Origin of the sequence: Colidextribacter sp. OB.20, from assembly GCF_009911595.1 — a bacterium.
Lineage (GTDB): Bacteria > Bacillota > Clostridia > Oscillospirales > Oscillospiraceae > Lawsonibacter.
This window is the reverse complement of the sequence record NZ_QWKG01000006.1, coordinates 1-56709: the sequence shown is the minus strand read 5'-3', so window position 1 is coordinate 56709 and position 56709 is coordinate 1. Positions and strand designations below refer to the sequence as shown.

Sequence of the window (56709 nt, the reverse complement as noted above, 5' to 3'; positions counted from 1 at the left end):
CGGGCCTCGTCCACCGCCTGGGCCAGCTTCTCCTCCACCTTCCGCAGCTGGGCCTCCCGGAGCAGCTCCCGGTTCTGGGGGGCCACAAAGCAGCCCTTGCCCGGGACGTTCTCCAGAAAGCCGTCCCGCTCCAGCTCCTCGTAGGCCCGCTTGGTGGTGATCACCGAGATGCGCAGCTCCTTGGCCAGCAGCCGCATGGAGGGCAGGGCGTCCCCTGCCGACAGCGTCCCTGACATGATCTGCTCCTTGATCTGGTCGGTGATCTGCTCGTAGATGGGCTTCCCGCTGGCGTTGCTTAAAATGATATCCATTTGTCCCGCCTTCCAACAGCGGAGAGAGGCCCGGCTTCCGGCCGCGCGCTGGTCCAGTGCCAGCCACTCTTCGCTGTCATGTTGGATTTAGTGTATATATACTATATGCACAGTATAACGCTTTTTTGCCGCTTGTCAAGAGGGAACATGAAAAAATTTTTGGCAGGCCGGAATTTCCTTTTCCTTGACAGGGGAAGAGGGGGCCGGTATAATAAGGAAAAGCAGATAGGAGGGCAGCCTATGCTGGACGAGAGAGATATGCAGTTGCTCCGCGCCCTGTTTCGGGAAGAAGGGGAGCGGATTGAGGAACGCATCAATGCGCGGATGGATGTGCGCTTCCAGGCCCAGGACGAGCGGATCGACAAGATGTTCCAGGCCCAGGACGAGCGGATCGACAAGATGTTCCAGGCCCAGGACGAGCGGACTGACAAGATGTTCCAGGCCCAGGACGAGCGGATTGACGAGCTGTTCCAGGCCCAGGACGAACGGATTGACAAGATGTTCCAGGCCCAGGACGAGCGGATCGACAAGATGTTCCAGGAGCAGGAGGAGCGCATCAACAGCCGCATGGACAAGCTGTTCCAGGAGCAGCGGCGGAGCATCATGCACGACGTCAAGGTGCTGATGGACGCGGAGTTTAAGCCCCAGTTCAACCTGCTGTCAGAGGAGCTGCAGCTGATCCGGGAGAAGATGATCTCCGAGGAGCGCATGGAGGAGGCCGAAGCGGACATTCAGGTGCTCAAGACCTCCGTGCGGATCCTGAGTGAGGACGTGCGGGCGCTGAAAAAGGCGCAGTAAACCGAATATGACAAAAAGAGGACCGTCTCAAGGCTGAGACGGTCCTCTTTTTTTATTCCCGCGGCCCCTCCGCCCGGGGCCAGATTCCCTTTTGCTCCAGGGCAAAGACGGTAAGCTGGAACAGGACGATGACCACCCAGCCCAGGCCGGTGGCCAGGGCGACGGCGTCCAGCCCCATAGCGCCGATGAGCAGGTAGGTTCCAGCCACCCGGAGGACAATCTGGAGGGTGGTGCCATAGAAGGTGATATTCATACGCCCATTGCCCCGGAACCAGCCCACAAAGAGGTGTCCGACGAAGGACAGGAAGTAGAACAGACCGATGAGCCGCAGATAGGACACAGCGCAGGGGACGGCCTGGGTTCCCGGCTCCAGGAAGATCAGCGCCAGAGGGCGGGCGGCCAGCCGCATGAGGGCGGAGAAGGCCAGACCTGTCCCCACCAGCATCACCGCCGTCCGGGTGAAGCCGGACCGCACCCGCCGCTGCTCACCGGCCCCCCGGTTCTGGGCGATGAAGATGGCGGCGGCCTCGCAGCCGCTTATGCCGAAGGCCTGGATAAAGTTCTCCACCCGGGTGGCGGCGGCAAAGGCGGAGATGGGGGCGCTGGAGGCGGCGCTGATGCCGTTGACGGCGCTCTGGATGATGAGCTTGCCCAGGTAGAGGCTGGACTGTTGGAGGGCGGCCACGGCGGCGTAGCTGCCGGTGAGGCCCAAAAGCTGCCGGTCCATCCGCATATCCTCCCGGCGGATGAGGAGGAAGGGCCGCTTTTTCCAAATATACCACAGACACAGCAGACTGGACAGCAGCTGGGCGGAGGCGGTGGCCAGGGCGGTGCCCAGGATGCCCATGTCCAGCACCGCCACCAGCAGCCAGGCGGAGGCCAGGTTGTAGCCTAGGGAGATGAGCAGGAAACAGAGCGCCGCCCTGGTGTCTCCCACCGCCCGGAGGGAGGCGGCCAGGTAGTTGTAGGTGAAGGTGAACACCATCCCCGCCAGGATGACCCGCAGATAGACGGACACGCTGTCTGCCAGCTCGGCGGGGGTCTGAATCAGGGCCAGGAGCTGGGGCAGGAGGAGCTGGCCCAGCGCCACGGCGGCCAGGGTGCAGCCCCCGATCAGGGCGGCGGAGACATAGAGCTGTTGGCGCAGCCTGGGCAGATTGCCCTCCCCAAAGAACCGGGCCGTTAAGACAGCGGCCCCCATACAGGCCCCGGTGATGACGTAGATATACAGGTTCATCACGCTCTCTGCCACCCCCAGGGCGGCGAAGGCGTTTTCCCCGAGGTAGTGGGTGACCACCAGGGAGTTGATAATGTTATACAGCTGCTGGAGCACATTGGCACATAGCAGAGGCAGAGTCAGCCGCAGGAGCTGGGGCAGAATCGGGCCGGCGGTGAGGCGCAGTTCGCGGGACAAGGAAGGTCCCTCCCATCTGTTGGTTTAGCTTGTCCATCTATTATATGCCGGAAAGGGGGGCTTGTAAATAAAACTCTCCTCCCGTCGGCAGAAAAGGACAAAATCCCCCCAAGGGCCTGTCCTATACTGAAATGGAAAATAATGGGTGCTCGCCGCGCCCAAGGAAAGGAGCGGGTCCCCATGCCGGTGACCTGTAAAGAGAAGGAGCGCTGCCTCACAGCGCTGGTGGCCGGGGAGCTGGACCACCATGGGGCCAGGACGGTGATGGAGGAGCTGGACCGCCGCATCGACCAGGCCCAGCCCCGGCAGCTCACCCTGGACCTGAGCGGGCTGTCCTTCACCGACAGCTCGGGCATCGCCGTGCTCCTCCGGGCCCACCGCCGTATGGGGCAGGTACAGGGCTCCATGCGGGTGGTCAACACCCCGCCCCAGGCGGGGAAGGTTTTCCGGGCCGCGGGGCTGGAGCGGATTATCAGGTTTGAATGAGAAAGCCTCCCTTCACCAAGGGAGGTAGCATCCGCGAAGCGGATGACGGAGGGTTTTCTCTTATCGACATCGCACCTGTTTTCGGGAAAACCCCCACCCGGCTTCGCCGGGAGCCCCTTTGCGAAGGGGGCCATAGGGCACAGAAGGAGGATACATATGAAAATCGAAAATCAAGTCACCCTGGAATTTCCCAGCCGGTCGGCCAACGAGGGCTTCGCCCGGGCGGCGGCGGCCTGCTTTGCCGCCCAGCTGGACCCCACCCTGGAGGAGGTAAACGACATCAAGACCGCCGTCAGTGAGGCGGTGACCAACGCCATTGTCCACGCCTACCCGGATACCCTGGGCCGGGTGGCGCTGAAGCTGCGTATCCGGGAGGGGAACAGCCTGGAGATCGTGGTAAAGGACTGGGGGGTGGGCATCGCCGATGTGGAGCAGGCCCGAACCCCCCTGTTCACCACCGGCAGCGAGGAGCGCTCCGGCATGGGCTTTACCATCATGGAGAGCTTCATGGACACCCTGCGGGTCCGCTCTGCCCCCGGAAAGGGGACCACCGTCACCATGGCCCGAAGGATTGTCCGCCGGGCCGGACAGTGAGCGGGCCCACCGGCTCCGCCCTGCTGGAGGCCGCCCGGGAAGGGGACAGCGCCGCCTGTGAGCAGGTGCTGCTGGAGAACAATGGCCTGATCTGGAGCGTGGTGCGCCGGTACTATGGCCGGGGGGTGGAGCCTGACGACCTGTATCAGCTGGGCTGTCTGGGCTTTCTCAAGGCGGTGCGGGGGTTTGACCCCCAGTTCGGCACCCAGTTCTCCACCTACGCCGTGCCCAAAATCGCCGGAGAGATCCGCCGCTTCCTCCGGGACGACGGGCCGGTGAAGGTGAGCCGCGGGCTGAAGGAGCGGGGGACGGCCATCCGAACGGCCCGGGCCCGGCTGTCCGCCGCGCTGGGCCGGGAGCCCACCCTGTCCGAGCTGGCGGAGGAGACCGGCCTCACCCCCGAGGACATTGCCGCCGCCGAGACGGCCATCGACCCGGTGGTCTCCCTTCAGGCGGAGACGGGGGCGGACGGCCTCACCCTGGAGGGGCTGCTCACCGGGGGGAACGAGGAGGAGGGGATGGTGGAGCGCATCACCCTGCGCGCCGCCTTGGAGGACCTGCCGGAGCGGGAGCGGCAGGTGCTCCTCCTGCGGTACTACCGGGGAATGACGCAGATGAACACCGCCCGGGTGCTGGGGGTGTCTCAGGTCCAGGTTTCCCGGCTGGAGCGGCGTGCCCTGGACAGGCTGCGGCAGGAGCTGACGTAGGACAGGCTCCCCTGGCCAGGCACGGCTTCCCTCTGAGGGGAATGAGAGCTTTTTATCAGTCTGAACCGGCGGCCTCCGTAATATGGAGGCCGCCCCATCTTTTTTTCCTTGACAAACCGTCCATAGCCGCCTAAAATAAGACATGAACCGCAGTACAATCGAACACAGGGGCGCTGGGAGCGTAGTTTCCCGGCTGAGATGTAGAAGCAGACATGCTGCTTTCGGTCCCTAGAACCTGATCCGGGTAATGCCGGCGTAGGAAGTGGAAGAGAGATCTTGTCGTCGTCTCCTCTAAGACCGCACTACACCCGTCCGGATGTAATGCGGTATCTTCGATTTTGGAGGAAACGACTATGACAAAAATGCAAAAGCGCAATCTGCTGCGTATGCTCTGCGAGGGGGCCATTATGGCAGCCGCCGCCCAGGTGCTGGGCTATCTGAAAGTTTGGGAGATGCCCTGGGGCGGCTCCATCTGCCTGTCCATGCTGCCCATTTTCCTGTTTGCCTGCCGCTGGGGGCTGGTCCCCGGCCTGATGAGCGGCTTTGTGCTGGGCGTGCTCCAGTTCATGTTCGATGGCGGCTTTGCCCTGGGCTGGCAGTCCATCATTGGGGACTATCTGGTGGCCTTTACGGTGCTGGGCCTGGCCGGGCTCTTCCGCTGTGCGGATTGGAGCATCTACGCCGGCACGGTGGCGGGCTCCGCAGCCCGGCTCCTGGTCCACTATGTGGTGGGGGCCACCATCTGGGCGGAGTATATGCCCGAGACCTTCTTCGGCATGACCATGACCACGCCGTGGTTTTACTCCCTGCTGTACAACGGCTTTTACATGGTCATCGACATGGCGCTGTGCCTGCTGATTTTCTGGCTGGCACGCAAGCCCCTGCACAGATACTATATAGGAGCGGATATTCTCCGCTGACAGCCCCGACGGGGCGAAAGGAGGCTCCATGGGAAAATTTGACGGCATTTTACTGGCCAGCGACTTTGACGACACGCTGTACGGCTGGGACCTGCGGATTCCGGAGCGGAACCTGAGGGCGCTGGAGTATTTCATCCGGGAGGGGGGACACTTCACCGTCTCCACCGGCCGGGCCCACCGCACCTTCGCCCCCTTCGCCTCCCAGGTGCCCATGAACGCCCCGGCGGTGCTGTCCAACGGGGCGGCCATCTACGACTTCCAGGCGGACAAAATGCTGGAGCAGAGCCTGCTCCCCGACACGGCCCCCGCCGACCTGGCGGCGGTGATGGAGCGCTTCCCCTCCCTGTCTCTGGAGCTCTACCACGGGGAGGACATCTACGTCTGCAACCCCAACGAGATCACCTTCGCCCACCTGAGGAAGGTGAACTGCGACTATACCCGGTGCGCCATCCCGGACATGCCCACCCCCTGGGTGAAAGGCATCTTCCACCAGGAGCGGGAGGTGCTCCTCCCGGTCCAGGCCTGGATGCTGGAGCAGTTCGGCGACAGGTATGAGGCCATCTTCTCCAACCCCCGGTATCTGGAGCTGACCCGGAAGGGCAGCAGCAAGGGGGGCGGGGTGGCCCGGGTGGCGGAGCTGCTGAGTATCGCCCCGGACCGGGTCTACTGCGTGGGGGACAACCAGAACGACATCCCCATGCTGGCTCTGTCCGCCATCCCCTTCGCCCCGGCCAACTGCGCCCAGGAGGTCAGGGACTGGGAGGGCGGAGCCCGCATCCTATGCCACTGTGATGACGGCATCATCGGCGATATCGTGGAGATTCTGGACGGACTGTACTGAAAGAGAAGGGCCCCCAGCGTGAGCTGGGGGCCTGTTTGCGCGGTTTTTGGGGCTTATTTCACCGCCACCGCCTCGATCTCAAAGAGGGCGCCCTTGGGCAGGGCGGCCACCTGGACGCAGGAGCGGGCGGGGGCCTCGCCGGGGAAGCAGCCGGCGTAAATGGCGTTGATGGCGGCGAAGTCGTTGATGTCGGCCAGGAACACGGTGGTCTTTACCACGTCGGCACAGCTCATCCCGGCGGCGGCCAGGACCGCCTTCAGGTTCTCCAGGGCCTGGGCGGCCTGGGCCTCCACCCCCTGGGGCAGCTCGCCGGTGGCGGGGATCAGGCCCAGCTGTCCGGAGGTGTACAGGGTGCTGCCCGCCAGCTTGGCGTGGCAGTAGGGTCCCACGGCGGCGGGGGCGTTCTGGGCGGTGATGGTTTTGTTCATGGGAAAATCCTCCTCAATCGTTTATATGTCATATTATATTCTGTATTGAGGAAAAATCAAGGGCAAACAGCCGGGACCGGGGCAGGCTGATAGCCGGCCCCGGTCCTGCTGCTGTCACATGTCCATGGCGTCGGCCAGGTGGTCGATGGCCTCGTTGACCCTACGGGCGGCCTTGTGGGCAGTCCGCTTCATATGCCGGGTGGACGAGGGCGTCATAACGGCGCTCATAGCCGCGCCGGCGGCCATGCCGGCCACCGCGCCCATGAGGAACACGCCGGTGCCATGACAGCTGTAAGAATTTCCGCACATAATATTTCCCTCCCTTTTCCGGAGGACATAGCAAGTCCTCCGCTGATGCTAGCATGTCCCGAAAATTTGAAAAACTCGTTGCTAAATCCTGCATCTTCCGCTATAATTTAATATCAGGTTATAATGTGCGAGCAGGAGGAAGCATATGAGACTTTTCATCAAAAACGGCCGGGTGGTCCACCCGGTGACAGGGACGGTTCTGCTCCAGGACATCCTTGTGGAGGACGGACGGATCAGTCTGATGGAACATGGGCTGGACTGCGAGGCCGACCGGGTCATCGACGCCTCCGGCTTCGTAGTGGCCCCCGGACTGGTTGACATGCATGTCCACCTCCGGGACCCTGGGTTCACCTATAAGGAGGATATCCTCACCGGCTGCGCCGCCGCCGCCCGGGGAGGGGTCACCTCCGTGGCCTGCATGGCCAACACCAGCCCGGCGGTGGACTGCCCGGAGCAGGTGGCCTATGTATACAGCCGGGCCAAGGAGGCAAACGGCGTTCAGGTCTATCCCATAGCCGCCCTGTCCAAGGGCCTGCGGGGGGAGGAGCCCACCGATATGGAGGCCCTGAAGCGGGCGGGGGCCATCGCCCTGTCCGACGACGGAAATAATGTGGACAACGCCAACCTGATGCGGGACACCCTGATCCAGGCCCGGCAGCTGGAGATCCCCGTGCTGTGCCACTGTGAGGACACCTCCATGGTGGCCGGCCGGGCGGTGAATGAGGGCAGCGTCTCCCGCCAGCTGTGGCTGGAGGGCCGGCCCGCCATCGCAGAGGAGATCATGGTCATGCGGGACGCCATGCTGGCCGAGGAGACGGGGGCCCGAGTCCACATCTGCCACGTGTCCACCGCCAAGAGCGTGGATATCATCCGCAAAATGAAGAAAAAGGGGGTCCCCATCAGCTGCGAGACCTGCCCCCAGTACTTCACCCTCACCGAGGACGAGGTGCTCCGGCTGGGCTCCCTGGCCCGGGTGAATCCCCCTCTGCGCACGAGGGCGGACGTCCAGGGCATCATCACCGGCCTGAGGGACGGCACCATCGACGTGATCGCCACCGACCACGCCCCCCACTCGGTGGAGGAGAAAACCAGGCCTCTCAGCCGGGCGCCCAGCGGCATGATCGGCCTGGAGACCAGCCTGGCCATCACCCTCACCCAGCTCTACCACACGGGGAAAATGGAGCTGCCCGCCATCATTAAGCGTATGTCCACCAACCCCGCCGACCTGCTCCGCCTGGCCCGGGGCCACATGTCCCTGGGGGCCACCGCCGACCTGGTCATCTTCGACCCAGACGAGGAGTGGACGGTGGACCCGCTGAAGTTCGCCTCCAAGGCCCGGAACACCCCCTTCGGCGGCTGGATCGTGAGGGGAAAGGTGAAGTACACCATCGCCAAGGGCGAGGTTATCTATCAGGACAGCTGAAAAAGCCTCCCTTCGTAAAGGGAGGGGGACCGCCGCCGAAGGCGGTGGTGGAGGGTTTTCCTAACACGGAGAGCTCTAAGCTTTCGAGGAAAACCCCCACCCGGCTTCGCCGGGAGCCCCCTTTGCGAAGGGGGCCTTTGAGGCAAGGAAAGGAGTTTTACCATGTCTTTCGACGTTTTACAGGATAAAATCAGGGCCATGAAGAACCCCACGGTGGCGGGGCTGGACGCCCGCATTGAGTACGTGCCCGAGCACATCCGCAGGGCCGCCTTCGAGGAGCACGGCGTGGGCCTGAAGGGGGCCGCCGAGGCAATTTGGCAGTTCAACGTGGGCCTTATCGACGCCCTGTGCGACATCGTCCCCGCCGTGAAGCCCCAGGCGGCCTACTATGAGAACCTGGGCTGGCAGGGGATGGAGGTGCTGGAGCGCACCATCCGCTATGCCAGGGAGAAGGGGCTGTTCGTCATCGCCGACATCAAGCGGGGGGACATCGGCTCCACCGCCGCCGCCTACGCCGAGGGCTGGCTGTCCGGGGCGAGGATCGAGGGGGAGACCTTCAAATCCTTCGACGCTGACTGCGTCACCCTCAACGGCTACATGGGCTCCGACTCCATCAAGCCCTTCCTGGAGGCGGCCAGGGCTGAGGACAAGTGTGTCTTTGTGCTGGTAAAGACCTCCAACCCGGGCTCCGGGGAGCTCCAGGATATTGTGGCCGGGGACCGGCAGGTATATGAGGTGATGGGCGACCTGAATGAGCGCATCGCCGCCGGCACCGAGGGCAAATACGGCTTTACCATGGCGGGTGCGGTCACCGGGGCCACCTACCCCTCCGACATCCGGGCCCTGCGCAAGCGGCTGGAGCACACCTTCTTCCTGGTGCCCGGCTACGGCGCCCAGGGGGGGACGGCGGAGGACGTGCAGTATGCCTTCGACAGGTACGGCCACGGGGCCATTGTCAACTCCTCCCGGGGCATCATGTGCGCCTGGCAGAAAACCGGGGGAGACGGCCACGACTTTAAAGAGGCCGCCCGGAACGCCGCCCTGAACATGCGGGACGATATCAGGCAGTTCGTCACCATCGTGTGACAGGGGAGACTTTTATGGCGGAAAATTGTATTTTCTGCGGCAAGGCCGTGACATTTTTCAGCGGGTGCACCCTGAGCTGCGGCGGGGTGGACCAGCCGGTGTGCAGCGAGTGCTCAGAGAAGTATATCAGAGAAACCAAGCTCCAGCGGGCCCGCCTGGCCCTGGAAACCGGCCGGGCCAGAGAGCCCGAGAAGCTGATGACCTATATCGGCCAGGAGGAGCGGCGGCAGCAGGAGCGGGAGGCGTGGCGGAAAAAAGCGTCCCGGTGCCCCGCCTGCGGCGGGGAGATGGAACTGAAGCTGGAGAATTTTTCCATCGGCGCCGACGGCGGAGGCGGCCTTATGACCCTGCTGGCCGACACCTATGAGGTGGACCTGTACGCCTGTCCCGTCTGCGGCAAGGTGGAGCTGTACACCGCCGGCTTCTTTCAGAAGAAGCGCCAGGAGGAGGACGGCGAGCCGGAGGAGCCGGAGCAGACCGAACCGAAGGGCGACAGCGTTTTCGGCTTCGGAAAGCGGAAGGACAAGCGCCCGCCTTGGGAGAAGTAAAAAGGAGGCTTCCCTACCTCCTCTGTCGGCTGTGCCGGCATCTCCCCTGACAGGGGGAGTCGGCCGCCTGCGGGGGCGGGACGAGAGATCAGAAAGCGGTGAAGTGATGAAGGTAGAGCGAAAATGCAAGATTGTGGAGATGGACCGGCTGGACGCGGTCACCTTCTGGATGGTACTGGAAGTCGGAAAGATGGTGGAACAGGACGGCCTGAGGGGCGGACAGTTCCTGCACATCAAATGCGGCGAAGGCCAGCTGCTCCGCCGCCCCATTTCGGTGGCCTACGCCGGGTGGGACGAGCCGGAGGACCTGGCTACCCTGATCTTCGAGGTCCGGGGAGAGGGCACGGAATGGCTGTCCCGGAGGAGGGTGGGGGACGAGCTGGATGTAATCGGTCCCCTGGGCAACGGCTTCAACATATCTCAGCCAGGACGCTATCTCCTGGTGGGGGGCGGCATCGGCATCCCGCCGCTGATGCAGTACGGGGAGTGTCTGGAGTGGCCCCGGACGGCGGTGCTGGGCTTCCGCACAAGGGACAAGGCCTTCCCTGTCATCACCAGCCGGTTCCAGGACCACTGTGAGCGGACCTGTATCTGCACCGACGACGGCACTCTGGGCCGCCACGGCTTTGTGGACGCCCAGGTCCGGGAGATACTGGAACAGGACAGCGGATATACCAACATTCTGGCCTGCGGGCCCAAGCCCATGCTCCGGAGCGTGGCGAAGGTGGCGAATGAGTTCGGCGTGCCCTGCCAGGTGTCCATGGAGGAGCGGATGGGCTGCGGCGTGGGGGCCTGCCTGGTGTGCGCCACCCCAATGAAGGACGGTACCGTCAGGCATGTGTGCAAGGACGGCCCGGTGTTCAACGCGGAGGAGGTGGACTGGGATGCCTGACGTGAATCTGTCGGTCAAGCTGGCCGGTGTGACGCTGAGAAACCCGGTGGTGGTGGCCTCGGGGACCTTCGGCTTCGGCCGGGAGTACAGCCGGTTCTATGACCTGTCCGAGCTGGGCGGTATCTGCGCCAAGGGCCTCACCCTCCACCCCCGGAACGGCAACCCCGCCCCCCGCATCGCTGAGACCCCTATGGGCATTCTCAACTCGGTGGGGCTGGAGAACCCCGGGGTGGACGCCTTTATCGCCGAAGAGCTGCCCTTCCTGCGGCAGTTTGACACGAAAGTCATCGCCAACATCTCCGGAAACACCCCGGAGGAGTACGGGGTCATGTGCGAGAAGCTCTCCGCCGCCGGGGTGGACATGATCGAGGTGAATATCTCCTGCCCCAACGTGAAGGCGGGGGGGCTGGCCTACGGCACCCGGCCTGAGCTGGCCGCCGAGGTGACGGAGGAGGCAAAAAAGCACGCAAACGGCGTGCCGGTGATGGTGAAGATGTCCCCCAATGTGACGGATATCACGGAGATTGCCAAAGCCGTGGAGGGGGCCGGGGCGGACGCCCTGTCCCTCATCAACACCATCCGGGGAATGCGCATCGACGTGAACACCCGCCGGCCTGTCCTGAAAATGAACACCGGCGGCCTGTCCGGCCCCGCCGTGCTGCCGGTGGCGGTGCGGATGGTGTGGGAGGTCTCTCAGGCGGCCGCTCTGCCCATTCTGGGCATGGGAGGGGTGTCCAAGGGGGAGGACGCCGCCCAGCTGATGCTGGCCGGGGCGTCCGCCGTGGCGGTGGGCACCGCCCTCTTCGCCGACCCCTTCGCCCCGCTGACAGTCCGGGACGGCCTGGCGGCCATCGCCGCAAAGCAGGGGCTGTCCGCCGTCTCCCAGCTCACCGGAGGGGTGCAGGCGTGGTAAGGGCCCTTGTAGGGGCCGCCCCCCTGGGCGGCCCGCTATTACGGCATGAGACAATGGGCCGCCGAAGGCGGCGGCCCCTACATACGATTTAAAGGATTTGATACCCATGACAACCATCTATCTTGTCCGCCACGCTGAGGCGGAGGGCAACCTGTACCGCCGGATTCACGGCTGGTATGACTCCCTGATTACGGAGAACGGCTTTGCCCAGATCAAGGCCCTGGAGGAGCGATTCCGGGATATTCCGGTGGACGCGGTGTGGTCCAGCGACCTGTACCGCACTAAAACCACCGCCCGGGCGATCTATGTGCCCAAGGGGCTGGAGCTTCACACCGACCCCGGCCTGCGGGAGATTAACCTGGGGGAATGGGAGGACGTGACCTGGGGCCAGGCCCGCCACGATTTTCTGGAGGAGCTGACCCGCTTCGACACCGACGACCCCACCTGGCAGGCCCCCAACGGGGAGAACTTCCACCAGCTGGGGGACCGGCTTGTGGAGACGGTGCTGCGCATCGCGGACATGTACCCCGGTCAGACGGTGGCCATGTTCAGCCATGGCATGGCAATCCGGCAGCTGCTCTCCCGGGTGAGGGAGCTGCCCGAGGCGGAGTGGCCCACCGTCCCCCACGGGGACAACACGGCGGTGAGTAAGCTGTTCTGCGACGGGGGAAAGCTGTCCATCGAGTATGAGCTGGATAACTCACACCTGCCTGAGTCCATCTCCACCCACGCCCGGCAGAGCTGGTGGCGGAAGGACGGAAAGAAAAAACCGGACATCAATCTCCGATACCGGCCCGTGGACTGGGAGCGGGAGAAGGACCTCTACCTGGAGGCCCGGCGGGACGCCTGGACCTGTACCCACGGTAAGGACGTCCCCTTCGACGGGGACGACTTTCTCCGGGACGCGGAGTCCTGCCTGGCCCGGACCCCCTGGGGGGTGACTCTGGCCCTGACGGGGGACAGTCTGGCCGGGGTGCTCCAGTTGGACACGGCGCGCGGTCAGGAGGACGGCGCGGGCTATATTCCCTTCTGCTACATAACCCCCCAGCGCCGGGGCCAGGGGCTGGGCGTCCAGCTCATCGGACAGGCCGTGTCGGTGTTCCGGCCTATGGGGCGGGACAGGCTCCGCCTGCGCTGCGCCCCCTATAACCAGCGGGCCCAGCAGTTTTATCGGAAGTACGGCTTTTACAAGGTGGGGGAGGAGGCCAACAGCCGGGTCCCCCTGGACATTCTGGAGAAGTACATCGGGTATGAGCGGTGAGGGCGCTACACCCCCAGCGCCTTTGTGATGTCCTCCCGCAGGCCCAGACCCAGGGAGTAATAGGCCTGGACCTCATAATTGGTGTAGCGGATCAGCTGGGTAAAGTATTTATCATAGAGGTCACGGCCAGCGGCCTCCCGGAGCTGCTCTGACAGAGCGTCGTAGGCTTGCTGAACCTCAAAAAATCCGGGCATGGTCTCGCGCAGTCTGGCCGCCTGTTCGAGGATTTCTTCGTTTTCCCAGAATAATTTCGCAAATAATTCTTGCATTTTTAACGCACCTCAATTACTATCGAATTGTAGGTATAATTATACTCGATTCGACGGTAAAAGTCAAGCTGTTTGGAGGAAAAAATATGGCGGAATTAAGTGAGCGTTTAAAGATGCTCCGAAAAGAGCGGAGGCTGAAGCAACGGGAAATGGCGGAGCAGTTTGGTTTAGCGCTCAATTCTTATCAGGCCTATGAATATGCCACCAGAACCCCTGACCTTCGAGGTCTCATTGCCCTTGCCGATTTCTTCGATGTCAGCCTGGACTATCTGGTGGGCCGCTCCGATGAGCGGGAGCGGCGTTAAGCGCGGAGAATGAAACAGGACCGCCCGTGACGGGCGGTCCTGTTTCCTCTTTAAATCTCCTGTCGGCCCTCCAGAGCCCGGACCAGGGTGGCGTCGTCGGCGTACTCCAGGTGGCTGCCCACGGGGATGCCGTAGGCCAGCCGGGTGACCTTCACCTGAAAGGGCTTTAACAGCCGGGAGAGATACATGGCTGTGGCCTCCCCCTCGGTGTCTGGGTTGGTGGCCATGATGACCTCCTCAATCCCGCCGGCGGCCACCCGCTCCACCAGGGAGCGGATGTGCAGGTCGTCGGGTCCCACGTGGTTCATGGGGGAGAGGACCCCGTGGAGGACGTGGTACTGTCCTGCGTACTCCCGGCTGCGCTCCATGGCTACCACATCCTTGGGGTCGGCCACCACACAGACGGTGGCCTGGTCCCGCTTGGCACTGGCGCAGATGGCGCAGGGCCCCTCCCCCTCAGTCAGGTTCTGGCAGACGGGGCAGCAGTGGATGTGGGCCTTGGCGTTTACAATGGCCTGGGCGAAGGCGGCGGCCTCCTCCTCGGGCAGGGACAGCACGTGGAAGGCCAGCCGCTGGGCGGATTTCATGCCCACCCCGGGCAGCTTGGCGAAGTGCTCCACCAGATTTTCAAGGGCAGGGGGGAAGTACTGCATGGCAGGGAACCTCCAATAGGGATTGTAGGAGCGTATAATGTGCGCTCCCAAAGCCTCCCTTCGAAAAGGGAGGTGGCATTTGCGAAGCAAATGACGGAGGGTTTTCTTTGACTGGTTTGGGAAAACCCCCACCCGGCTCCGCCGGGAGCCCCCTTACAAAGGGGGCCTTTATCCTCTCAGTGCCTGAATGGCTCCGGGGATATCGGCCGCGCCGTAGACGGAGGAGCCGGCCACCAGCACATTGGCCCCGGCCTCGACGACCAGAGGGGCGGTCTTGGGGGCGATGCCGCCGTCCACCTCCAGCTCACAGGCGGGGTTGTACTGCTGGATGATGGCCCGGACCTTACGGATGGTCTCCAGCTGGGGCTCCATAAAGGCCTGACCGCCGAAGCCGGGCTCCACCGTCATCACCAGCACCAGGTCCAGGTTCTCAATATAGGGCAAGATGGCCTCCGCCTTGGTGATGGGCCGGAGGGCCACGGCCTTTTTCACGCCGCACTCCCCCATAAGCCTCAGAGCCTCGGCGATGCGGGTGGGGTGGTCGGCCTCCAGGTGGACGGACAGCAGGTCGGCCCCCGCCTTGGCAAAGGCCTCGATATACCGCACCGGCTTTTCGATCATCAGGTGGACATCCAGGAACATATCGGTGCACTTCCGGATGGAGTTGACCACCGGCACGCCGATGGTGATGTTGGGCACAAAGGCGCCGTCCATCACATCCACATGGAGGTAGTCGGCGGAGGACACCGCTTGGATGTCCCGCTCCAGGTTGGCGAAGTCGGCGGACAGGATCGAGGGTGCGATTTTAATCATGACAAGCTCCTCCTTTACAATTTGGACAGGCGCTGGGGACAGGCGGGGCGCATAGGATAGCTCAGCGGAGAGAGGCCCCGGGCGCGGGCGGACTGCTCCAGGCCGGACCCACAGCCCAAACCCCGTCCTCACCCGCCCGGGAGGCCCGCCGCTTTCAGATAGCCGCCCGCCGGGGGTGAAATCCCCCGGCGGGCGGCAGAGGACAACATATTCTGTAGGGGCGGGTATTACCCGCCCGTTTTATCGCAGAGCGCTGCATAACCGTAGGGGCGGATGATATCCGCCCCTACAGGCTTAATTGTAGAAGTCCCCGGTGTCCGCCTCCACGGCGTGAAAGCCCTCCTCCCGAAGAGCGGAGAGAATCTGGGCCTTGTGGTCCAGACCGAAGGCCTCCAGGGTGACCCGCAGTTCCACGCCCGACTGGCGGTTGATGTTGACAAACTGGTTGTGCTCCAGCTTGATGACGTTGCCGTTGTTGGCGGCCAGAATCCGGGACACCGCCAGCAGGGAACCGGGGCGGTCTGGGAGCTGGACGGCGAAGGTAAAGATGCGCCCCCGCTGAATCAGGCCGTGCTGAACCAGGGAGGACATGGTAATCACGTCCATGTTGCCCCCGGACAGCACGGACACCACGTTTTTGCCCTCATAGCCCAGGTGGCGCAGGGCGGCCACGGGGAGCAGGCCGGCGTTCTCCACCACCATCTTGTGCCGCTCCATGATATCCAGGAAGGCGTCCACCAGTTCACTGTCGTCAATGGTGATGATCCGGTCCACATTCTTCTGTACATAGGGGAAAACCAGGTCGCCGGGGGTCTTTACCGCCACACCGTCGGCGATGGTAGAGGCGGTGGGGAGGGTGACCACATGGCCGGCCTCCAGGCTGGCCTTCATGGAGGCCGCCCCGGTGGGCTCCACCCCGATGATTTCCACGTGGGGGTTGAGCAGCTTGGCCAGGGTGGACACCCCGGCGGCCAGCCCGCCCCCGCCGATGGGCACCAGGATGGCGTCCACATCGGGCAGGTCCTGGAAAATCTCATAGGCGATGGTGCCCTGGCCGGTAGCCAGGGTCAAATCGTTGAAGGGGTGGACATAGGTCAGCCACTCCTCTTCCGCCATTTTGGCGGCCAGCTCGGCGGCGTCGTCAAAGACCTCGCCGTGGAGGATTACCCTGGCCCCGTAGTCCTTGGTATTGTTCACCTTCACCAGGGGGGTGGTGGTGGGCATGACGATGGTGGCCTCCACCATGGCGGCCTGGGCGGCGTAGGCCAAGCCCTGGGCGTGGTTGCCGGCGGAGGCCGTCACTAATCCCCGGTCCTTCTCCTCCGAGTTCAGGGTGCTGATCTTATAGTATGCCCCCCGGAGCTTGTAGGCCCCGGTGGCCTGCATGTTTTCCGGCTTCAGATAGACGGAGTTTCCGCAGTTTTTGGACAGGTAGGGGGAGTAAATCAGCGGCGTGGGCCGCAGAACGCCCTGGAGCACGCTGCGGGCGGCCTTAAAGGATTCCAATGTCAGCATAACGAACGTCTCCTTACGATGAAAGCATCAAACTGTTTTTTATCATACTCAATTCAAGACTATAAGTCAATGCAAACCGTCAAAATCTGTGAAAAGTGCCATTGACATAAAAAATTGCTTCCTCTATAATAGGCTTCTGAACGAAAAAGAGAGAAAAATTGCGTATTCCCTCCATTGGGCGGCAATTTTTGTGGAGGAGAAATTTTTATGGCTCAACCCGCAAATGAAAACAAGATGGGCGTCATGCCCGAGAACAAGCTGCTGCTGAACATGGCCCTGCCCATGATCGCATCCATGCTGATTCAGGCCTGCTATAATATAGTGGACAGCTACTTTGTATCCAAGCTGAGTCAGGACGCGCTGAACGCGGTGGGGCTGGCCTTTCCGGTGCAGAACCTGATGATCGCCGTGGCGGTGGGCACCGGGGTGGGCATCAACGCCCTGCTGTCCCGCAGCCTGGGCCAGAAGGACTATGCCCGGGCCAACCGCACCGCCATGAACGGCGTGCTGCTGGAGGTGGTGAGCGGCCTGGTGTTCACCCTCCTGGGCCTGACCTGCGCCCGGCTGTTCTACACCATCCAGACCGACATCCCCGGCATTATTTCCTACGGCACCGACTACCTGACCATTGTGGCCGGGTGCAGCATGGGCATCTTCGTCTCGGTGGCTGCCGAGCGGCTGGTCCAGGCCACCGGGCGGACGGTGTATGCCATGGTCATCCAGGGGACAGGCTCTGTCATCAACCTGATTCTGGACCCCATCCTGATTTTCGGGCTCTTTGGCTTCCCCCGGCTGGAGGTGGCAGGGGCGGCTGTGGCTACGGTGGCCGGGCAGATCGTCGGCGGTCTGGTGGGCCTCTACCTGTCCCTCACCCACAATCCGGAGATTCAGATGTCCTGGAGGGGCCTGCGGCCCAGCAAGGAGATTATCGGCGGTATCTACAGCGTGGGCCTGCCTTCCATCATCATGCAGTCCATCGGCTCGGTGATGGTCTTTGGCATGAACCAGATTCTCATCGCGTTTACCGCCACCGCCACGGCGGTGTTCAGCATCTACTTTAAGCTCCAGTCCTTCATCTTCATGCCTGTCTTTGGCCTGAACAACGGCATGGTGCCCATCGTGGCCTATAACTACGGTGCCCGGAAGCCGGAGCGGATTATCAAGACCGTCAAGCTGGCTATCGCCTACGCCGTGGGCATTATGGCGGTGGGCTTCGTCCTGTTCCAGCTGTTCCCGGACCTGTTCCTCAGCCTCTTCGAGGCGGAGGGGGAGGACGCCGGCGACCTGCTGACCATCGGGGTGCCCGCCCTGCGCATCATCTCCACAAGCTTCCTGCTGGCCGGGTTCTGTATTGTCAGCGGCTCGGTGTTCCAGGCCCTGGGCCACGGGGTGCTGTCCCTGTGGGTGTCTGTGGTGCGCCAGCTGGTGGTTCTTCTGCCTGTGGCCTTCCTGCTGTCCCGGCTGGGCGGCCTGAGCTATGTGTGGTGGTCCTACCCCTTCGCGGAGCTGTTCTCCACCGCCCTCACGGCCCTGTTTCTTCGCTGGATTTACAAAAAAGAGGTCGCCCCCATGCGGGAGACGAAATAACGGCGGCAGCCCCCAGGTCCGGACCTGGGGGCTGTCTTTTTGGGGGCCTCCCGGCGGAGGGCCCTGTTTATTTGATAGCCATGGTTTTCACTTCGTCCCCCAGAAGGGCGGCGAAGTCCTCCAGGGACATGGCCCCCAGGTCCTCGCCGGAGCGGCGGCGGACAGAGACGGTGCCGTTCTCCATATCCCGGTCGCCCACCACCAGCATGAAGGGGACCTTCTCCAGGGTGGCCTCCCGGATTTTCTTGCCGATCTTCTCGTTGCGGCCGTCCACCTCCACCCGGAAGCCCTGACCGTCCAGCTGGGCGGAAATCTTCCCGGCGTACTCCTCCGCCCGGTCGGTGACGGGGAGGACCTTCACCTGGACGGGGGCCAGCCAGGCGGGGAAGGCCCCGGCAAAGTGCTCGGTGATGACTCCGATGAACCGCTCGATGGAGCCCAGAACCACCCGGTGGATCATGACGGGGCGGTGCTTCTCCCCGTCCTCGCCGGTGTACTCCAGCTCGAACCGCTCAGGCATCTGGCTGTCCAGCTGGATGGTGCCGCACTGCCAGGTCCGGCCCAGAGAGTCGGCCAGGTGGAAGTCCAGCTTGGGGCCGTAGAAGGCGCCGTCTCCCTCGTTGACCTCAAACTCCTTGCCCATGGCGGTGATGGCGGCCTTGAGGATGTCCTGGTTCCGCTCCCACTCCTCCACGGTGCCGATGTGGTCCTCGGGCATGGTGGAAAGCTCGATGGTGTAGCTCAGACCGAAGACGGAGTAGACCTCGTCAAAGAGCCGGACCGTCTCCTGGATCACGTCCTGCATCTGCTCCCGGGTCATGAACACGTGGGCGTCGTCCTGGTTGAAGCAGCGCACCCGGAACAGGCCGTGGAGGGCTCCGGACAGCTCATGCCGGTGGACCAGGCCGATCTCCCCCACCCGGAGGGGCAGCTCCCGGTAGGAGTGGGGCTCGCTGGCGTACACCAGCATGCCACCGGGACAGTTCATGGGTTTTACCGCGAAGTCCACGTCGTCGATGACGGTGGTATACATGTTGTTCTTGTAGTGGTCCCAGTGCCCCGACCGCTCCCACAGCTGGCGGTTGAGCATGATGGGGGTGGAGATCTCCACGTAGCCGTACTTCTTGTGGACCTTTCGCCAGTAGTCCAGCAGGGTGTTTTTCAGGGTCATGCCCTTGGGCAGGAAGAAGGGGAAGCCGGGGCCCTCGTCCCGGAGCATGAACAGGCCCAGCTCCTTCCCCAGCCGGCGGTGGTCCCGCTTCTTGGCCTCCTCGATTTTAGTCAGATACTCGTCCAGCTCGTCCTTCTTGGGGAAGGCGATGCCATAGATGCGCTGGAGGGTCTCACGGCTGCTGTCCCCCCGCCAGTAGGCGGCGTTGCAGGCGGTGAGCTTCAGGGCGTTGCCCTTGATCCGCCCGGTGGAGTCCAGGTGGGGGCCGGCGCACAGGTCGGTGAACTCCCCCTGCTTGTAGAAGGAGATGGTCTCCCCCTCGGGCAGGTCGTTGATGAGCTCCACCTTGAAGGGCTCCCCCTTCTCCTCCATGAGGGCCAGAGCCTCCGCCCGGGGCAGCTCAAACCGCTCCAGGCGCAGTTTCTCCTTGCAGATCTTCCGCATCTCCGCCTCGATCTGCTCCAGGTGCTCGGGGGTGAAGGCGAAGGGGGCGTCCATGTCGTAGTACCAGCCCTCGTCGATGGAGGGGCCGATGGCCAGGCGCACCTCGGGCCACAGGCGCTTGACAGCCTGGGCCATCACATGGGAGCAGGTGTGCCAGTAGGTCTTGCGGTAGGTCTCGTTTTCAAAGGTGTACAGATTTTCTTCAGACATTGTGATTACCTCCCTGTGTTGTCCATGCGGTCTGTAGGGCGGGACGACTCGGCCCGCCGCCCATAGGGCTCCTCGCTGACGGCGCGCCGGGGTCGTCGCGCCCTACATAAATCGCATTGATCGGATGTTCGGGGCAAAACAAAAACGCCTCACCCCTGTTGATTCCAGGGGTGAGGCGTGCGATACGTCCCACGGTTCCACCCTAGTTCGCCCTGCGGCGCACTTGTGTCCTTCTATAACGGGAAGGTCCCGGCCCGGTCCTCCCGGGCGGCTCAGGAGTGGTACGGCCGCCGTGCTCCGTAAGGCCCTTTCAGCGGTGCGGGCCTCTCTCTGAACGGTACGGACGCGGTTTCTTCTCCCTCTCAGCCATTTTATCGGTGACATCATATCATCCGGCGGGGCAAATGTCAAGCGGGAAACATGGCCTTTTTACAGCACGGTCAGTTGCCCGTTCTCCACATCCACCATAAGGCCGGCGCCGGGCTCCACCTGGTCGGCGATGATCTTCCGTCCGATGAGGGTCTCCACCGTGTGCTGGAGATACCGGCGCAGGGGCCGGGCCCCGTAGATGGGGTCGTAGGCCGCGTCGATGATCTCCGACTTGGCGGCGGGGGTGAGGGTCACGGCCAGCTGCTTATCCGCCAGCCGCCGGTTCAGATCAGCCACCAGCAAATCGACGATGTGGGTGATGTTCTCCTTGGTCAGGGGCTTGTAAAAGACGATCTCGTCCAGCCGGTTGAGGAACTCCGGGCGGAAGGACCGCTTGAGCAGCTCGCTCACCTGGTCCCGGGCGGTCCGGCTGATTTCGCCGTCCTCAGTGATGCCGTCCAGAAGGGCCTGGCTGCCCAGGTTGGAGGTCAGGATGAGGATGGTGTTCTTGAAGTCCACCGTCCGCCCCTGGCTGTCGGTGATCCGGCCGTCGTCCAGCACCTGGAGCAGCACGTTGAACACGTCCGGGTGGGCCTTCTCCACCTCGTCGAAGAGGACCACGCTGTAGGGTTTTCTCCTGACTGCTTCGGTGAGCTGGCCGCCCTCCTCATAACCCACGTACCCCGGAGGGGCCCCGATGAGCCGGGAGACGGAGAATTTTTCCATATACTCGGACATGTCGATGCGGACCAGGTTCTTCTCGCTGTCGAAGAGGGCCTCGGCCAGGGTTTTTGCCAGCTCGGTCTTGCCTACGCCGGTGGGCCCCAGGAAGAGGAAGGAGCCGATGGGCTTATCCGGGTCGGCGATGCCCGCCCGGGAGCGGAGGATGGCCTCGCTCACCAGCCGCACGGCCTCGTCCTGTCCCACCACCCGCCGGTGGAGGATATCCTCCAGGTGGAGCAGCTTCTCCCGCTCCCCCTCCATCAGACGGGATACCGGAATGCCGGTCCACCGCTGGATGATCCGGGCGATCTCCTCCTCGGTCACCTTGTCCCGGAGGAGGGAGCGGGCCTTGCCCTCGTTGGCGACCGACTCCTCCGCCTCCAGCGCACGGCGCAGCTCGGGGATGCGGCCATATTGCAACTCCGCGGCCTTCTCCAGGTCGTACTCCCGCTGGGCCTTTTCCAGCTCGGCGTTGGCCCCCTCCAGGTCCTCCCGCAGCTTCTGGACCTTGCCGATGGCCCCCTTCTCGTTGTCCCACTGGGCTTTCTTGGCGTTGAAGTCGTCCCGCATGTCGGACAGCTCCTTCTGGATTTCCGCCAGATGCTCCTGGGACAGCTTGTCGGTCTCCTTTTTCAGGGCGGCCTCCTCAATCTCGTGCTGGATAATCTTCCGCCGGATCACATCCAGCTCGGTGGGCATGGAGTCCATCTCGGTGCGGATCATGGCGCAGGCCTCGTCCACCAGGTCGATGGCCTTGTCGGGGAGGAAGCGGTCGGAGATATAGCGGTTGGACAGGGTGGCGGCGGCGATGATGGCCCCGTCGGTGATTTTTACCCCGTGGAAGACCTCATACCGCTCCTTCAGGCCCCGCAGGATGGCGATGGCGTCCTCCACACTGGGCTCGTTCACCATGACGGGCTGGAACCGGCGCTCCAGGGCGGCGTCTTTTTCGATATACTGCCGGTACTCGTTGAGGGTGGTGGCCCCGATGCAGTGCAGCTCCCCCCGGGCCAGCAGGGGTTTTAACAGGTTGCCCGCATCCATAGAGCCCTCGGTCTTGCCGGCGCCCACAATGGTGTGCAGCTCGTCGATGAAGAGGATAATCCGCCCCTCCGACTTCTTCACCTCGTTAAGGACGGCCTTCAGCCGCTCCTCAAACTCCCCCCGGTACTTGGCCCCCGCGATAAGGGCCCCCATGTCCAGGGAGAAGACGGTCTTCTCCCTCAGGGAGGCGGGCACGTCCCCCTTGACAATCCGCTGAGCCAGCCCCTCGGCGATGGCGGTTTTGCCCACACCGGGCTCGCCGATGAGGACAGGGTTGTTTTTGGTCTTGCGGGACAGGATGCGGATCACATTCCGAATTTCGTCGTCCCGGCCGATCACCGGGTCCAGCTTGTTCTGCCGGGCCCGCTCCACCAGGTCGGAGCCGTACTTTTTCAGGGCGTTGTAGGTCTCCTCCGGGTTGTCGGAGGTGACCCGCTGGCTCCCCCGCACCTGGGCCAGGGCCTGCATGACAGCCTCCTTTTCCAGGCGGTAGGTGCGGAAGAGCTCCTTCAAGGCGGTATTGGGGTGGGCCAGGAGCCCTAAGAGGATGTGCTCCACCGAGATGTACTCGTCCCTCATGGCCTGGGCCTCCTGCCCGGCCCCCTGGAGGGCCCGGTCCACGTCCTGGGAGACGTACACCTTGCCGCTCTCCCGCCCGGAACCGGACACCTTGGGCAGCTTGTCCACCTCCGCCCCCACCGCCGCCTCAAAGCTGGGGACGGTCATGCCCATGGCGGTGAGCAGCTGGGGGATAAAGCCCTCCCCGTCCCCCACCAGGGCCAGCAGCAGGTGGGGCTGCTCGATCTGCTGATTGCCGTGCTCCAGGGCGATGTCCTGGGCCCCCTGAATGGCGGCCAGGGATTTTTGGGTAAACTGATTCATGTTCATAAAAACACTCCTTTCATGGAACGGTTTGCGGTATGGTTGTAGTATAGGCCGGCCCGCCGGATATTTCATGAACAGAGTGTGAATTTTTAGCACTCATATTATGTAAGTGCTAATTACGTGTGAAAAAGTGTCCCAAAGGTTTCCATCCTAAAGGCTCCTTTTCCCCGAAAGGGAGACGCCGCATCCGTAAGGCGGCAAAGCCGCCAACAGCTGCGCAGTGAAAGGAGCTGTCAGCGGCCGGCTGACTGAGGACCGTATTTCTTGTTTGTAGGGCGCGACGACCTCGGCGCGCCGCCGAATCAGGCAAATACACGGCGGGCCTTTTGAGCTGCCAGTAAAAATTGTAAATATTAGCACTTAAAAGAAGCAAGTGCTAAAACATGCAGAAAAGAACACCCCGGAGGATTAGATGGGTGTCCGTAAGACAGTAATCCGAAAAAATTACGATTACGGCATCTGTCAGTCAGGATTGGGCGCGAAAGACGGGCGGAGGATGGATAAAATTCCATTCTCCGCCCATTTTGCGTTTTCCAGATCAAATTGTTGCTTTTTCCCTGTCCCGAAGTGGACAAGCCTTACCGCGCCTGATGATATGTTGAATTGCAGAATTACGAAGAGTGTGCCTGGTTCAGCCTGGAAGCTGAGACAGGCACGCTCTTTATTTTTTGCGCTTTTTTTGTGGTAAGGGCCGTTTCTTACCTCTCTGGCTAATGCTGTTCTCCTTTAACTTGGACTTTTCCAATATCCCAATCAGCACCACAAATTCTTCCGGCGTCAGGTCATCGTAGTCAATACCCCATGCGGCCAGATACACCTTCGCGGCCTGTTCCGCCGGACTTCCTTTTCCCTCGATGACAGACTGGACCTTTTTTTGAAACTCATCTATGACCGCAAATGGGGATACGGCTGTTTTATCCCTGGGGTCCGCTGGATGGCCTTCGCGTATGTCCCGCAGAATATTCGTCAAATCATCCCGAAGGACGAAGCTGATGTATTCATCCCCAGGAATCCTCGCCAAATCAAAAGTGTGGTATAGCGATTCATTTTCGTCAGGTTGATACTGAGCCTGCACGGTGCTCCGCATTGTTCCCATAAAACAGTTCAGATTGTCGATCTCCATACTGGCGATACGGTCAACAAAAATCTCCATATCCGTCATAAGCCGGGGGAAACCTCCGTGGCAAATGACCTCGGATAACAGTTTCACGCTGAAGCGCCCGCTTTTCAACACGTTCAGAGCCTCGTTGGTCAAGCGCAGGTCGTGTACCTCTGCGTCAGCCTCTTTTTCCAGATTGCTCACGCCCATGAGGTAATCCGTGGTCACGCCGTAAAACTCCGCCAGTTTCACGATGCTGAAAGGGCTTATGTCCTTGAAGTCGCCAGTCTCATATGTGCCAAGAGCGGACCTTGAAATTTTGGTGGCCTCCGCCAATGCCTCCAGGGTGAGGCCGCGCTTCTTCCGCAAATCCTTCAGACGCTCCGTAATCGTAAGGATCATATCGTCCATCACAATGCCTCCTTCGCCTTTTACAGACAAATTATAGCACAGAAAAGGGCAATAATCCATCGAATTATGAAGTTTACAGACAGATTTCCAAGAGCGTGGAAATTTGCCCGTTTTGGGTCCGATTTCCTACCTCTTGGATATACGGGAGAGGGCGAAAAATTTTAGTATGATAGGTCATGCGGAAATACCCAGGCACCTTGACAACCGCATGACCGTCTGAAACGGATATGCTCCCCTGCGAAGTATGCGATGATATGAGCGTACCAACGGGAACAAAACGCCGCTGAGAGCCAGGGGCAGGAACGGGTTTCAAGCAAGAACGGCAATCATACTAAAAGTTAGGAGAAAACGCAGAATGAACATACGAAACGAGATCAAGGCGCATATCGTGCAGGAAGGCACGACCATGAGCGAGGTAGTACGGACACTGGCGGTAGTCCACGGCTGGAGCGCCAGCGTTCCAAATCTTTCGGACAAGCTCAAGCGCGGCACCCTGCGGTACAGCGAAGCGATTGAGCTGGCAGACGTACTCGGCTACGACATTATCTGGCGGAAGCGAGGGAGGAAGCATTGAGCATGAAGGTCAGAATTGATGAGATCAAAGTAAAGCCAGGGCGGCGCTCCGCTTTGGAGCATGACGTTGAGGAACTTGCGTTCAGCATTTCGGAAATTGGCCTGCTGAATCCGATCACGCTGACCGGGGACTATACCCTAGTGGCGGGACTGCACCGACTGGAGGCTGTGAAGCTGCTGGGCTGGACGGAGGTCGAGTGTACGATCACTGGCTTGGAGGGCCTGACGGCAGAACTGGCCGAGCTTGACGAGAACTTTGCGCGGACAAACCTCTCCCCGCTGGAAATCGGTGATCTGTACAGGCGGCGCAAGGACATTTATGAAATGCTCTATCCCGAAACGAAGGCCGGGACCGCTCAGGCGATTGGTATGAACAAGGCGAAAGGGAACAACGTGGATTGCAAATTGCAATCCACGAGGAAGTCCTTCATAGAGGACACCGCCAGCGTAACCGGCTCCCACCCCAGCACCATCGCGCGGCACATCAAAATCGCAACCGATCTGACACCGGAGGCGAAGGAGACTTTGCGGGGCGCAGAAAAACCCGTGTCCAGCACGACCTTGAAGAAAATATCCAAGCTGGACCCGGACCAGCAGAAAAAGGTATCCGCCCTGCTGGTATCGGGAGGAATTCAAACGGTGGACGAATATCTGGCAAAGGAGCCGCCGTGTGAACCGACCCCGGAAGCGCCGCAGCAGATTCCCAGCGAGCATATTGCCGCCATGATGGGCATGGCTTATTTTGCCGATGACACCATAGCGCATACCAACGATTTTCTGAAGCAGGAGGATACCTTCGCCCAAATGTCGAGAGAGAATCTCAAGGATATTCTTAAGATGCTGGACGCAATCAATGGTTCAATCCGGGCCTTGAGCAATGTAATAACGGACTGCTATGCTAATAGCTAATCTCTCAAACAGACCCGCGCAGGTGTGTTTGTGATTTACAGGTCGGCAGAGGTATATCCGTACCCAGGGATACCCCGCCCAGCCTGTCGCGGCCACCCGCACGGGCGCTACACAGAGGGAAGAAACAGTGTTATAAGCCATCACACAAAGGAGGTTTGATAGCCATTTCAAATACATACGGCTATATCCGGGTCAGCACCCGTGACCAGAACGAGGACCGGCAGCTCATCGCTATGCGGGAGCTGTCTATCCCGGAGAAGAACATCTTTCTGGATAAGCAGTCCGGCAAGGACTTCGAGCGGCCCCAATATAAGAAGCTGGTCAAAAAATTAAAGCCGGACGACCTGCTCTACATCAAGAGCATCGACCGGCTGGGGCGCAACTATGGCGAGATTCTGGAGCAGTGGCGGATTCTCACCAAGGAGAAGGGCATTGACATTGTAGTGCTGGATATGCCGCTGTTGGACACCCGCAGGGGCAAGGACCTGATGGGAACATTCCTCAGCGATATTGTTCTGCAAGTGCTGTCCTTTGTAGCGGAGAACGAGCGCACCAACATCCGCCAGCGTCAGGCAGAGGGCATTGCGGCGGCAAAGGCCAGGGGTGTACGATTCGGCAGACCGCCTAGGCCGCTCCCGGAGAACTACCACAGCGCTTACCAGCGGTGGAAAGCTGGGGCGATCACGGGCACAGCGGCGGCGAAAGAGTGCGGAATGCCGCTGCCCACCTTCCGCTACCGGGCGGAGATTTATGAAAAGGCTAAATTGTTGTAAGCAGGCTGATTTACAGGAACGTGTACTTTCCTGTAAATTTGCCTTGCAATTTGCTCAAGAAAAGAATAGCATATAAATTGCTAATTTTCAATACGTCTGCACAGATTTTTGAGGTGCAAAATTGGGTTGTAGAAATTTACACAATTATAAAAATTGAACGGGGGAAGTAAAATGAAGAAAAGATTCATATCAACCTTGCTAGTATTTTGCCTGATGGTTGCATTATTGCCACGGACATCTTGGGCAGTAAGTGCAACATCAACAGGTGAACCTACACTTACTGCATTAACTGTGCAGAACAGTGATGGGGAGGCTGTCTCAATTCTTGATAATGCTTCTTCTGCCCTGAATCTCACTCTGGAGGGACCATACAAATTTGCAGCGACATTTTCCCACACGGATCAAATCCAAAATGTTTATATTACCAGCATAAAAGATAATGAAAAGAAATATTTGGAAACATCTTATAATGAACAATCAGGTGCGTTTATATCAAATGGTTATTTTGATGATGATGAAAACTTTAATCCTGAAAGTATCCAAGTAGAATACGTCCCCAAAAGGCCAGATGCATATGTTACGGATTCAGTTGATTGGGATGCCATTGCCTTTGCAGGAATTGGAACAGAGCAGCTGACTGTAAATAGTCAAACAACTACGTCCATAAATTCAACAATTGACGTAACAGAATTGATTAAGGATGAATCAAAACATTTTATTGATGTAGGAATTGAAACCTTTGATGCGACCACAGGAAGTGACTTAGATAGTTTTTTAGGTGCATATAAAGATTTATCCCAGTTATTTTCTTATGTGGTAGAAGGGAAAGATAATGACAGATACATCGTTTACTTAGATTTAAAAGACAAAGAAACTGGAGCTTTGATTGTAAATGACTTAACGGGCAATAAATATATTAAAATGATTTTATCTTCTGATGAAAAATTAGATTCCCTTTCTAATAATATTGCAAAAGTTAATACAGTTAGCAATATTGTATATGATTACTATTCGATTCAGAAAGATATGGATGAATTGCGAAGTGAAATAAATGTTAGTGTTTCAGATGTAAATAAAAGAAATGATGCACTTACCAAAGTAGATAATTTAGAAAATGATAAAATATCTTTTTCACTTATTTCGACAGTTTTGCCCCTGATGGCAACGGCTTTCTCAGTATCTTCAGCTCCTGCAATTTTGTTTTCTGCATTTTTAGGTGCGATTAAAAGCGCATCAGACTACTTTTGGGACAATCGAGTGGGAACAATTAAATCTGATAGCGTAGAATTATTGCCTCAAACTGGTGCAGAAATTATTGCTAGTGGTTCTTGTGGAGAGCATTTAACATGGACTTTGAATAAAAAAGGAACTTTGACTATCAGCGGATACGGTGCAATGAGTGACTTTAGTGCATCAAATCGTACTCCATGGTCCTCTTATGCCAAACAGGATATTAAACAAATTATTATAAATTCTGGAGCGACCAGCATCGGTAGTTATGCGTTCAGTCGCTGTTGGGAATTAATAAGTGTAGATATTCCCAATACCGTAGAAAGTATAGGGAGAGATGCGTTCGCAGATTGCTTTGAACTAAAAAAAATAACAATACCAAGCAGTGTATCAAATATAGCAAGATTTAATGTTTTTGGCCGTTGCGATAATTTAAAAAGTGCTGGACCCATTGGAGGTAACTACAATCTCCAGTTTGGATGGAGAGATGAAATTCCTGATGATGCGTTCAGTGAATGTCGTAGCCTAACAAGTATTGTCATCCCGAACGGTATCACCACTATTGGAGCAGGTGCATTTTTTGAGTGTAGCGGTTTAACAAATATTACTATCCCGAACAGTGTCACCAGTATTGGAGGCGGCGCATTCAATGGTTGTAGCAATTTAACAAGCATTAATATTCCGGGTAGCGTTGCAAGTATAAGAATGAGTGTTTTCAAAGATTGCAGTAATCTGACAAGTGCAGGTCCTATTGGCGGAGGTTACAATTGCGAATTCGGCTGGACAGAGTCAATTCCAGTAAATGCGTTTAATGGTAGTAGCCTAAAAAGCATTACCATTCCAGATGGAGTTACTAGTATTGGAAACTATGTATTTAAAGGTTGTAACTATCTAACAAGTATTACTATTCCAGATAGCGTTACCAAGATCGGGGATGAAGCTTTTCTTGGCTGCGAAGAACTGACAACAGCAGGCCCGATTGGTGGTGGATATGACTACGAATTTGGATGGACAGACGAAATTCCTTATAGAGCCTTTGAGGGTCTCAGTAACTTGACTAGTGTTACCATTCCAGACGGTGTCACTACTATTGGATTAGGTGCATTTTTTGAGTGTAGCGCTTTAACAAACGTTACTATCCCGAGCAGTGTCACCAGTTTTGGAAATAGTGCATTTGGGGATTGTAGTAATCTAACAAGTGCTGGTCCTACTGATGGCGGTTACAGTTATGAGTTTGGCTGGATGGAGATTATACCAGCAAAAGCGTTCATGCGTTGTAGCGGGTTAATAAATGCCATCATTCCGAACGGCATTACTAGCATTGAAGACAGTGCATTTTCTGATTGTAGTAGTTTGACAAGTATAACCATTCCAGACACCGTTACCAATATTGGAGCGGCAGCATTCCATGGAGATGAAACTCTGACCGATGTTTATTACGGCGGCAGCAAAGAGCAGTGGAGCAACATTTCTATTGGTAACTACAATGATCCTTTATCGTCAGCTACAATACACTTTAATTCTATGGATATTTCCAATCACACAGTAACAGTGTCTGCTTCTGGAAACGGAACTGTTACTGGTGGTGGCCGTTATGAGGATGGTGAGTATGCAACAGTAACTGCAATTGCCAGCAGTGGCGAAAATTTCCTAGGATGGTATATGGGAAATACCATGGTTTCTTCTGATGTTGAATATCGGTTCCTTGTAAATAAAGATGTGACCATCATTGCAAAGTTTACCACAAATACCACCCCCAATACCCATGAGCATGCATGGAATACCAGCATTTGGAGCAAAGATACCAACGGCCACTGGCATGAGTGCGGCAATGATGGTTGTGACATTGCGGAGAACAGTTTGAAGAGCGGCTATGGAGTCCACGTCTATGATAATGATACGGATACAACTTGCGATATTTGTGGCTATATGCGTGCAGTGGTACCGCCTACAGTTGGATTTACTATCACCTTCAACGCTAACGGTGGCATAGTGACCCCGGTCAGTGCGGAAACTAAAGCAGACAAGACACTGGCCTTTCTGCCCACCCCCACCCGCAGCGGCTATACCTTCAACGGCTGGTTTACCGCTGCCAGCGGCGGGACGCAGGTGATGAAGGACACCGTATTCACTGCCAACACCACGATTTACGCCCAGTGGACCAGTAGGGGCTCCAGCAGCGGTTCGGGCGGTGGAAATGGCTCTATCGGTGGCAACACCATCACGACCACGGAGAAGAACCCGGACGGCTCCACTACCACCAAGACGGAGAACAAGACCACTGGCACGGTAACCGAGACCACCAAAAATCCGGACGGTTCCCAGACGAAAGTGGAGACCAAAAAGGACGGCACTGTTACCACCACCCAAACCGACAAAGTGGGCAACAAGTCCGAGACCGTGGAAAAGCCCGACGGCACCAGCGTGACGAAGGTGACACAGAAGAACGGCACCACCGCCACCGTGACTACCGACGCCGAGGGCAAGGTGGTGGCAGAGGTAAAGCTACCCGAAAAGGCAGTTACGTCTGCGCAGGAGAAGGATGAAACCATCGCTTTGCCTATTCCCCAGGTGGAGGTCACTAAAACAGCGGAGACCGCATCCGCCGTTACCATAAAGACAGGCAGTAAAGACACGGTGAAAGTGAATATCCCCACCAGCGATGTGACCTCCGGTACTGTGGCGGTCATCGTCAAGGCCGATGGCACCGAGGAAGTTGTCAAGACTTCCCTTCCTACCGAGACCGGTGTGACCGTGGCTCTGCCCGACGGTGTGACAGTGAAGATCGTGGACAACAGCAAGAAGTTCGTTGATGTCCCCAGCACCAGCTGGGCATCGGACGCAGTGTATTTCAGCTCCGCCCGTGAACTGTTCAGTGGCACCTCTGTGGATACCTTCAGTCCCAACGCCCCCATGACCCGCGCCATGCTGGTGACCGTCCTGGCCCGCCTTGACGGCGAGGACACTAGCGGCGGTGCTACCTGGTATCAGAAGGGCATGGACTGGGCCGTCGCCAACGGCATCAGCGACGGCACAAACCCCAACAGCAATATCACCCGTGAGCAGCTTGCGGTCATGCTCTGGCGTTATTCCGGCTCCCCTGCCTCTAGCGGCAAGCTGGACGGTTTCCACGATGCAGGCGACATCAGCGACTACGCACAGGAAGCCATGCGCTGGGTTGTGGAAAACGGCATCATCTGTGGTTTTAGCAATGGTCGTCTCGGCCCCAAGAATGAGGCTACCCGCGCCCAAGTTGCCCAGATGCTGAAAAACTATCTGGAACGCTGACGATAGACAGACCCGAAGGGCGCACTTCTATACATAGCCTGCGGCCATGTATCGTGCGCTCTGCGAGGCAACGGCCCGGACTTCCGAAAGTCCGGGCCGTTTGCGTCGCTGCGCTCCGTACAAGGGGCTTCCGCCCCTTGCGCCGCTTTGCGGCTATCCCTGCCCCTGCGGGGAACTGAACATGGTTCCCCTATGACCGTTTTACCTTTACGGGTAAGGCGGTCTTTTTATTTTCAAAATCCAAAATCAGGAGGTCTAACGATGAAAAAATCACAAGAAGAACTGCAAAAAGAATACAACGCAGCCGTTGCCAAACGGGAGCAATACCAGCACAGGTGCCAGCGATTAGAAAACCGCATCCGCTACTACACCCAGGGTGAGAGGAAGAAGCGAAACCACCGCCTTATCACTCGCGGGGCGGCGGTTGAGAGTGTGGCCCCGGAGGTTAGGAGCATGAGCGAAAGGGCCTTTTTTCTTTTGATGGAAAAGGTCTTTTCACTGCCGGAAGTTGCCGCCCTGGTGAGCCGAGCCATGGACCAGCAGGAGGGCGGATAATTGGCCTTGTTTCATCTCCACGTCACCCAGGTCAAACGGAGTGCGGGTCAGTCTGTTGTCACGTCTGCCGCCTACCGCGCCGGAGAGAAATTGTATAGCGAGTATTACGGCGAGGTCAGCGACTACACCCACAAGGGCGGCGTGGTCTGCACAGACATTCTCCTGCCGCCCCAGGCCCCCGCCGAATACCAAGACCGCGCCACCCTCTGGAACGCCGTAGAGAAGGCCGAGCGCGGTAAGAAAGCCCAGCTTGCATACAGCTTTGACATTGCCTTGCAGAACGAATTTTCTTTGGAGGAAAACATCGCTCTTGCAAGGCAGTTTGTTTCGGAGCAGCTTGTGGGCCGGGGCATGATTGCCGACTTCGCCATCCACCAGCCGGACAAGGAGGACGGCGGTATTCCGAACCCCCACTTTCACGTCCTCTGCCCTATCCGGCCCATCGAGGAAAGCGGCAAATGGGGCTTTAAGCAAAGGCGCGTCTACCGTCTGGGCGAGGACGGGAACCGCATCATGGGCGAGGACGGCAAGACACTCTTTGACGCTGTCCCCACTACCGACTGGGGAAGCCCGGAAACGCTGGAGCATTGGCGGGAAGCGTGGGCCGCTATGGTGAACGCCAAGTTTGAGGAAAAGGGGCTGACCTGTCGTGTCGACCACCGCTCCTATGAGCGACAGGGCCTCGATCTGCTGCCCACTGTCCATGAAGGTGTGGCCGTCCGCCAGATGGAGGCCAAGGGCATCACCACTGACAAGGGCGATTGGAACCGCTGGGTGAAAGCGGCCCGGAAAATGCTGGGCGATCTTCGGAAGAAAATTGCTGGCCTGACCGACTGGATTAAGGCCGTAAAGGACGAGCTGAGCAAGCCCCAGGCCCCAACCCTTGCCGACTTCCTAAACGCCTACTACGCCGCCAGAAATGCGGTCGCGTGGAGCCACAATGCCCGGATTGGAAATCTCAAAAGTTTTGCCAAGGTGGTCAATTATCTGACAGAGAATGATTTGCTTACCCTGGAAGATTTGGAGGCCCGTCTTACTCTCCGCAACGAGCAGACGGAGGCCGTCAACGATTCTCTGAAAGCTATGTCGGCCCGGAAGAAAGAGATAGAGGATTTGCTTCATTTGATTGACCTCTACCGGGAAACCAAACCCATCTACGACAAGTGGAAAGCCATCAAGTGGAAGGGCCAGCGGGAGAAATTCGAGTTGGAGCATGAGGGCGAGCTGCGGACATTCCACATGGCCCGCCGGAAGCTGGACAAGCACCGTTCCCCAGAGGATAAAATCCCCGTCCAGGCGTGGCGGCAGGAGTTGTCGGAGATACAGCGGAACTATCCCGCTGAGTATGAGCGGTACAAGCCTCTGCGTGACGATCTGAAAAAGCTGCGGCAGGTGAAAAGCTGTGTGGACACCGCGCTGCGCCAGCAGGAGCAGACCCGGCAGAAACGGCGGGAGGCAGAGTATGACCGCTGACATCATCCTTTTTAACGTGGCGGAAAAATTTTCCACCACGTTAAAACAGTAGGTAAACCGCATTTTGCGGCTCACCAAATCAAACTGCGCTGGGCGTAGTTTGACTTTAGCGGCTCTGGTGGTGGTCAAAATGTCCGCCACCTCCCTGAGAAATCAAAGGCGAAATGCGCCTTTGATTTTGCGTATGCTGATACAGTCAATTTCAAGATTGCATTTTGCAATCTTGAAACCAGAACGAAAACTTTTCGTTCTGGTCTGCGTCAGAATGCCGCCGACCACTGGGCCGCATTAACGTCACCGCCAAAATTTCAATCAGACTTGCACTTTGCAATTCTGATTTTAACGCCAAGTGCATTTTACACCCCACGTTTGTATCCATGAAATCAAAAGTGCATTTTGCACTTTTGATTTCACAACAATTTTGAAGATTTGAAAGGAGAGCCTATGAGCAATGACGCTTTGAAAATCAATAAAAACGGACATATCCATGTGAAAAACCTTTCAGCCTATTGGATTCCTGAACTAACCGCCGCAGAGGTCATCGCCGGAACGCTCTATACGGCCACGGGTAGCTATGAGGGGACCGAGAGCTTTCTGCGCAAGCTGGAGCGTATTACCGCTAAAAATTTTGCCGAAAAGCTGGAGGATTCTGAATGACAAACGCCCCTGCCTCTGCTATAATGAAGTCAACCAATCCTGTACTGACAGTTGCTCCCTTGAAGGAGGATACAGAAATGTTTGGAGCAACGAATAAAATCACCGCCCTCTACTGCCGGCTGTCTCAAGAGGATGAGCGGTCGGGGGAATCCTTGTCGATTGAGAATCAAAAGGCCATCTTACTCCAATACGTTAAAGACCACCATTTTCCAAACCCGGTGTTTTTTGTGGATGACGGTGTAAGTGGTGTGACCTATGACCGCCCTGGCTTCCAGGCAATGCTGGCGGAGATTGAAGCGGGGAATGTGGCTGTCGCTATCACCAAGGACCTCTCCCGGCTGGGCCGGAACTCCGCATTAACCGGGCTCTACACTAACTTCACCTTCCCGCAGAACGGCGTCCGGTTTATCGCCATCAACGACAACTATGATACCATCGACCCCAACAGCGTGAACAATGATTTTGCCGGGATAAAGAACTGGTTCAACGAATTTTATGCCAGGGATACCAGCCGCAAAATCCGGGCCGTTCAGAAAGCGAAGGGGGAACGGGGGGTACCGCTGACGGTCAATGTCCCCTATGGCTACGTGAAGGACCCGGAGAATCCGAGACGCTGGCTGATTGACCCGGAGGCTGCCCAGGTAGTACAGCGTATTTTCCGGATGTGTATGGAGGGACGAGGTCCACAGCAGATCGCTAACCAACTTCGGGCCGACAAGGTGCTGACCCCCACCGCCTACAAGAAGCAGCAGGGACGCAGCACACCGAATCCCACCCCGGAGAACCCCTATGGCTGGGGTGACAGTTCGGTTGTCAAAATCCTGGAACGCCGGGAGTACACGGGCTGTACTGTCAACTTCAAGACCTACTCCAATTCTATCTGGGATAAGAAGCAAAGGGAGAATCCGGTAGAGAAGCAGGCAATCTTCCCCGGCACTCATGAGCGTATCATCGAAGATGACGTGTTTGAGAAGGTCCAGGTGATCCGTCAGCAGAGACACCGCATGACCCGCACTGGCAGGAGCAGTATCTTTTCCGGGCTGGTCTACTGTGCCGACTGCGGCTCTAAGATGCAGTATGGCTCGTCCAACAACGGTGACTTCTCCCAGGATTTCTTCGACTGTTCCCTTCACAAGAAGAACCGAGAGAAATGCGGCGGGCACTTTATCCGGGTCAAGGTTCTGGAACGCATGGTGTTGAAGCATATCCAACTGGTGACAGGTTACATTCTGCGGTACGAGGCCCACTTCCGTATGGTCATGGAACAGCAGATGAAACTGGAAAGCACCGAGAAAATTTTGACCAGCAGGAAGAAACTCAACCGGGACGAAAAACGTATTGCCGAGCTAAAGCGGCTGTTCATCAAGATTTACGAGGACAACGCCAGCGGACGCCTGAGCGACGAGCGGTTTGATATGTTGAGTCAAAGCTACGAGACGGAGCAGAAGCAGCTTGAGGCCGAGGTTGTCAGTCTGCGGCAGGAGATTGAGGTACAGGCGAGACAGAGCGAGAATATTGAAAAGTTCATCCAGACGGCGCAGAAGTATGTATCTATTGATACGCTTGACCCGTACGCCCTCCGGGAACTGGTGCAGGCGATCTATGTGGAGGCCCCGGACAAGTCCAGCGGCAAGCGGCGGCAGAATATCCACATCAAGTATGATGGTCTGGGCTTCATCCCTCTGGATGAGCTGATGAAAGGGGAAACGGCGTGACCGAAGCCACGCCGTCCCTTGAAAACACTACATTTTCAGCTTTTTTCAAAAATACTGTTTTACGAACCCCGGGCTTTTCCTCCGGGGTGGGACTGCTGTGAATGGGGGAAGGGGGTTACTCCTGGCCCTTTGCGATAGCGATCTTGTCCAGGAGCTCGACAATCTCCTCGCGGCTGTACTGCTCTTTCTCACCGCCGCTGAAAATCAACCGAAGCTCATAAAGCGTAGCCATTTGGGTATCTCTGCGGTCTTTTTCTGTACGCATCGGCTTAACCTCCCTCTGATGAATGAGAAAAGGCGGTTTTACTCCTCCTCGCCGGCTTCGGACTCCTCTTCCTCGTCCTCATCGTCGGTGAGCTCCATGGCGTAGCGGGCACCGCAGCCGGGGCACTCCACCTCGCCCTCCAGGAGAGCACTGTCGTCCACCATGATGTCGGCGCCGCAGGTGGGGCACTCCACCTCGAACCAGTCGTCGTCGTAGTCCTCCATGTCGTCGTCCTCGTCAAAGACCTCAGACTCCACGTCGGCCAGGTCGTCAGACAGCACGTCGATCTCCTCGCCCAGGTTCAGGGCGTTCTCCTCCAGGTCCTCCACGGACATGGCCAGCTCCTCCAGGATGCCGATCATCACGGAGATGAGCTTGCCCTCCTTGGACTTTACGGTGTCCAGATCCAGCCCCTCGGCCAGGCCCTTCAGATAGGCGACTTTCTCGGAAATAGTCATGATTTTACTCCTTTTCAAGCTGCGGGCTGTAGGGGCGGATATAATCCGCCTGGCCTGCAATCGTTACGTCGCGGCGGGCAGATGATATCCACCCTGCAAAAAGGGATATTACGCCTTGCAACGCTCCAGATACTCTCCGGTGCGGGTGTCGATCTTGATCCGGTCGCCGGGGTTGACGAACAGGGGGACCTTGATCTCGGCGCCGGTCTCCAGGGTGGCGGGCTTGAGCACGTTGTTGGTGGCGGTGTTGCCGGCAAAGCCGGGGTCGGTCTCGGTGACCTCCAGTTCCACGAAGTTGGGGGGCTCCACGCCAAAGACGGTGCCCTTGTAGGACATGACCTTGCAGGTCATATTCTCCTTGACGAACTTGAAGCTGTCACCCAGCAGGTCCTTGCCGATGGGGATCATGTCGAAGGATTCGGGGTCCATGAAGTAATACAGGTCGCCGTCGCTGTAGCTGTAGTCCATGTCCTTGCGCTCCACGAAGGCCTGCTCGAATTTGGCGGTGGGGTTGAAGGAGGTCTCGGTCACGCCGCCGGTGATGACGTTCTTCATTTTGGTGCGGACGAAGGCCGCGCCCTTGCCAGGCTTGACGTGCTGGAACTCGACTACCTGCATGACCTTGCCGTCCATCTCGAAGGTCACGCCGTTGCGGAAATCGCTGGCAGAAATCATTGGCATAGGAATCATCCTCCGTTGTTTCTCAATTTGATTGCCTTTAGCTGACTTATTTTACCCTATTTTTTCCCCCTTGACAAGGGGTTTGAGAGAAAAAGTTGGCCGCCCGGCTGACAGCCAGGCGGTCAATTTGTCACAGCCAGAGCACCACCTGATACATCATGACGAAGTGGGCGATGGAGCCCAGGAGGATGAACACATGAAAAATCTCGTGGCAGCCGAAGCAGGGATTGTCCCGGCCAGGCCATTTGACGGCGTAGAGCACGCCTCCCACAGTGTACAGCAGTCCCCCGGCCAGCAGCCAGAAGAAGCCCTCCGCAGGCAGGGCGCGGTAGATGGGGACAATGGCGAAGATGGCCAGCCAGCCCATAAAGAGGTAGATGGCGCTGGTGAGCCACCGGGGAATGGCCAGCCTGGCGATGGTGAGCGCCGTCCCGGCCACGGCCAGAGCCCACACGGCGATGACCAGGGGGATGCCGCCGGCGTCCCGCAAGACGGTGAGGCAGAGCGGGGTGTAGCTGCCGGCGATGAGCAGGTAGATGGAGCAGTGGTCATATTTCCGCAGGGCCAGCCGCCCGGGGACAGACACATTGAGGTAGTGGTACAGGGTGCTGGCGGTGTAGAGACAGACCATGGACAGGCCGTAGACGGCGAACAAGCCGAAGAGCAGCCACTTCCCCAGAGCGGCGGACTGAATCAGCAGGACGGCAGTGCCCAATACGGCCAGCCCTGCCCCCAGACCGTGGGTGATGGCCGACCAGGGGCGCAGGCCGTCGTAGGGGTCGCGGACCTCCGCCCGGCGGCGGTGCCGGATATTCACAGCAGGGGCCATGGGGGCGGCAGTGATGGTATTGGCGCGCATAGGACACACTCCTTTCCAGAGAAAACCGGGCTTCAATTTTGCTTCTGTATACAGTATATCCGGATAGGGGGAAAATATCAATATGAAATACCACCAAATATGATTTTTAAAATTAGATAAGATGATGTAAAAAGCAACGCTGAATGTTCCAGCGCTGCTTTTGCGCGGTTCGTCATCTATAATTTTCTTCTGAGGGCTTATTGAGCAGGAGGAAAAGGCCCCCTTCGCAAGGGGGCTCCCGGCGGAGCCGGGTGGGGGTTTTCCCCGTAAAACAGGTGTGTCGATAGGAGAAAACCCTCCGTCATTTGCTTTGCAAATGCCACCTCCCTTTGAAAAGGGAGGCTTTTCCCTGCGGGGGACGGAGGTGCAAGCATAAAAAACAGCACCGGGAAAACCCGGCGCTGTTTTTCTTTTGGCAGTTTAGCCCTGAGCAATAGCGCCCATGGGGCAAGTGCCGGCGCAGGAGCCGCAATCGATGCAGGCACCGGCGTCGATGACGTACTGAGAGTCGCCCTGAGAGATGGCGCCCACGGGGCAGCCGTCCACACAGGAGCCGCAGCTGATGCAAGCGTCACTGATAACATAGGCCATGATATGTACACCTCCATTAAAATGGTATTCCCTATTCTACCACATATTTTGAAAATTGCAATGCTAAATTTTTGGCGGAGGAGAAAAATTTCGGAGCGGGCTAAATTTTGAAAAATCCGGGCATGATGGTAAAAACACTGAAACCCGAGGTGAACGTCATGTCTGACAGTCAATTCACATCCACCGCCCTGGGGGCCATCCGACTGGCCCAGGAGAACGCCGCCCGGCTGGGACACAGCTATGTGGGCAGCGAGCACCTGCTTCTGGGTCTGGCGGGACAGGAGCTCAGCCCCGCCGCCATGGCGCTGCGCCGGGCCGGGGCGGACAGCCAGGCTCTGCGCTCCGCCATTGCCCAGCGGGTGGGGACGGGGGTGCCCGCCCGGGCCATCCATCAGGGCCTCACCCCCAACTGCTGCCTGGCCATCCAGGGGGCGGTGGAGGAGAGCCGGCGGTTGGGACAGGGGGCGGTGAACTCGGAGCACCTGCTGCTGGGTCTGCTGCGGACCCGCGGCAGCGGAGCGGTTCAGCTGCTGGCCCACTGCGGAGTGGAGGCCGAGGGGCTGTACCGCTCGGTTTCCGCCGCTCTGGGAGGGGAGGAGCACCCCGCCCCCCGGCCTCGCCCCCGGGAGCCGGAGCCCCAGCCCAGCCGGGAGACCCGTCAGCTGGACCAGTGCGCCCGGGACCTGACCCGCATGGCGGCCGAGGACCGCCTGGACCCCATGATCGGCCGGAAGGAGGAGCTGGACCGGGTGATCCAGATCCTCTCCCGCCGGACTAAGAACAACCCCGCCCTCATCGGCGAGCCCGGGGTGGGGAAGACGGCGGTGGTGGAGGGTCTGGCCGCCGCCATCGCCGACGGCGCGGCCCCCCAGCACCTGCTGGGCAAGCGGCTGTATGCCCTGGACCTGTCCGCCATGGTGGCGGGCACCAAGTACCGGGGAGAATTTGAAGAGAAGCTGAAGCACGTCCTCCAGGAGGTCCGCCGGGCGGGGAACATCATCCTGTTCATCGACGAGCTGCATACCATCGTGGGGGCGGGGAGCGCCGAGGGGGCCATCGACGCGGCCAACATTCTCAAGCCCGCCCTCAGCCGGGGGGAACTGCAGGTCATCGGGGCCACCACCATCGACGAGTACCGGAAGTATATCGAGAAGGACGCCGCCCTGGAGCGGCGGTTCCAGCCTATCACCGTGAAGGAGCCCACCCGGGCGGAGACCATGGAGATTTTGCAGGGCCTCCGGGGGCGGTACGAGGCCCACCACCACCTGATTATCTCCGACAGCGCCCTGGAGGCGGCGGTGGACCTGTCCTGCCGATATCTGCCCCAGCGGTTTCTTCCCGACAAGGCCATTGACCTGGTGGACGAGGCGGCGGCCCAGGCCCGGCTGTCCGGCAAGGCCCTGCCTCCGGAGCTCCAGCGGCTGGAGGGGAGGGTGTCCCAGGCGGGGAGGCAGCTGGCCGACGCGGTCCGCCGCCAGGACTTTGAGCAGGCGGCCATTCTGCGCAACGTGGAGCGGGATTTCAAGCGGGAGCTGGAGGGAGAGCGGCAGAAGTGGCAGTCGGGCCAGGGCCAGTTCGCCGTGGAGCCCCGGCACATCCAGGCGGTGCTCTCCCAGTGGACGGGGGTGCCCGTCCAGGACCCGGACGAGACGGATAAAAAGATCCTGGCCGGGCTGGACACCGCCCTGCACCGCCGCCTGCTGGGCCAGGACAGGGCGGTGGAGGCGGTGGCGAAGGCCATCCGCCGGGGCCGGCTGGGCCTGAAGGACCCCAGACGGCCGGTGGGCTGCTTTCTCTTCCTGGGGCCCAGCGGGGTGGGCAAGACCCAGCTGTGCCGCTCTCTGGCCGCCACCCTCTTCGGCAGCGAGGAGGCCCTGCTCCGCTTCGACATGTCTGAATATATGGAGGCCCACACCGTCTCCCGGCTGCTGGGCTCCCCTCCGGGCTATGTGGGCCACGAGGAGGGAGGGCAGCTCACCGAGCGGGTGCGGCGCCAGCCCTGGTCGGTGGTCCTGCTGGACGAGCTGGAGAAGGCCCACCGGGATGTGTGGTCCGTCCTCCTCCAGGTGATGGAGGAGGGGGTGCTCACCGACGCCCAGGGGCGCAGGACCGACTTCCGGAATACCGTCCTGGTGATGACCTCCAACCTGGGGGCCCAGCGGTTCGCCAAGGGGAAGCGGCTGGGCTTCAACGCCGGAGGGGAGGCGGAGCGGGAGGAACTGGAACGGGCGGTGCTGTCCGACGCGGCCAACACCTTCGCCCCGGAGTTTCTCAACCGGCTGGACGCCGCCCTGGTGTTCCACCCCCTGGACGGAGTGACCCTGCGGGCCATCACCCGCCAGCTCCTCTCTGAGACCCGGAAGCGGCTGGACAAGCTGGGCATCGCCATGGCGGTGGAGGAGGAGGCCGTCTCCCTTCTGGCTGGCAAGGGGGCCAGCCGGGAGTACGGGGCCCGCCCCCTGCGCCGGGCCATCGCCTCCCTGGTGGAGGACCCCGCCGCCGACCTGATGCTCACCGGGCGGCTGAAAAAGGGGGACACCCTCCAGGTCTCCGCCCAGGGGGACGAGGTACAGGTGAAACTGATATAGAGAAGCGGCGGCCTGCGGGCCGCCGCATTTTATGCTATTTCTCCCAGGGCGGTACAGGGTCAAACAGAATCCACTCCTGGTCGACGAGCACCACCAGGCCCATATTGGTTACGGCGTACTGGGCGCTCAGATCCTGTGAGAAATTGGTCTGGCCGTCCATCTCGGGCAGGCTGCTGGTATAGCCTGTGACGGTCCGGATGGCGCTCTCCTCCACCTCGCCGGGGACGGGCGTGCCGGTAGACCAGTAGAGGACGCCGTCCACCATGATGGCGGCGCAGAAATCTCCCTCGTACCCGCCGCAGGGCCCCTCCACATCGAGCGGGGGGTCAGAGGAGGCGGGTTCGCCAGAGCCGGAGGTGAGACCGTTCGAGCCGCCGGCGGCGTTGGAGCCCGCCGGCTCCTGGGGGGGTGCGCCGGGAGTGCTGACCCCGTTGCTGGCCGAGGCGCTGGGGGCGCCCCCGCTGGGGAAGGCGGTGTTTTTACTGCTGTCCAGGCGGATGTGGGTCAGCCCGTAGCCCAGGACAACAACAACAGCCAGGCAGGCGGCCAGACTCATCCAGCTCCGGTAACCGGACCTCCGTTTTGGGGCGGAGCAGGCCTCCGCCTCCTGGATCAGGTCGTCATCCAACAGGCCGATGGCGTCCAGTAAGTACTCGGTGTTCATACCGCCACTCCCTCCTTTTCCAGCTCGACCCTCAGGCGCTGACGCATTCTGTGGAGCCTGGACTTCGCCTGCCCTGTGGACAGCCCCAGGCGGGGGGCCAGCTCCTCCAGGCGCTCCAGATGAAAGTAGCGCCGGATGAAGAGCACCCGGTCCGCCTCCGGCTGGCGGCGGAGAAAGGCGGAGATGAGGGCCGCCGTCTCAACCGCCTCCAGGCACTCGTCGGGGCGGCGGCGGTCGGGGATGCAGTCCTCCAGCTCGTGGAGGGCCACCTCCACCTGGCTTCCTCCCCGCTTGGCCGCCCGGAGCCGCCGCCAGCGGTCCAGGGACAGGTTCCGGGTCAGCCTGCCGAAAAAGGCGGACAGCACGCCCGGGCGCTGTGGGGGCATGGCGTTCCAGGCCCGGAGCCAGGTGTCGTTGACGCACTCCTCCGCGTCCTCCTCCCGGTCCAGGATGCGCCGGGCGATGGTGTGGCAGTAGGGGCCGTATTTGCGCTCACTCTCGGCAATGGCCTGCTGGGACCGGGCCCAGTACAGGTCGATAATGGCTGTGTCCTCCATGGTCGGGCCTTCCTCTCTCTAATATATCTATAAAATAATGCCCATTTATGATGTAGGGCGGGACGACCTCGGCCCGCCGCCGTCAGGGCTCATGCCGGGGAAAGCGGCGCGCCGGGTCGTCGCGCCCTACAAGGCTTTGCATATTATGCGCCCGCAGGCCGTCCCTACACGTAATTTTGGCAAACGGGCGGATGATATCCGCCCCTACATCCTTATAGACGCAAAAACCGCGCCGAAGGTTTCCACTCCGGCGCGGTTTTTTGGAAAAATTTTTATGCCAGCGGCTCAAAGTCGGAGGCGGGGTGCTTGCACAGGGGGCAGATATAGTCCTCAGGCAGCTCGTCTCCCTCATAGACATAGCCGCAGACCTTGCACACCCAGCGCTTCTTCTCGCTGGGAGCTGCCGCGCCCGGCTTGGGCTTGATGTGGGCCTGGTAGTAGCTGTAGGTGGCGCTGGGGGCGCTGGAGACAGTCCCGCCGTCCAGCACGTCAGCCAGAAAGAGTGTGTGGGTGCCCAGGTCGGTGGCGGAGACCACCCTGCAGCTCAGCCAGGCGTTGGTCCCCCGGGTGACGTAGGGGATGCCGTCGGCGTCCTTTTTGGTGTTCTGCTCGAAGCCGGCGAACTTGTCCGCATCCCGGCCGGACTGGAAGCCAAAACGCTTGAAAAGCTCGAAATCCGCCTCCTCCGAGAGAATAGAAAGGGTAAAACGGCCCGTTTCCTGCACCATATCGTGGGTGTAGTTGCTCTTGTTGATGGCGCAGACAATGCGGTTGGGGTCGGTGGTCACCTGGATGGCGGTGTTGGTGATGCAGCCGTTGTCCTTGTCCCCCAGGCGGGCGGAGAGCACGAACAGGCCGTAGCTCAGGGAGTACATAACCTTGCTGTCCATAAAATTCCTCCTTCGTTTCATTCGGGTTGGGCATGGTATCAGTCTACCATAGTTTGGCCGGAAAGTCCAGAATCATAACCGGATTTTCAACAATTACGGGCGTCAGTCCCGGGGCGCGCCCCGAAATTTTCCGGCGGCCGGCTCTACCACGGGCCTGTATAGGAGCATGGTTATGGCCGCGTTCAGTCCGCCCTTAATCAGGTTGAAGGGCAGAAAGGCCGGGAGCAGCAGCTTCGCGACAGCCTCTCTCGGCCAGCCCATGTATACCGGCGCGATCAGATAATTCCAAAACAGCATCACCACTGTCATACACCCCCACCCGCACAGCAGGCCGGTAGCTGCGCCCCGGGCCGTCGGCCTCCTGCGATGGATCAGGGAGGCGGTGCAGGCGAAGGAACAGCTGGAAATAACATTCATCAGAAGGCCCAGAATCCCGGTTTCGCTGACGGTGACCGTCTCCGCCAGTGAGACGGTGAGCGCCACCGCAAGGGCGGTCAGCGGTCCAAACAGCAGGCCGCCGACGGCGATTATAATGTCCTTGGGATCGTACTTCAAAAAGAGCACCAGAGGGACCCGGCCCACCGCCGCCGCGGCGTAGGCCAGAGCGCAGAGCACGCCTGCCGTTACCATTCTTCTTGTCTTGTTCTTCATCATAAAGACCTCCTGAAAAAATTTAACGCCTGAAGGCATGACAATGCCTCTCAGACGTGGATTTTTTCAGGTGTATTGAACATGTCAACAGAGCGGGCGTCCGAATTGACAGAAGAACGTGCAAAAGCCCGGCCTGATCGCCGGTGGTTTCAACACACCTTCTTCAAATCCAGACTATACTGTCGGTTTTGGAGTTTCACCAAATCAGCGCTTCTGCGCTCGCGGACTGTACCGCCGATCGGGAATTTCACCCTGCCCTGAAGACATCTCATGATTCAGTTGTCGGCGATAGTATATCAGACGGCGGAGCGGCTGTCAACCGGCCGCCCGCCGCCGTGCAATTTATTTCCAGGAAATATTGGTTGACAATGTAGACCAGGCGTGATATGATAGGTCTACAAAGTAAACCTGCCGTAGGGCGGGACGACCCCGGCCCGCCGTCCTCTGGCCCGCATTCTGTATCGGGCGGCGCGCCCGGACCGCTTAGCTGGAGAACCGTAATCACATGTAGAGGCGCACAATGTGCGCCCGCCGTTAACCGACCACGTCCGTAAAAGCGGGCGGACAATGTCCGCCCCTACACGGCGCAGGCGGAACAAAGGGAGCGATTTTTATGGACGACATCAATCTGACCAACAGCGAGTGGTATGTTTTGGACTGCCTGTGGGAGAAATCCCCCATGACGGTGATGGAACTGGTCTCCGCGCTGGGGAGCCGGCTGGGCTGGGCCAAGAGCACCACCATCACCACCCTGCGGCGGATGGAGGATAAGGGATTGGTTCTGTGCGCCACGGAGGGCCGGGCCAAGCACTACACCCCGGCGGTCCGGCGGGACCGGGCCGCCCGCCGGGAGACCCGGTCCTTCCTGGATAAGGTGTACCGGGGGAGCGTGGGGCTGATGATGTCCGCCATGGCCCAGGACAAGGCCCTGTCCAAGGCGGAGATTGACGAGCTGTATGAAATACTGCGCAAGGCGGAGGAGGGACAGATATGAAGCTGCTGACTGAATGGGCAGTTACCTCCAGCATTCTGATTTTGATCGTGCTGGCGGCGCGCCTCCTGTTAAAGGACCGGCTGTCCGCACGGCTGCGCTACGCCCTGTGGGGGGTGGTCCTGCTGCGGCTGCTGGTGCCCTTCCAGGTGGAGCTGCCCGCCCAGGTCTCCGACTCTCTGCCGCTGCTGGCCTCCAATGTGGCCCCGAGGGTAGAGCGGTGGGAGGAGCCCTCCATCCCGGTGTTCCCTCAGGAGGATTTCGCGGCCTTCGGCCTGGGCCGGGCGGATATTTACCGGCTGGAGCCAGGGGAGATCATCCCCACCAACACCAGCATAGGCTACTGGCAGAAATCTCAGGACGGGGAGACCATCACCCGGTATTTGGACCTGTGGTCCCCGGCCCAGGTGGTAACTGTCATCTGGGGCGCGGGGGCGGGTTTGACAGCTCTGGTGATACTGACCTCCAATCTGCGCTTTGGCCGGCGTCTGCGGAAACGGCGTAAGCCGCTGGAGGGCGTTGACGCCCCCGTCCCCGTGTACGTGGCCGAGGGCCTGCCCTCCCCCTGCCTGACCGGGGTGCTACGACCCGCCGTCTACATGCCCCCCCAGGCGGCGGAGGACCCGGATGCCCTGCGCCATGTGCTGGCCCACGAGCTCACCCACTACGCCCACCTCGACCACATCTGGGCTCTCCTGCGGTGCCTGGCCCTGGCCCTCCACTGGTACAACCCCCTGGTGTGGCTGGCGGTGGTCCTGTCCAAGGGGGACGGGGAGCTGGCCTGCGACGAGGGGGCGGTGGCCCGGCTGGGAGAGGAGGAGCGCATCCCCTATGGCCGGACTCTGGTGGACATGGTGGCAAAACGGTCCCTGCGGCCCGGGGACCTGCTGTCCTGCTCCACCGCCATGACCGGCGGGGGGAAGTCGGTCAAGCAGCGGGTTGCCGCCCTGGTGAAGAAGCCGGAGACGGTGAAAACCGCGCTGTTTGTCATGATTACCGTTGTCGCCCTGTCTACTGTGTTCGTCTTTGCCGGTCGGGCGCAGCCCGACCTCAGGTCCCCAAATTTCCTGGGCTATGTGGAGATAGCCAACTCCGTCCGCTACAGCCCGCCCCTCTACTCCAGCCAGTTCTACCCCGCCATTACCGACCCGGAGCTGCTCTCCCAGGCCAAGGAGGCCCTGTCGGGGGTCACCTATCTGGGGGAGGACGATCCCCCGCCCGACCTGCACAGCTCCGAGCTGCTCCATGCATCCAGGGTGGCCCTGCCCAATGAGGGGGCGAAAAACCTGTATACCATGCTCTGGCAGAATGACCGGACCTATCTGCTGGTCGGGGACACCTGGGGGGACTTTCTTGATTTGCAGGAGGCCCACGGGGAGACCGCCCAGCTGGTGGGCATGAGCGGAACCTTGGTGTCGAAGCCCGGGGTCAACCTCATCGCCGTCCTCTCCAACCTGGCCGCGGAGCAACAGGGGCTTTTAATGGACACAGCGGCCCTGCTGGACCCGGAGCTGGAGCACTATGCGGAGGTTCTGCTCCGGGAGAGGGGGATTCAGCTCCAGGGGCGGCCCAACGACAGCGAAAGCGCCAAGTTCCACGCCGGATACCTGAATAAGAAGAGCGGGGAGGTGGAGCTGTGGTACAGGGGCGACAGCGCCCACGGCGGCGTGTGGGTGGTTGGCCTGGCCAGCCCGGCGCTGATGTCCGCCCCGGACCAGTATATGGTCCAGGCCGACCTGCCCGTGGAGGTGTTCAACGCCGTCCGGAACGATGGCGGGGAGGCGGCCTATGAGCAGCTGGGGCCCGGCGCCTTTGCCGCCTTCCTGCGGCCCGAGGACGTAATCTCAGTCACCGCCGGGGACTACGACCCCGGGCAGGCGGTGAAGGTGGATATCCAGGCGCTGAAGGAGCAGCTGGTCCAGGGGCTGTACCACAAGCGCTCCGCCGAGTATGACGAGGAGAGGTACGGGCAGTACTGCCTCACCATCCGGGTGGGGAAGGACGTGGACTACTACCTCCAAGACGGCGGAAGAGACGGGCTGATCCTCTCCGCCGGCTCGGAGCCCGATGTGGTCTGCCTGAGCCACAGGATTTTAGCCTCCCCTCAGGACACAATGCGCCAGTATGTCTACAGCCCGGAGCTGTACCGTACCCTCCGGGACCTGTTTGACTGACCCGCTTCCCGATAACCCCTGGCGGCCCTCGTGCCGCCGGGGGTTTTGTCGTTTTTGTCTACGGAAAGGGCGTTAATTTTCCGCTTTTCTGGCTGTTCGCCCTGTTAAAAAGCCGTTAATTTCGTTGTCATTCCGACAAAAAATCAGTATCATGTATCATTGAAAAGAAGGCGAGGTTTTTTCCTATGAGTCTGCGGGTTGGCATCGACATCGGTTCCACCACTGTCAAGGTGGTGGTCCTCAGCGAACAGGATAAGCTGCTGTTCCGCTCCTATGAGCGGCACTTCTCCAAAACCCGGGAGCGGGCGATGGAGACCCTGGCCTCCATCCGGGACCTGCTGGCCGGGCAGGAGATCAAGGTGACCATCACCGGCTCCGCCGGACTGGGCGTCGCCGACGCCGCGGGCATCGACTTTGTCCAGGAGGTCTATGCCACTGCCGCCGCCGTGAATACATACATCCCCGACACCGACGCTGTCATTGAGCTGGGGGGCGAGGACGCCAAGATTATCTTCTTCGGCGGCGCCCTGGAGGAGCGGATGAACGGCTCCTGTGCCGGAGGCACCGGGGCCTTCATTGACCAGATGGCGACGCTGATGAATGTGTCTGTCAGCGAGCTGGACGAGCTCAGCTTGAAGCACGAGAAGATCTACCCCATAGCCTCCCGCTGCGGGGTGTTTGCCAAGAGCGACATCCAGCCCATCCTCAACCAGGGGGGCCGGAAGGAGGACGTGGCCGCCTCCATCTTCCAGGCGGTAGTGGACCAGACCGTCGCCGGTCTGACCCAGGGGCGGGAGCTGAAGGGCAAGATCGTCTTTTTAGGCGGGCCGCTGCATTTCCTCATGGGCCTGCGCCAGCGGTTTGTAGAGACGCTGAAGCTGGACGGGGACCACGCCGTTTTCCCCGAGGACGGGGACTGCTTCGCCGCCATGGGGGCCGCCCTGTGCGCCACCGACTACGCCCCTGTCCCCTTTGATACGGTGCTGAAAAAGCTGGAGGACAGCGCCAACACCGCCACGGTGGTGGACACCATGCCGCCCCTGTTCACCGGCCGGGAGGAGTATGAGGCCTTCCTGGAGCGGCACAACAGCACCGGCGGTCCGGGCCTCCTGCCCATCAACGGGTACAACGGGGACGCCTACCTGGGCATCGACGCCGGGTCCACCACCACGAAAATCGTGCTTATCACCTCGGAGGGGGACCTGCTGTATCAATACTACCACTCCAACCAGGGCAACCCGGTGGCCATCGTGCTGGAGCAGCTGAAGGATATTTACGGGCTGTGCAGTCTGCCCCATGACAACCACATCGTCATCAAGGGGGCCGCCGTCACCGGCTACGGCGAGGACCTGATTAAAAACGCCTTCTCCTGCGACCTGGGGCTGGTGGAGACCATGGCCCACTACAAGGCCGCCGCCTTTTTCGACCCCGAGGTGGACTTCATCATTGACATCGGCGGTCAGGACATGAAGTGCTTCAAGATCCGCAACGGCGCGGTGGACTCCATCATGCTCAACGAGGCCTGCTCCTCCGGGTGCGGCTCCTTTATCGAGACCTTTGCCAAGGCCCTGGGCTATGAGATTGAGGATTTCGCCAAGCTGGGCCTGTTCACCCAGAAGCCGGTGAACCTGGGCTCACGGTGCACCGTGTTCATGAACTCCAGCGTGAAGCAGGCCCAGAAGGACGGGGCCAGCGTGGAGGACATCTCCGCCGGGCTGTCCATCTCCATTGTGAAGAACGCCATCTATAAGGTGATTCGGGCGGCCTCCGCCGACGATTTAGGCCGGCACATTGTGGTCCAGGGGGGCACCTTCTACAACGACGCGGTCCTCCGGGCCTTTGAGCAGGAGATCGGCCGGGAGGTCACCCGGCCCGACATCGCGGGCAGCATGGGGGCTTTCGGGGCCGCTTTGGCCGCAAGAGACCTCCACCTGGAAAAATCCGCCCTGTTGTCCCGGGAGGCGCTGGAGCATTTCACCCACACCGCCAAGCCAGCCACCTGCGGGCTGTGCACCAACCACTGCTCCCTGACGGTGAACTCCTTCGACGGCGGGCGGCGGTTTGTCTCGGGCAACCGGTGCTCCCGCCCCCTGGGGGAGGAGCCCAGCCGCCTGCCCGACCTGATGCGGTACAAATACGCAAAGCTCCGCTCCCTCCACGGAAAGGGGAGCGGGGACGGCTCCCGGGGGAAAATCGGCATCCCCTTCGGGCTGAATATGTATGAGAACCTGCCCTTCTGGTTCGAGCTGTTCACCCAGCTGAATTTTGAGGTGGTCCTCTCCCATGAGTCCTCCCGGAAGCTGTATTTAAAGGGCCAGCGCACCATCCCGTCGGACACGGTGTGCTACCCCGCCAAGCTCCTCCACGGCCACGTGGAGGCCCTGGTGGAGGTGGGGGTAGACGCCATTTTCTACCCCTGTATGCCCTATAACTTCGACGAGGGGGCGGGGGACAACAACTACAACTGCCCTGTGGTGGCCTACTACCCGGAGCTGCTGGCGGCCAACGTCCCCGATTTGAAGCAGGTCCGCTACCTCTACCCCTACTTCGGCCTCCACCGGCCCCGCGACATGGAGCGCAAGGCGGGGGAGTGGTTCTTCAACGAGTTCCACATCCCGCGCCAGGAGACAGCGGCGGCGGTGAAGGCGGCCTATATCGCCTACAACGCCTATAAAAATGACCTGCGCAACACCGGCCGCATCTATATCGACCGGGCCCGGGCCGAGGGCAGGCCCATTCTGGTGGTCTGCGGCCGGCCCTACCACATGGACCCGGAGATCAACCACGGCATCAACGATCTGATTACCTCCTACGGCTTCGTCCTGGTCACCGAGGACGCCGTCGCCTACCTGGAGGACAAGGCTCCCCGGCACGTCCTCAACCAGTGGACCTACCACGCCCGGATGTATAACGCCGCCCGGTATGTCTGCGCTCAGCCCGACATGGAGGTCATCCAGCTGGTGAGCTTCGGCTGCGGCATCGACGCCATTACCGGCGACGAGATGCGCTCCATCCTGGAGACGGGCGGCAAGCTGTATACCCAGCTGAAAATTGACGACATCAGCAACCTGGGGGCGGTTAAAATCAGGATTCGGTCCCTGATGGCCGCCATCGAGGCAAGAAAAGAGAAGTAGAAGCCGGGTCCGGCCGCTGGCGGGCGGACGTGCCCGGGAGGAGAGAGGGTACTTATTGATGAGCGAGTGGCTGATTCAGGCCGTTGGCTTTGTGGGCATGACGCTGTGCGTCGGCAGCTTCCAGTGCAGGAACACCAGGCGACTGCTCTTTTTCCAGATGACTGGAAACTTTATCTATGTGATCCAGTTTATCCTGCTGGGGGCATTCAGCGGCTGCGCTGTGCTGCTTTTCCAGGTGCTGAGCAACCTGCCCCTGTGTCTGGAGAAGCCGGACAGACGGGCCTGGAACGGGCTGAAATGGTGCTTTGTGGCGGCGATCGTTGCCGCGAGCGCCCTCACCTGGAAGGATATGTTCAGTATTTTTCCCGCCGCCGGGGCGGTGGCCTCGGTGCTGTCCAGCTGGAGCCGAAACGGCAAAAAAATCCGCCTGGCCAAGCTGTTCATCGTGGGGCCGGGCTGGCTGATCTACGACGTCTACGCCCACACCCTGGCCGGCATTCTGTCCGAGCTGTTCGCCCTGTGCTCCACCCTGATCTCCATCTACCGCTACGGATGGAAGAGCCTGGATCAATCGTAGGGGCGCACATTGTGCGCCCGGCGTTCCTGTAGGGCGCGACGACCCGGCGCGCCGCCCGAATAAAATTGCAGCCACGGAAAAAACGGCGGGCCGAGTCGTCCCGCCCTACCAACCATCTATCTACCGTCACACCGGAAAGGAGTTTCCACCATGGCAAAATTGGTCTATGACGATACCGGACGCCTCCTCTTTACCAAGGAGATGAAGGAGGAGTACACCCTCCTCATGCCCCAGATGCTCCCTGTTCACTTCGGCATGATGAAAAAGCTGCTGGAGTGCGAGGGGTATAAGGTGGACATGCTCACCACCAACCACCGGGGAATTGTGGATGAGGGCCTCAAATATGTCCACAATGATACCTGCTACCCCGCACTGCTGGTCATCGGTCAGCTCATCGACGCAGTGAAGCACGGGGGCTACGACCCCCACAAGGTGGGCCTGCTCATCACTCAGACCGGAGGCGGCTGCCGGGCCAGCAACTATATCCACCTGCTGCGCAAGGCCCTGGAGAAGGCGGACATGGCCTACATCCCCGTGGTGTCGGTGAACCTGTCCGGGCTGGAGAAGAATCCGGGCTTCGGACTGAGCCTGCCCTTTATCCGCAAGGCGGTGTACGCCATGATGTATGGGGATATCATCGTCAACGTGGCCAACCAGGTCCGGCCCTACGAGGTGGAGGCCGGGGCCGCCGACGCCATGATCGACCGCTGGTCCCAGCGGCTGGTGGACGGCTTCCAGGCGGGGAAGGGCATGAGCCGCAGGCAGATGCGGGCCAACTTCGACGAGATTTGCTTCGACTTCGCCGCCATCCCCGTGGAGGGCGAGCCCAAAATCCGGGTAGGCGTGGTGGGGGAGATCTACGTGAAGTTCGCTCCCCTGGGGAACAACAACCTGGAGAAATTCCTCCTGTCCGAGGGGGTGGAGCCCGTGGTCCCCGGCCTCACCGACTTCATCATCTTCAAGATATACAACCGGGTGGCCGACGTGGAGCTCTACGGGGGCAAGTGGATCAAGAAGGCCGGCTGCTCCCTGTTCATGAAGTACATCGAGGCCTGCCAGCGGGATATGATCGCCGCCCTGGAGCACTCGGGCCGGTTCCGCGCCCCGGGCACCTTCCGGGAGCTGCACAGTCTGGTCCACGGCTATCTGGGGGACGGCAACAAGATGGGGGAGGGCTGGCTGCTCACCGCCGAGATGCTGGAGCTGATCCACTCGGGCACCAACAGCATTGTCTGCACCCAGCCCTTCGGCTGCCTGCCCAACCACATTGTGGGCAAGGGGATGATCCGCAAGCTGAAGGACGACTACCCCTACAGCAATATCGTGGCTATCGACTACGACCCGGGGGCCACCCGCATCAACCAGGAGAACCGGATCAAGCTCATGCTGGCTAACGCCAAGGGCCTGGCCCGCCAGGAGCCCGCCCGGCCCCGGGAGGAGTCCCAGCGGACACGGGAGCTGGAGCCCCAGCTGGCCCACGCGAATATTTGAGGACATAAAAACGCCTGTCTCATTGAGACAGGCGTTTTGCTTATTTTGCTTCCGGCTCCTCCAGGACGCGGACCTGAATCTCCAGCACCCGGCGGTGCTCCACCCGGGTGACGGTGACGTCCAGACCCTCGGCCTGGAAGGCGTCCCCCGCCTCGGGCACCCGGCCCACCTGCTCCAGCACCCAGCCGGAGACGGTGGCGGCGTCGCAGGTCCCCTTCACCTGGAACAGGTCGTACATGTCGTCCAGGTCGGCGGAGCAGGCGATGACATAGCTGCCGTCGGGCTGCTTCCGGAAGGTCTCGATGACCTCGTCGTGCTCATCCCAGATCTCCCCCACCAGCTCCTCCAGGATGTCCTCCAGGGTGCAGATGCCCTGGGTGCCGCCGTACTCGTCCACCACCACCGCCATGTGGGCCTTGTTGCGCTGGAAAATGCGCAACAGCTCGGACACCTTGGTGTTGCCCGTGGTGTAAAACACCGGGGACTTGATGTTGGACACCATGGTCTCCCCCCGGTATCGGGCGGCGTAGAAGTCCTTCTCGTGGATGACCCCCACCACATTGTCGATGGTCTCGTGGTAGATGGGCAGGCGGGAGTAGCCCGTCTCGGCGAAGAGGGCGGCCAGCTCCTCCATGGTGCTCTCCTCGTCTGCGGCGGTCAGGTCCACCCGGGGGGTGAGAATCTCCGATACCTCCAGGTCGTTGAACTCAATGGCGTTGCGGATCAGGTCGCTCTCGTGCTCGTCCAGGCCGCCCTCGGTCTCGGCCTGCTCCACCATGCCCACCAGCTCCTCCTCGGTGATGCCGTCCTCCCCTTTGGAGCGAAAGACCTTGCTCATCAGCCTTTTCCACTGGGTGAACAGGAAGTTCAGTGGGGTGAGCACCACCATGAACAGCCGGAGCAGAGGCTGGGCGAACATGGCGAAATCCTCCGGCCGCTCCTTGGACAGGCTCTTGGGGGTGATCTCGCCAAAGACCAGGATGATGATGGTCAGGGCTACCGTGGCCACCATGGGGCCGTACTGATGGAACCACCGGGTGCACAGCACGGTGGACACAGTGGTGGCGGTGATGTTGACGATGTTGTTGCCGATGAGGATGGTGGACAGCAGCTTGTCGTACTCCTCGGCCAGGGCCAGGGTCTTCTCCGCCCGGCGGCTGCCGTTGTCCGCCCGGTTTTTCAGGCGGATGCGGTTGAGAGAGGTGTAGGCCGTCTCGGTGGCGGAGAAATAGGCCGACATGATTACTAAAATCAGCAGGGTGACAAGCATGGCAATACTGGCACTGTCTATGTCCATAGGGAAACGATCGACTCCTTCTATAAAATGTAGGTTTCGCAGGGTGCGCCGGGACCGCCGCGCCATGCAGAATTTGCGGATGCGGTTAATATTCCCAAAGACGGGTATATTTAAGTCAGGAGTATACCATACCCGCGCCTGGATTGCAAATCAATTTGGTCCCCTCCGGAAAAGCTTCACGATTTTTTAACAGAAATCCCAAAAAAGGTCTTGACGGAGCCGGACAGGCGTGGTATAGTAGCACTTACCTGTGAAAAGGGGCTTTTTTCTGCATGCCCGGATACGGTGTCCGGGAGGCGGACCCCTCCACCTGACTGACAGGACACAGGGAGGCAAATGCCGCTTTCCACCGTACCCTCTGGGTGTGCTATCATGCCCTTTGGCGCTGGATTCGGCAATAGATGGGCCGTATCCGGCGTTTTTTATTGGCCCGTCAAATAAAAAAGGAGGTGCCGAACAAATGGCAGCAAAAGCCGGCGCGCGCATTAAGATCACCCTGCGGTGCTCTGAGTGCAAGCAGAGAAACTACAATACCTTCAAGAACAAGAAGAATACCCCCGACCGTCTGGAGTTGAACAAATACTGCCCCTTCTGCAGGAAGCACACCGTTCACAACGAGACGAAGTGATTGGCTCAACGCCTGAAATGAAAGAAGGGTATCCGAATGGCTGAGAACGAAAAGAAAGTAGAGCAGGCCGCACAGGCCAAAAAGGACAAGAAGTCCGAAAAGAAGCCCGGCTTCTTCGCCAAAATCGGCAAGTGGTTCCGGGACATGAAGAGCGAGCTGAAGAAGGTCCAGTGGCCCACCAAGAAGCAGACCATCAACAACACCGTTATCGTGATTGTCTGCGTGGTCGTGGTTGGCCTGGCCATCGCCCTGTTTGACTTTGTTGCCGGCGAGGTGATCGGATTGCTCCTCGGCGCGTTCAAAGGGTGACGCGGATGGCTGACAACGCGAGCTGGTATGTGGTCCACACCTACTCCGGCTATGAAAACACGGTGAAGGCCACCATCGAGAAGTATGTCGAAAACCGCAATATGCACGAGCTGATTCACGAGATCAGCATCCCGCTGGAGACTGTCACCGAGATTACCGACAACGGCCCGAAGGAAGTGGAGCGGAAGGTATTCCCCGGCTACGTCCTGGTCAAAATGGTGATGAACGACGAGACCTGGCACGTGGTGCGCAACATCCGGGGCGTTACCGGCTTCCTGGGCGAGGGCAACAAGGCCATCCCCCTGACCGAGGCCGACGTGGCCGCCCTAGGGGTGGAGAAGCGGGAGGTCGTGGTCAGCTATGAGCTAGGCGACACCGTGCGCATCACTGACGGCGCCCTGGAGTCCTTCCTGGGCACTGTGGACGAGATCGACCTGAGCAACAACAAGGTCCGGGTGGTGGTGTCCATGTTTGGACGCGAGACCCCCGTGGAGCTGGAGCTGGACCAGGTGGAGCCGGCAAACGATTGACAATGGTTGCCCGGTGTAGGGCGCGACGACCCGGCGCGCCATATATTCCGGGCTGTGACAGAGCGGCGCGCCGGGGTCGTCGCGCCCTACAAGACGGACCCCAACAGTGGGAGGGACATCAAACGTCCCGCCAAACTACCACATTTTCAAATGGAGGTGCTCTTTCGTGGCACAGAAAGTAACTGGATACGTAAAATTGCAGATTCCCGCCGGCAAGGCGACTCCCGCCCCCCCGGTGGGCCCCGCCCTGGGCCAGCACGGCGTGAACATCGCCGCCTTTACCAAGGAGTTTAACGAGCGGACCAAAAACGACGTGGGCCTGATTATCCCCGTGATTATCACCGTCTACGCCGACCGCTCCTTCACCTTTATCACCAAGACGCCCCCCGCCCCCGTGCTGATTAAGAAGGCCTGCGGTCTTGACAAGGCCTCCGGTGTACCCAACAAGAACAAGGTTGCCACCATCAGCAAGGAGGACGTGCGCAAGATCGCCGAGACCAAGATGCCCGACCTGAACGCCGGTTCCATCGAGGCCGCCATGAGCATGATCGCCGGCACTGCCCGCTCCATGGGTATCCTGGTGGGCGAGTAAGGAGGGGACAAGAATGTTTAGAGGAAAGAAATATCAGGACAGCGCCAAGAAGATTGACAAGAACACCCTGTATGACACCGCCGACGCCATGAAGCTGGTGGTGGACACCGCCAGCGCCAAGTTCGACGAGACCGTGGAGCTCCACGTCAAGCTGGGCGTAGACTCCCGCCACGCCGACCAGCAGGTTCGCGGCGCCATCGTCCTGCCCCACGGCACCGGCAAGACCCAGCGGGTGCTGGTGTTCGCCAAGGCCGCCAAGGCTGACGAGGCCAAGGCCGCCGGCGCCGACTTCGTGGGCGAGATGGACCTGGTGGAGAAGATCCAGAAGGAAAACTGGTTTGACTTCGACGTTGTGGTCGCCACCCCTGATATGATGGGCGTGGTGGGCCGCCTGGGTAAGGTGCTGGGCCCCAAGGGCCTGATGCCCTCCCCCAAGGCCGGTACCGTCACCATGGACGTGACCAAGGCCGTCAACGAGATCAAGGCCGGTAAAGTTGAGTACCGCCTGGACAAGACCAATATCATCCACTGCCCCATCGGCAAGGTCTCCTTCGGTCCCGAGAAGCTGAGCGAGAACTTCGCCGCTCTCATGGGCGCCATCATCAAGGCCAAGCCCGCCGCCGCCAAGGGCCAGTATATCAAGAGCTGCACCGTGGCCTCCACCATGGGCCCCGGCGTTAAGGTCAACGGCGCCAAGCTGGTGTAAGTCGAGATTCTGACATAAAAATCCCCCGACCATCGAGGTCGGGGGATTTTATCAGTTTGAGCGGTTGTGATGGGGGTGGTCCATGACCACCTTGCAGGCCCGGGTGAGCTGGGCGAAAACGGTGGTGCTGAACCGGCCCTCGTAGACGGTGAGCATGGGGATGCGGTCCAGCTTGGAGAGCACCACGTATTTTGGCACCAGGCTGTTCAGGGTAAGGGCCTTTACGTCGGCCTCACAGTGCTTGCAGGTGCACAGACCGAATTTCTTGATATACTCAGGTGCTTTCTCCTCCACCAGAGTCTGCATAATATTGACATAGGTGATTTCCTCCTCCGGTGCGGAGCTGGGCGTTTGTGCCGCGGGCGCGGGCGGGGGGGCCGGAGCGGCTGTGGGGGCTGGAGCGGGCTCGGGCTCGCCGCCGCCCATGCCGGAGAGCATCTTCTCAATGTCCTCCTGGCTCATCTTTCCGCCGGA

General features: G+C 60.0%; 55 protein-coding genes and 2 riboswitches (1 of these 57 only partly in view). Of the genes, 33 read left to right on the top strand and 22 right to left on the bottom strand.

Features of this window, described 5'->3' with window-relative positions:
* Window positions 1–311: the 5' portion of a GntR family transcriptional regulator gene (locus tag D1641_RS02245; RefSeq protein ID WP_160662772.1), read on the bottom strand. Its footprint begins 70 nt before the window's first position; only the first 311 of its 381 coding nucleotides appear in the window; the start codon lies at window positions 309–311; its stop codon lies beyond the left edge, outside the window.
* A gap of 240 nt (window positions 312–551) precedes the next feature.
* On the opposite strand from D1641_RS02245, the gene D1641_RS02240 reads away from it, so the two are divergent.
* Window positions 552–1109, top strand: a complete 558-nt coding sequence (locus tag D1641_RS02240) for a hypothetical protein (RefSeq protein ID WP_160662771.1) — start codon at window positions 552–554, stop codon at window positions 1107–1109.
* Window positions 1110–1161: 52 nt separating this feature from the next.
* Here D1641_RS02240 and D1641_RS02235 read toward each other — a convergent pair whose 3' ends face one another.
* Entirely contained in the window at window positions 1162–2523 is a 1362-nt protein-coding gene (locus D1641_RS02235; protein ID WP_160662770.1) for an MATE family efflux transporter, read from the bottom strand.
* A gap of 180 nt (window positions 2524–2703) precedes the next feature.
* Between D1641_RS02235 and D1641_RS02230 the strand changes: the two genes are divergently transcribed.
* From D1641_RS02230 to D1641_RS02210, 5 genes are all read left to right on the top strand, one after another.
* Complete coding sequence (locus tag D1641_RS02230) at window positions 2704–3009, top strand: STAS domain-containing protein (RefSeq protein WP_160662769.1); 306 nt, start codon at window positions 2704–2706, stop codon at window positions 3007–3009.
* Between the two features lie 156 nt (window positions 3010–3165).
* Entirely contained in the window at window positions 3166–3603 is a 438-nt protein-coding gene (spoIIAB, locus tag D1641_RS02225) for an anti-sigma F factor (protein WP_160662768.1), read from the top strand.
* A complete protein-coding gene (locus D1641_RS02220) occupies window positions 3600–4310 on the top strand; it encodes a sigma-70 family RNA polymerase sigma factor (RefSeq protein WP_160662767.1) in 711 nt (236 codons plus the stop codon). The genes spoIIAB and D1641_RS02220 overlap by 4 nt, the downstream gene beginning before the upstream one ends.
* A gap of 156 nt (window positions 4311–4466) precedes the next feature.
* Window positions 4467–4589, top strand: a riboswitch (TPP riboswitch).
* Window positions 4590–4663: 74 nt separating this feature from the next.
* A complete protein-coding gene (locus tag D1641_RS02215) occupies window positions 4664–5230 on the top strand; it encodes an energy-coupled thiamine transporter ThiT (protein WP_243149224.1) in 567 nt (188 codons plus the stop codon).
* Between the two features lie 28 nt (window positions 5231–5258).
* Window positions 5259–6071: an HAD-IIB family hydrolase gene (locus D1641_RS02210; protein ID WP_160662766.1), complete on the top strand. Its 813-nt coding sequence runs from the start codon at window positions 5259–5261 to the stop codon at window positions 6069–6071.
* A 53-nt stretch (window positions 6072–6124) separates the two neighbouring features.
* On the opposite strand, the gene D1641_RS02205 is transcribed toward D1641_RS02210, so the two are convergent.
* Window positions 6125–6499 carry a RidA family protein gene (locus tag D1641_RS02205; RefSeq protein ID WP_160662765.1) on the bottom strand — a complete coding sequence of 125 codons (375 nt, stop codon included), beginning with the start codon at window positions 6497–6499 and terminating at the stop codon, window positions 6125–6127.
* Window positions 6500–6613: 114 nt separating this feature from the next.
* Entirely contained in the window at window positions 6614–6808 is a 195-nt protein-coding gene (locus D1641_RS02200) for a hypothetical protein (protein ID WP_160662764.1), read from the bottom strand.
* A gap of 145 nt (window positions 6809–6953) precedes the next feature.
* On the opposite strand from D1641_RS02200, the gene D1641_RS02195 reads away from it, so the two are divergent.
* The 6 genes from D1641_RS02195 to D1641_RS02170 all read left to right on the top strand — a co-directional run bounded on the left by D1641_RS02195 (window position 6954) and on the right by D1641_RS02170 (window position 12931).
* Window positions 6954–8231 (top strand): dihydroorotase, encoded by a 1278-nt coding sequence (locus D1641_RS02195; RefSeq protein WP_160662763.1) that lies wholly within the window; start codon window positions 6954–6956, stop codon window positions 8229–8231.
* A 162-nt stretch (window positions 8232–8393) separates the two neighbouring features.
* Window positions 8394–9317, top strand: coding sequence for an orotidine-5'-phosphate decarboxylase (pyrF, locus tag D1641_RS02190; protein WP_160662762.1), 924 nt, complete (start codon window positions 8394–8396; stop codon window positions 9315–9317).
* A gap of 14 nt (window positions 9318–9331) precedes the next feature.
* Window positions 9332–9865 (top strand): hypothetical protein, encoded by a 534-nt coding sequence (locus D1641_RS02185; protein WP_160662761.1) that lies wholly within the window; start codon window positions 9332–9334, stop codon window positions 9863–9865.
* 106 nt (window positions 9866–9971) lie between these two features.
* Entirely contained in the window at window positions 9972–10757 is a 786-nt protein-coding gene (locus D1641_RS02180; protein WP_160662760.1) for a dihydroorotate dehydrogenase electron transfer subunit, read from the top strand.
* Window positions 10750–11670: a dihydroorotate dehydrogenase gene (locus D1641_RS02175; RefSeq protein ID WP_160662759.1), complete on the top strand. Its 921-nt coding sequence runs from the start codon at window positions 10750–10752 to the stop codon at window positions 11668–11670. Before D1641_RS02180 ends, D1641_RS02175 begins: the two co-directional genes overlap by 8 nt.
* A 106-nt stretch (window positions 11671–11776) precedes the next feature.
* A complete protein-coding gene (locus D1641_RS02170; protein WP_160662758.1) occupies window positions 11777–12931 on the top strand; it encodes a bifunctional histidine phosphatase family protein/GNAT family N-acetyltransferase in 1155 nt (384 codons plus the stop codon).
* Window positions 12932–12936: 5 nt separating this feature from the next.
* Here D1641_RS02170 and D1641_RS02165 read toward each other — a convergent pair whose 3' ends face one another.
* Window positions 12937–13200, bottom strand: coding sequence for a hypothetical protein (locus D1641_RS02165; protein ID WP_160662757.1), 264 nt, complete (start codon window positions 13198–13200; stop codon window positions 12937–12939).
* Between the two features lie 86 nt (window positions 13201–13286).
* On the opposite strand from D1641_RS02165, the gene D1641_RS02160 reads away from it, so the two are divergent.
* Window positions 13287–13505 carry a helix-turn-helix transcriptional regulator gene (locus tag D1641_RS02160; protein ID WP_160662756.1) on the top strand — a complete coding sequence of 73 codons (219 nt, stop codon included), beginning with the start codon at window positions 13287–13289 and terminating at the stop codon, window positions 13503–13505.
* A gap of 50 nt (window positions 13506–13555) precedes the next feature.
* On the opposite strand, the gene recR is transcribed toward D1641_RS02160, so the two are convergent.
* From recR to ilvA, 3 genes are all read right to left on the bottom strand, one after another.
* Window positions 13556–14158 carry a recombination mediator RecR gene (gene recR / locus D1641_RS02155; RefSeq protein ID WP_160662755.1) on the bottom strand — a complete coding sequence of 201 codons (603 nt, stop codon included), beginning with the start codon at window positions 14156–14158 and terminating at the stop codon, window positions 13556–13558.
* Between the two features lie 168 nt (window positions 14159–14326).
* Window positions 14327–14971 carry a ribulose-phosphate 3-epimerase gene (rpe, locus tag D1641_RS02150; protein ID WP_160662754.1) on the bottom strand — a complete coding sequence of 215 codons (645 nt, stop codon included), beginning with the start codon at window positions 14969–14971 and terminating at the stop codon, window positions 14327–14329.
* A 294-nt stretch (window positions 14972–15265) separates the two neighbouring features.
* The gene (ilvA, locus tag D1641_RS02145; RefSeq protein ID WP_160662753.1) at window positions 15266–16486 is read right to left on the bottom strand and encodes a threonine ammonia-lyase; all 1221 of its coding nucleotides are present in this window, start codon (window positions 16484–16486) and stop codon (window positions 15266–15268) included.
* Window positions 16487–16693: 207 nt separating this feature from the next.
* Here ilvA and D1641_RS02140 point away from each other — a divergent pair, with 207 nt between their 5' ends.
* The gene (locus D1641_RS02140) at window positions 16694–18073 is read left to right on the top strand and encodes an MATE family efflux transporter (protein WP_160662752.1); all 1380 of its coding nucleotides are present in this window, start codon (window positions 16694–16696) and stop codon (window positions 18071–18073) included.
* Window positions 18074–18140: 67 nt separating this feature from the next.
* Here D1641_RS02140 and thrS read toward each other — a convergent pair whose 3' ends face one another.
* The 3 genes from thrS to D1641_RS02125 all read right to left on the bottom strand — a co-directional run bounded on the left by thrS (window position 18141) and on the right by D1641_RS02125 (window position 24429).
* Entirely contained in the window at window positions 18141–19898 is a 1758-nt protein-coding gene (gene thrS / locus D1641_RS02135) for a threonine--tRNA ligase (protein WP_160662751.1), read from the bottom strand.
* Window positions 19899–20327: 429 nt separating this feature from the next.
* Entirely contained in the window at window positions 20328–22922 is a 2595-nt protein-coding gene (gene clpB / locus D1641_RS02130; protein WP_160662750.1) for an ATP-dependent chaperone ClpB, read from the bottom strand.
* Between the two features lie 658 nt (window positions 22923–23580).
* A complete protein-coding gene (locus tag D1641_RS02125; protein ID WP_160662749.1) occupies window positions 23581–24429 on the bottom strand; it encodes a helix-turn-helix transcriptional regulator in 849 nt (282 codons plus the stop codon).
* Between the two features lie 355 nt (window positions 24430–24784).
* Between D1641_RS02125 and D1641_RS02120 the strand changes: the two genes are divergently transcribed.
* The 8 genes from D1641_RS02120 (at window position 24785) to D1641_RS02085 (ending at window position 35602) form a co-directional block, all read left to right on the top strand.
* Entirely contained in the window at window positions 24785–25003 is a 219-nt protein-coding gene (locus D1641_RS02120; protein ID WP_160662748.1) for an LLM class flavin-dependent oxidoreductase, read from the top strand.
* A 2-nt stretch (window positions 25004–25005) separates the two neighbouring features.
* On the top strand, window positions 25006–25911 hold the full coding sequence (locus D1641_RS02115; protein ID WP_160662747.1) for a ParB N-terminal domain-containing protein: 906 nt from the start codon (window positions 25006–25008) through the stop codon (window positions 25909–25911).
* A gap of 164 nt (window positions 25912–26075) precedes the next feature.
* Complete coding sequence (locus tag D1641_RS02110; protein ID WP_160662834.1) at window positions 26076–26684, top strand: recombinase family protein; 609 nt, start codon at window positions 26076–26078, stop codon at window positions 26682–26684.
* A gap of 171 nt (window positions 26685–26855) precedes the next feature.
* A complete protein-coding gene (locus tag D1641_RS02105) occupies window positions 26856–31202 on the top strand; it encodes a leucine-rich repeat protein (protein ID WP_160662746.1) in 4347 nt (1448 codons plus the stop codon).
* A 261-nt stretch (window positions 31203–31463) separates the two neighbouring features.
* Window positions 31464–31757, top strand: coding sequence for a DUF3847 domain-containing protein (locus D1641_RS02100; RefSeq protein ID WP_160662745.1), 294 nt, complete (start codon window positions 31464–31466; stop codon window positions 31755–31757).
* Complete coding sequence (gene mobQ / locus D1641_RS02095) at window positions 31758–33230, top strand: MobQ family relaxase (protein ID WP_160662744.1); 1473 nt, start codon at window positions 31758–31760, stop codon at window positions 33228–33230. It begins immediately after the preceding gene.
* A gap of 444 nt (window positions 33231–33674) precedes the next feature.
* Window positions 33675–33887: a hypothetical protein gene (locus tag D1641_RS02090; protein ID WP_160662743.1), complete on the top strand. Its 213-nt coding sequence runs from the start codon at window positions 33675–33677 to the stop codon at window positions 33885–33887.
* Between the two features lie 77 nt (window positions 33888–33964).
* The gene (locus tag D1641_RS02085; RefSeq protein ID WP_243149223.1) at window positions 33965–35602 is read left to right on the top strand and encodes a recombinase family protein; all 1638 of its coding nucleotides are present in this window, start codon (window positions 33965–33967) and stop codon (window positions 35600–35602) included.
* A 115-nt stretch (window positions 35603–35717) separates the two neighbouring features.
* On the opposite strand, the gene D1641_RS19075 is transcribed toward D1641_RS02085, so the two are convergent.
* From D1641_RS19075 to D1641_RS02065, 5 genes are all read right to left on the bottom strand, one after another.
* Window positions 35718–35867, bottom strand: a complete 150-nt coding sequence (locus D1641_RS19075; protein ID WP_201757204.1) for a hypothetical protein — start codon at window positions 35865–35867, stop codon at window positions 35718–35720.
* A 38-nt stretch (window positions 35868–35905) separates the two neighbouring features.
* A complete protein-coding gene (locus D1641_RS02080; RefSeq protein ID WP_160662741.1) occupies window positions 35906–36325 on the bottom strand; it encodes a CD1247 N-terminal domain-containing protein in 420 nt (139 codons plus the stop codon).
* A gap of 108 nt (window positions 36326–36433) precedes the next feature.
* Window positions 36434–37000 carry an elongation factor P gene (gene efp, locus D1641_RS02075; RefSeq protein ID WP_160662833.1) on the bottom strand — a complete coding sequence of 189 codons (567 nt, stop codon included), beginning with the start codon at window positions 36998–37000 and terminating at the stop codon, window positions 36434–36436.
* A 136-nt stretch (window positions 37001–37136) separates the two neighbouring features.
* Window positions 37137–37865, bottom strand: coding sequence for a hemolysin III family protein (locus D1641_RS02070; protein ID WP_160662740.1), 729 nt, complete (start codon window positions 37863–37865; stop codon window positions 37137–37139).
* A 420-nt stretch (window positions 37866–38285) separates the two neighbouring features.
* Window positions 38286–38456 carry a 4Fe-4S binding protein gene (locus tag D1641_RS02065; RefSeq protein ID WP_160662739.1) on the bottom strand — a complete coding sequence of 57 codons (171 nt, stop codon included), beginning with the start codon at window positions 38454–38456 and terminating at the stop codon, window positions 38286–38288.
* A 158-nt stretch (window positions 38457–38614) separates the two neighbouring features.
* On the opposite strand from D1641_RS02065, the gene D1641_RS02060 reads away from it, so the two are divergent.
* The gene (locus D1641_RS02060) at window positions 38615–41044 is read left to right on the top strand and encodes an ATP-dependent Clp protease ATP-binding subunit (protein ID WP_160662738.1); all 2430 of its coding nucleotides are present in this window, start codon (window positions 38615–38617) and stop codon (window positions 41042–41044) included.
* A gap of 34 nt (window positions 41045–41078) precedes the next feature.
* Here the strand turns inward: D1641_RS02060 and D1641_RS02055 are convergent, their stop codons facing one another.
* The 4 genes from D1641_RS02055 to D1641_RS02040 form a co-directional block, all read right to left on the bottom strand.
* The gene (locus D1641_RS02055) at window positions 41079–41708 is read right to left on the bottom strand and encodes a hypothetical protein (protein ID WP_160662737.1); all 630 of its coding nucleotides are present in this window, start codon (window positions 41706–41708) and stop codon (window positions 41079–41081) included.
* The gene (locus tag D1641_RS02050) at window positions 41705–42265 is read right to left on the bottom strand and encodes a sigma-70 family RNA polymerase sigma factor (RefSeq protein WP_160662736.1); all 561 of its coding nucleotides are present in this window, start codon (window positions 42263–42265) and stop codon (window positions 41705–41707) included. Before D1641_RS02050 ends, D1641_RS02055 begins: the two co-directional genes overlap by 4 nt.
* A gap of 272 nt (window positions 42266–42537) precedes the next feature.
* Complete coding sequence (locus D1641_RS02045; RefSeq protein ID WP_160662735.1) at window positions 42538–43155, bottom strand: flavin reductase; 618 nt, start codon at window positions 43153–43155, stop codon at window positions 42538–42540.
* A 102-nt stretch (window positions 43156–43257) separates the two neighbouring features.
* Window positions 43258–43809: an ECF transporter S component gene (locus D1641_RS02040; RefSeq protein WP_243149222.1), complete on the bottom strand. Its 552-nt coding sequence runs from the start codon at window positions 43807–43809 to the stop codon at window positions 43258–43260.
* A gap of 149 nt (window positions 43810–43958) precedes the next feature.
* Window positions 43959–44075, bottom strand: a riboswitch (FMN riboswitch).
* A gap of 344 nt (window positions 44076–44419) precedes the next feature.
* On the opposite strand from D1641_RS02040, the gene D1641_RS02035 reads away from it, so the two are divergent.
* From D1641_RS02035 to D1641_RS02015, 5 genes are all read left to right on the top strand, one after another.
* Window positions 44420–44800, top strand: a complete 381-nt coding sequence (locus D1641_RS02035) for a BlaI/MecI/CopY family transcriptional regulator (protein WP_160662734.1) — start codon at window positions 44420–44422, stop codon at window positions 44798–44800.
* On the top strand, window positions 44797–46971 hold the full coding sequence (locus tag D1641_RS02030; RefSeq protein ID WP_160662733.1) for a M56 family metallopeptidase: 2175 nt from the start codon (window positions 44797–44799) through the stop codon (window positions 46969–46971). Before D1641_RS02035 ends, D1641_RS02030 begins: the two co-directional genes overlap by 4 nt.
* Window positions 46972–47156: 185 nt before the next feature.
* Entirely contained in the window at window positions 47157–50105 is a 2949-nt protein-coding gene (locus tag D1641_RS02025) for an acyl-CoA dehydratase activase (protein ID WP_160662732.1), read from the top strand.
* A 58-nt stretch (window positions 50106–50163) separates the two neighbouring features.
* Window positions 50164–50682: a YgjV family protein gene (locus tag D1641_RS02020; RefSeq protein ID WP_160662731.1), complete on the top strand. Its 519-nt coding sequence runs from the start codon at window positions 50164–50166 to the stop codon at window positions 50680–50682.
* A 150-nt stretch (window positions 50683–50832) separates the two neighbouring features.
* Window positions 50833–52173: a 2-hydroxyacyl-CoA dehydratase gene (locus tag D1641_RS02015; RefSeq protein ID WP_160662730.1), complete on the top strand. Its 1341-nt coding sequence runs from the start codon at window positions 50833–50835 to the stop codon at window positions 52171–52173.
* 40 nt (window positions 52174–52213) lie between these two features.
* On the opposite strand, the gene D1641_RS02010 is transcribed toward D1641_RS02015, so the two are convergent.
* Entirely contained in the window at window positions 52214–53464 is a 1251-nt protein-coding gene (locus D1641_RS02010; RefSeq protein ID WP_160662831.1) for a CNNM domain-containing protein, read from the bottom strand.
* 466 nt (window positions 53465–53930) lie between these two features.
* On the opposite strand from D1641_RS02010, the gene rpmG reads away from it, so the two are divergent.
* The 5 genes from rpmG to rplA all read left to right on the top strand — a co-directional run bounded on the left by rpmG (window position 53931) and on the right by rplA (window position 56235).
* On the top strand, window positions 53931–54098 hold the full coding sequence (gene rpmG, locus D1641_RS02005) for a 50S ribosomal protein L33 (RefSeq protein ID WP_023346199.1): 168 nt from the start codon (window positions 53931–53933) through the stop codon (window positions 54096–54098).
* 36 nt (window positions 54099–54134) lie between these two features.
* Window positions 54135–54407 (top strand): preprotein translocase subunit SecE, encoded by a 273-nt coding sequence (secE, locus tag D1641_RS02000; protein WP_160662729.1) that lies wholly within the window; start codon window positions 54135–54137, stop codon window positions 54405–54407.
* A 5-nt stretch (window positions 54408–54412) separates the two neighbouring features.
* Window positions 54413–54937, top strand: coding sequence for a transcription termination/antitermination protein NusG (nusG, locus tag D1641_RS01995; RefSeq protein WP_160662728.1), 525 nt, complete (start codon window positions 54413–54415; stop codon window positions 54935–54937).
* Between the two features lie 166 nt (window positions 54938–55103).
* Window positions 55104–55529, top strand: a complete 426-nt coding sequence (gene rplK, locus D1641_RS01990) for a 50S ribosomal protein L11 (RefSeq protein WP_160662727.1) — start codon at window positions 55104–55106, stop codon at window positions 55527–55529.
* A 13-nt stretch (window positions 55530–55542) separates the two neighbouring features.
* Complete coding sequence (gene rplA / locus D1641_RS01985) at window positions 55543–56235, top strand: 50S ribosomal protein L1 (protein ID WP_160662726.1); 693 nt, start codon at window positions 55543–55545, stop codon at window positions 56233–56235.
* Window positions 56236–56286: 51 nt separating this feature from the next.
* Here rplA and D1641_RS01980 read toward each other — a convergent pair.
* The coding region (locus tag D1641_RS01980) for a late competence development ComFB family protein (protein ID WP_160662725.1) at window positions 56287–56709 on the bottom strand (423 nt) is incomplete at its 5' end.

Excerpts from the sequence above, each read along its gene's own strand:
- D1641_RS02090 (WP_160662743.1), top strand. The coding sequence starts at position 33,675 with ATGAGCAATGACGCTTTGAAAATCAATAAAAACGGACATATCCATGTG.
- rpmG (WP_023346199.1), top strand. The coding sequence starts at position 53,931 with ATGGCAGCAAAAGCCGGCGCGCGCATTAAGATCACCCTGCGGTGCTCT.
- D1641_RS02125 (WP_160662749.1), bottom strand. The coding sequence starts at position 24,429 with ATGGACGATATGATCCTTACGATTACGGAGCGTCTGAAGGATTTGCGG.
- D1641_RS02170 (WP_160662758.1), top strand. The coding sequence starts at position 11,777 with ATGACAACCATCTATCTTGTCCGCCACGCTGAGGCGGAGGGCAACCTG.
- D1641_RS02015 (WP_160662730.1), top strand. The coding sequence starts at position 50,833 with ATGGCAAAATTGGTCTATGACGATACCGGACGCCTCCTCTTTACCAAG.
- D1641_RS02045 (WP_160662735.1), bottom strand. The coding sequence starts at position 43,155 with ATGGACAGCAAGGTTATGTACTCCCTGAGCTACGGCCTGTTCGTGCTC.
- D1641_RS02200 (WP_160662764.1), bottom strand. The coding sequence starts at position 6,808 with ATGTGCGGAAATTCTTACAGCTGTCATGGCACCGGCGTGTTCCTCATG.
- D1641_RS02180 (WP_160662760.1), top strand. The coding sequence starts at position 9,972 with ATGAAGGTAGAGCGAAAATGCAAGATTGTGGAGATGGACCGGCTGGAC.
- D1641_RS02035 (WP_160662734.1), top strand. The coding sequence starts at position 44,420 with ATGGACGACATCAATCTGACCAACAGCGAGTGGTATGTTTTGGACTGC.
- rplA (WP_160662726.1), top strand. The coding sequence starts at position 55,543 with ATGTTTAGAGGAAAGAAATATCAGGACAGCGCCAAGAAGATTGACAAG.
- D1641_RS02025 (WP_160662732.1), top strand. The coding sequence starts at position 47,157 with ATGAGTCTGCGGGTTGGCATCGACATCGGTTCCACCACTGTCAAGGTG.
- thrS (WP_160662751.1), bottom strand. The coding sequence starts at position 19,898 with ATGTCTGAAGAAAATCTGTACACCTTTGAAAACGAGACCTACCGCAAG.
- D1641_RS02140 (WP_160662752.1), top strand. The coding sequence starts at position 16,694 with ATGGCTCAACCCGCAAATGAAAACAAGATGGGCGTCATGCCCGAGAAC.
- D1641_RS02100 (WP_160662745.1), top strand. The coding sequence starts at position 31,464 with ATGAAAAAATCACAAGAAGAACTGCAAAAAGAATACAACGCAGCCGTT.
- D1641_RS02120 (WP_160662748.1), top strand. The coding sequence starts at position 24,785 with ATGAACATACGAAACGAGATCAAGGCGCATATCGTGCAGGAAGGCACG.
- D1641_RS02210 (WP_160662766.1), top strand. The coding sequence starts at position 5,259 with ATGGGAAAATTTGACGGCATTTTACTGGCCAGCGACTTTGACGACACG.
- D1641_RS02230 (WP_160662769.1), top strand. The coding sequence starts at position 2,704 with ATGCCGGTGACCTGTAAAGAGAAGGAGCGCTGCCTCACAGCGCTGGTG.
- D1641_RS02030 (WP_160662733.1), top strand. The coding sequence starts at position 44,797 with ATGAAGCTGCTGACTGAATGGGCAGTTACCTCCAGCATTCTGATTTTG.
- secE (WP_160662729.1), top strand. The coding sequence starts at position 54,135 with ATGGCTGAGAACGAAAAGAAAGTAGAGCAGGCCGCACAGGCCAAAAAG.
- ilvA (WP_160662753.1), bottom strand. The coding sequence starts at position 16,486 with ATGCTGACATTGGAATCCTTTAAGGCCGCCCGCAGCGTGCTCCAGGGC.
- D1641_RS02040 (WP_243149222.1), bottom strand. The coding sequence starts at position 43,809 with ATGATGAAGAACAAGACAAGAAGAATGGTAACGGCAGGCGTGCTCTGC.
- spoIIAB (WP_160662768.1), top strand. The coding sequence starts at position 3,166 with ATGAAAATCGAAAATCAAGTCACCCTGGAATTTCCCAGCCGGTCGGCC.
- D1641_RS02080 (WP_160662741.1), bottom strand. The coding sequence starts at position 36,325 with ATGACTATTTCCGAGAAAGTCGCCTATCTGAAGGGCCTGGCCGAGGGG.
- nusG (WP_160662728.1), top strand. The coding sequence starts at position 54,413 with ATGGCTGACAACGCGAGCTGGTATGTGGTCCACACCTACTCCGGCTAT.
- D1641_RS02240 (WP_160662771.1), top strand. The coding sequence starts at position 552 with ATGCTGGACGAGAGAGATATGCAGTTGCTCCGCGCCCTGTTTCGGGAA.
- D1641_RS02070 (WP_160662740.1), bottom strand. The coding sequence starts at position 37,865 with ATGCGCGCCAATACCATCACTGCCGCCCCCATGGCCCCTGCTGTGAAT.
- D1641_RS02105 (WP_160662746.1), top strand. The coding sequence starts at position 26,856 with ATGAAGAAAAGATTCATATCAACCTTGCTAGTATTTTGCCTGATGGTT.
- D1641_RS02195 (WP_160662763.1), top strand. The coding sequence starts at position 6,954 with ATGAGACTTTTCATCAAAAACGGCCGGGTGGTCCACCCGGTGACAGGG.
- efp (WP_160662833.1), bottom strand. The coding sequence starts at position 37,000 with ATGATTTCTGCCAGCGATTTCCGCAACGGCGTGACCTTCGAGATGGAC.
- D1641_RS02050 (WP_160662736.1), bottom strand. The coding sequence starts at position 42,265 with ATGGAGGACACAGCCATTATCGACCTGTACTGGGCCCGGTCCCAGCAG.
- D1641_RS02215 (WP_243149224.1), top strand. The coding sequence starts at position 4,664 with ATGACAAAAATGCAAAAGCGCAATCTGCTGCGTATGCTCTGCGAGGGG.
- D1641_RS02085 (WP_243149223.1), top strand. The coding sequence starts at position 33,965 with ATGTTTGGAGCAACGAATAAAATCACCGCCCTCTACTGCCGGCTGTCT.
- D1641_RS02205 (WP_160662765.1), bottom strand. The coding sequence starts at position 6,499 with ATGAACAAAACCATCACCGCCCAGAACGCCCCCGCCGCCGTGGGACCC.
- rpe (WP_160662754.1), bottom strand. The coding sequence starts at position 14,971 with ATGATTAAAATCGCACCCTCGATCCTGTCCGCCGACTTCGCCAACCTG.
- D1641_RS02185 (WP_160662761.1), top strand. The coding sequence starts at position 9,332 with ATGGCGGAAAATTGTATTTTCTGCGGCAAGGCCGTGACATTTTTCAGC.
- D1641_RS02060 (WP_160662738.1), top strand. The coding sequence starts at position 38,615 with ATGTCTGACAGTCAATTCACATCCACCGCCCTGGGGGCCATCCGACTG.
- pyrF (WP_160662762.1), top strand. The coding sequence starts at position 8,394 with ATGTCTTTCGACGTTTTACAGGATAAAATCAGGGCCATGAAGAACCCC.
- D1641_RS02115 (WP_160662747.1), top strand. The coding sequence starts at position 25,006 with ATGAAGGTCAGAATTGATGAGATCAAAGTAAAGCCAGGGCGGCGCTCC.
- D1641_RS02055 (WP_160662737.1), bottom strand. The coding sequence starts at position 41,708 with ATGAACACCGAGTACTTACTGGACGCCATCGGCCTGTTGGATGACGAC.
- recR (WP_160662755.1), bottom strand. The coding sequence starts at position 14,158 with ATGCAGTACTTCCCCCCTGCCCTTGAAAATCTGGTGGAGCACTTCGCC.
- D1641_RS02175 (WP_160662759.1), top strand. The coding sequence starts at position 10,750 with ATGCCTGACGTGAATCTGTCGGTCAAGCTGGCCGGTGTGACGCTGAGA.
- clpB (WP_160662750.1), bottom strand. The coding sequence starts at position 22,922 with ATGAACATGAATCAGTTTACCCAAAAATCCCTGGCCGCCATTCAGGGG.
- D1641_RS02065 (WP_160662739.1), bottom strand. The coding sequence starts at position 38,456 with ATGGCCTATGTTATCAGTGACGCTTGCATCAGCTGCGGCTCCTGTGTG.
- D1641_RS02020 (WP_160662731.1), top strand. The coding sequence starts at position 50,164 with ATGAGCGAGTGGCTGATTCAGGCCGTTGGCTTTGTGGGCATGACGCTG.
- D1641_RS19075 (WP_201757204.1), bottom strand. The coding sequence starts at position 35,867 with ATGCGTACAGAAAAAGACCGCAGAGATACCCAAATGGCTACGCTTTAT.
- D1641_RS02160 (WP_160662756.1), top strand. The coding sequence starts at position 13,287 with ATGGCGGAATTAAGTGAGCGTTTAAAGATGCTCCGAAAAGAGCGGAGG.
- D1641_RS02165 (WP_160662757.1), bottom strand. The coding sequence starts at position 13,200 with ATGCAAGAATTATTTGCGAAATTATTCTGGGAAAACGAAGAAATCCTC.